This is a genomic window from Roseovarius sp. M141, assembly GCF_024355225.1.
Taxonomy (GTDB): domain Bacteria; phylum Pseudomonadota; class Alphaproteobacteria; order Rhodobacterales; family Rhodobacteraceae; genus Roseovarius.
Window position 1 is genome coordinate 115,344 of record NZ_VCNH01000002.1, and the last position, 54,310, is coordinate 169,653.

A 54,310-nucleotide genomic window follows, 5' to 3' on the forward strand; every position below is an offset into this window, starting at 1 on the left:
ACCCTACTCAGAGCGCTTTCGCGCGTCTTCACTCTCGAAACACACGAGACTCATTATTCAGTTTACATTTCGGCAGAAAGTTACGGCGTTGAAACAGTGCCTGTAACGTCTAACCCATTGTAACTAAATAAATGTTACGCTGTTACGCCAGTTACGCCGGATAAGTGTGTTGCACTGTGTGCGTGTGCGTGTATGCATGCGTACATGTATATATATTTATATATATCTGTAACTTGTAACATACATACATAAACACACTATATTTCAATGACTTAACGCGGTTACACCGGTGTTACGCTCCCGTTACAGGCGTTACAACCTTGTTTATCTCGGTACCAGCTATAACACGGCCAGGCCACACAGCGCTTTGGGTTACCGCCCACCGGCACCAAAAAGCATCGTGCCAATAGACCAGAGACCGATCATTCATTAGTCCAATCTGAACAACTTCCAGACATCTGATTTTGCTGGGAAACAGGTCGATTTTGTTGAGTCATAAGTGCAGGGTTTGGTATTGTGTGGGCAGAAACCCTGCAATTTTGAGCCGTGATATGAAGCCGCGAAAACCGCCCCCGGAACAAGACGATCTTCTGCGCGCCCGATTGGTCGAGATGATCGACATACGCCATGAGCTGGTGAAGCTGGCCGCCCTGATTGACTGGGACATCTTCGAACGGGAATGGGCCGGGTTCTTTCCGTCCCATACCGGCCGCCCGGCGACGCCGCCGCGGCTGGTTGCGGGGTTGTGCTACCTCCAGCATGCCTTCGCGCTCTCGGACGAGGCGGTCGTGGCCCGGTGGGCCGAAAACCCGTATTGGCAGCATTTCTGCGGCGAGACGTTCTTTCAGCACCGCCTGCCAATCGACCCGTCGTCGCTGACGCGTTGGCGCAAACGGATCGGCGAGGAAGGTGTCGAGTGGCTGCTGACCCAGACGATCGAGGCCGGGAAACGCGCCGGGGCGGTGAAGAGCGATGACCTCAAGAGGGTTACGGTGGATACCACGGTGATGGAAAAGAACATCGCACACCCGACGGATGCGCGGCTGTATGAAACCGCCCGGCGCAAGCTGGTCGGGCTGGCCCGTGAGGCCGGGATCGGCCTGCGCCAGAACTACAACCGCCTTGCACCCCGCCTGGCCGGTCAGGTCGGACGCTATGCCCATGCCCGCCAGTTCAAGCGGATGCGCAAGGCGCTGCGGCGGCTCAAGGGCTACACCGGCCGCGTGCTGCGGGACATCGGGCGGCAATTGGGCAAGGTCCCGGAGGGCGCGTTGAAGCTCCGCCTGGTGGAGATGATCGTGCTGGTGAGTAAGCTGCTGGCACAGAAACCGAAGGACAAGAAAAAGCTCTACAGCCTGCACGAACCTGAGGTGGACTGCATATCGAAGGGCAAGGCGCACAAACGCTACGAGTTCGGCACCAAAGTCAGCGTGGCCACGACCAACCGAGGTGGTTTCGTGGTCGGGATGCGGGCGCTGCCGGGGAATCCCTACGATGGCCAAACGCTGAGCGAGGCCTTGGAGCAGGTCGAAATCCTGACCGACCAGCGGCCCGAGATGGCCTTTGTCGATCGCGGATACCGTGGCCACGGCGTCGAGAATGTGAAGGTCTTCCTCAGCGGTGCCAAGCGTGGCGTAACCCGAACCATCGCCAGGCTCCTGCGACGGCGAAGCGCAATCGAACCGATGATCGGCCACATGAAGAACGACGGACGCCTGACGCGAAGCCCCTTGAAGGGAACCGCCGGAGATGCCCTCTTCGCCGTCCTTTGCGGCTGTGGTCACAACATTCGCATGATCCTCAGGCACCTTAGGGTCCTTTTGTCTCAACTGATTTGGCTGATCTGCCAAGCATGCATGATCGTTCACGCGGAAATGGCACGTGATCGAAGAGGTCAGGGCGGCAAACTGGCAACCTGATGGCGATGTTCAGGACGGACTCATTAACATTCAAACTGGACCACCCGATGGGGGCATTCCATCCCCACTTCGCAAGAGCGAGCCAGCAACGGCAAGACCACGGGTCATGATGAGGGCAAAGGTCTTTGTCTCCGATATCCGGAGGACAGGCGCTGGTCGGTCGCTCCCGAAACAGCGCTTCTTCCCGACGTGCTACGGCCATGAGTTCCAGGCGAAATTCCATTGGCACGTCGAGTATTTTGGCACCCGCCACGCCTACATCAAGCGCGGTGCGCCGCAGTTGAATGGCAAGGTGGAACGATCACACCAGTCGGATGGGCAGGAGTTCTACCAACTACTCAGTTACAAAGGCGACGTCGATCTCAAAGCCAAACTGGGCGAAGGGGAACGCTTCTACAACTTCCACAGACCGCACTGCGCGCACAACGGAAAGACGCCTTACGAAGCCCTCAGAGAAAAGCTATAATCAACAAGGAGAATGTCCCGCGAGCAACCGCACCTCACACATCCGAGTTGATCCTTTTATTTACATAATAAACCTTACACGTCATATCATTTGTAGCCGCAAAACGATAGTGTCACCCCTGTGCAATTCAGGAATGTCACTCTCCCCCAAAAGACTGAGGGAGATTGTGCGTGGGATGGGTGATGATGAGCGAGCGCGAGCTGAATCGTGTGGAAGTTCTGGCGCAGGTCGATGATGGTCTGCTGTCGACCGAACCGACGGCGCGCAACCGCCTGGGCTACCGAACGCCAGCCGAAGTCTTCCAAAGCCAAGTGATGGAAATTCAGAACCGACTGGAGTAAACGGGGAAAGCAGAAATTGCACTTCGGCGTGAGTTCACATCACAAAGCAGAAGCGTCGCACGCCCCTTAATCCAGCATATTTCAGCCTGCTGATGCCCCACATGGCAACAGCTTAATAATACAGGCGAAAATCCACTCAGGGCACGCAACATCCTGCTCAGGCACCCCAGACCGCCTCTGTTCCCGCCGGTTCGGGGGTTGCCGATTTCGGGCACTTCAAGCAAAAGCGGTCGTGAACTAACCGCAAACTTAGGGAATGCGCACATATTTCAGGCGGCTTTTGCATGAAGATGCAGGCTGGTGAACATCTTGTGCCGAAAATGTGCGGATGCTGCGGCGAAGCATCGTAAGACGATAAATAGTATCAGTGGTCCGATTTCTTGATAAATATGCTCAACTTTACGCTGAGCCGGTCTCTACGCAAGCGCCGCCCTGAGCCTCGCGTTTTGAGCGCCGCGACCCAAGGGCCGATTCTCTGGCCCGACAGACCTGATGGAAAGATGAAATTGTGAAAGCAGATACAATCGGCGCCGCAGCAGCACGTAATCCCCGCAACCCATGGACAAGGGCCCTTGACGCGTTAGAGCAGGCGCGGTCCGCGGACCTACATGCCGCAGAGCGCATATTGGACGGTATACGCTACGCGCCGGGGGTCTCCGCAGAGATTTTCGCGCTTTATGCCGATGAACTGGATGGCGCACGCACCCGGGCGCAATCGCTGCCGGTATTCAACATCCCGTCCGACTATACCAGCAACCCGGACAGCCGGTTGCGCCGCCCGTTCCGCCGGGTCCGGCCGGACCGCAAGGTGCCCTCGCCCTATCCCAAAAGCCTGGCGCTGCCCGGTCTGGTCGGCATGCGCAATGACTGGGCGTTCTTGCGGGACGTCGCGACGGCATATGCGGATCTGCCGCAGCCCGCGCCCAGCGTACACGTCATTGCAGCCGTCGGCGGCGACACCGATATCGCGGCATTGGGTGCGGCATTGGCCGGGCAGGATTTCGACGGCCCCGTTCGGCTGAGCGTCTTCGATCCGGCCCCAGATTCCACACTGTCGCTGCCCCCCGCGCTGTCGCCCGAAGTGATCGCGGGCGACATTCTGGGACCCGAAGCAAACGCATATCTGCGCCTGATGATTGACCGGGACACGGGCCCGGACGATCTTGTTCTGTTTCTGAGCGGTGAGGTGACGCTGGACCGATCGTTTCTGAAACGTGCGGCGTTTCTGGCGCGCACGTCGCGCAACGTGGTCCAGCCGCTTGTCCCTCTGGTTCCGGCCGGGGCGATGCAGACGCTTTACTCATGGAACGACCGGCACAAGCTGTCCGGTGCGCGCTATCCCTTCCGCGACGTCGAGGGGATGAACTTTGTCATGTCGATGGCCCTGCTGCGCCGGATAGGCCTGCCTGACATGCGGTTTTCCAATACCCATCTCGCGGCCCGCGAGATGGCGTGGCGCATGTTCAACCTGGGGGCATATTTTGCCCCCCTGTCGGTCCCTGCGCTGGTCGGGCGCAGCGACGCAGAACCAACCCACAGGGACAAATCGCTCTATGTGGCGCTGTGCCCCAATCATTGGGACCGCAAGAAGGATGCGCAATTCGAGCGCCCGCGCGCCAGCATCTACATCCCCGCCTACAATGCCGGCAAATATATCCGCCGCGCCGTCGACAGCGTGCTGGAGCAGGATGTCCGCGATCTGGAGGTCTGCATCGCCGACGATGGATCGACCGACGACACGCTTGCGCTTTTGCAGCGCCATTATGGCAGCAACCCACAGGTGCGGGTCCAGACCGCGCTTAACGGCGGGATCGGGCATGCGTCCAACCGTGCGATCCGCATGGCGCAGGCACCCTATATCGGGCAGCTCGATTCCGACGACTGCCTGAAACCCGGCGCCGTGCGGGCCTTGATGACCTATCTCGACGACCATCCCGAAGTCGCCTGCGCCTACGGATCGTGCGAACGGATCGACGCCGAGGGCAATTACGTCAAGAACGAATACAGCTGGCCGGTGTTCAGCCGCGAAAAGATGATGGTCACCTCGATCGCGCATCACTTTCGCATGTTCCGCCGGTCCTGCTGGGAACGCACGACCTACTTCCGCGAGGATATCGTGAACGCGGTGGATTACGACATCTTCCTCAAGCTGGCCGAAACCGGCCCGTTCCATCACATCGACCGGGTATTTTATCAGCGGCGCTGGCATGGCGAAAACACCTCCAGCGTCAACGAGGGGTTTCAGACCACCAACACCCATATCGTCCAGAACGAGACGCTGTCGCGCCTGGGGCTGGACCGGTTCTGGAAGGTGCATGTGCCCGACCCGAAGGAACCGCGCCGGGTGACCTATACACGCACCGATGATTGCAAGACGGTCCTGTTCTGGCCCGACTATTCGCGCGCAAACCCCTATCAGCACATGCTCTACAGCAAGGCCCGAAGCGCGATCGAATTCTGCGCCGGCAATATCGACGCGGCTCTGGAACAGATCGACACCTTCAAGACCCCGGGTGATCTGACCTTCCATCTGCATTGGATCAATTTCGTGCTGGTCGACGCCACCGGCCCCGAGGACGCCCGCGCGAAGGTCGAGGCGTTCCTGACCAAGATCGAAAAATTCGTCAGCAAAGGCGGGCGGCTGGTCTGGACCATCCACAACAGCCTGTCGCACGATACCAGCTTTGGCGATCTGGAGGTCGAAATGTCCACGCGCATCGCCGCCGCCGCGCATGTGCTGCATTTCCATTCCGAAGCGTCCGTGGACGAAGTCGCCAGAACCTTCGAGGTGCCGCGCGACAAGGTGCAGATTTCCCGCCACGGGCATTATCTGGGTGCCTACCCCGACTTCATCGACCGCGACTGCGCCCGTGCGCAGCTGGATCTGGACCCGCAGGACCACGTCATCGTGTTCTCCGGTCAGGTCAGGCGCTACAAGGGCGTGGCCCAGCTGATCACCGTTTTCCGCGAGATACTGAAGGATCGGCCGCAGGCGGTTCTGCTGATCGTGGGCGAAAGCAAGGTCGACATCTTCGAGGGCATGACACCGGCCCTGACCGAGTGGGAGCGCAGCCGCATCCGCATGACCAACCGCTTCGTCGACGATATGGAGATGCAGGTTTTCATGCGCGCGGCGGACATGGCCGTCTATCCCTACCGCAATATCCTGACCTCCGGGTCGATGCTGCTGGCGCTCAGCTTTGCGCTGCCGGTCGCGATCCCGGCGGTGGGCATGACACGCGACGTGCTCGAAGGGCAGAACGCGGGTGTCTGCTACGATGCCCAAGGCGGGCCCGCCGCCCTGAAACAGGCACTGGACGATCTACTGAGCGCCAAGGATTCAGGCACACTGCCCTCGATGGCCGCCAATGCACGCCGGGTCGCGCAGGAACAGGACTGGCCGGATTTCTCTGTTGTGTTCTCATGACGGGCCTGCCGTGTACTTTTATGTTTCGGGTTTGTGACATCGTTGGAGAAGTGGACAGCAAAATGGAGGACGAATGACCAAAATAGACGCAGTAATTATGTGGGTGGATGGCGAGGACGAGATATTCCGTCGCCAGTATGCCAACTACGCCGGCATGGTTCCGAAAGCCGCGCGCAGGCATGAGGTGGCAGGACGGCATCGCAACAGCGGCGAACTAGTCTATTGTCTGCGCGGCATCCACGCCCACATGCCTTGGATCGATCGAATCCACATTGTGACTTCCGGACAGATCCCCGACGGGCTGAACTTTAACGATCCCAAGCTTAATCTGGTCATCCACAGCGACATCTTTCCCGATCTGTCGGTGTTGCCCACCTTCAACTCCTTTGCCATCGACAGCTGCCTGCACCGTATCCCGGGCCTAAGCGAGAAGTTCGTCCGCTTCAGTGATGATTTTTTGGTGATTAATCCGGTAGTACCCGAGGTGCTTCTGGGGGCAGACGGGCAGGGACATTTCTATTTTGGACACATCCTTCCCAACGTCATTGATGCCGATGAAACGAAAACAAATCATATAAGGACTCTGGCCTTCAACCGCTATGTATTGGGCAGTACTGGCCGACTCGCCGTACATGCCACCCAGCACGCGCCGCAGTTGCGCGATGTGACAGTCTGCCATCAGATTGAGAAATCTTTCACAAATGATTTCGCACACACGCGGGCCTCACGCTTCCGCACCGACCGCGATATCAGCATGCTGTTTTTCTATCCGCATTACGTTTCGAACGAAAAGGCGCTTCCGCGCGACGGCGAGCAACGGTACAAGGATGCCAGCTGTACCTACTCCAGCTGGAAGGATGTACGTCAGGTACAGGTCGGATCGGACAAGCAGAACTGGCGCGAGCGTATCGCTAATGCCAAGTCAGACGGCGCCTATTTCCTCAACGTGAACGATGCTATGGGCAACGCCCCAAACCCAAAGGATATGGTTGATTTTCAATCTCTTATGAGAATTACTCTGCCCGACTGCGCCCCTTGGGAGACACCCGATGGGTTTAGCGTTCACTATCCCGCATTAGTGGAGGCCGAACGATGAAAACGATTGGATATACGACTGGCGTCTATGACTTGTTCCACATTGGGCATCTCAACCTGTTACAGCGCGCACGTTCGAGCTGCGATCATCTGATCGTGGGCGTGACCTCGGATGCCCTCTGCCTGTCGCGCAAGAACACTCTGCCGTTCATCCCTTTTGAGGAGCGTGCCGAAATAGTGGGCGCACTCAAGTGCGTCGATCAGGTCGAAATGCAGGATGACATGGACAAGATCGAGGCTTGGAAAAGGTATCAGTTCCACAAGATGTTTGTCGGTGATGATTGGAAGGGCCATCCGACATGGACTGCGCTTGAAGAAAGATTGGGACCTGAGGGGGTCAAGATTGTCTATTTTCCCTACTCGCGGCATACGTCGAGTTCGCAGTTGCGTGCAGCTCTGACCGCTGACACGCTGGCGCGATCCGAGAGGGTTTAGGAAAGGGCAGAACGATGACGGAAGACATGGAGCTTTTCGTGCAGAAATTCCGCACCCAAGAGTTGTCGTTTGCAGAGCCGCAAGGGTGGCAGCTGTCGCTGCGGCCTGCTCAAACAACTTTGGGTGCGATGATTTTGAGCGTACAGTCAGGTGCGCGTGATCTGACGGCGCTGGATGCGCAGGAAGCGCAGGGCATGTCCCAAGGATTTGCGCTCGCAGAACATCTAGCTCGTAGCCACTTCGGGGCGGTACGGATCAATATTCTGTGTCTAATGATGCAGGATCCCATTGTGCATTTTCACATCCTCCCTCGCTACGATCAGACAGTGGGACGCTATGACAAACAATGGACGGACGCTGACTGGCCTAGACCACCACACATTAGCACCGATGCCGCAGATGAAGTAATCCTCATGCGGATGCTGGAAGATGTACGCACATATATGAAACAGCGCTGATATGAGCCACTTGACGCACCAAACAGCTTCGAGTTCACAAGAAATGACATCCGGTGTACCATTGCGGAACGAAAGTCTGTATTTGATGTACCGCCGGTTTTTCCCGATCCACCGTCGCATGGTGAGTCTAGTAACGACACCCGAAGAGATGCAGGATCATTGTTCGGACAAGATTGCGAGCGTGGAAGGGCGGGTAGGCATCATGCTGTCCGGAGGCATGGATTCTGCCATGCTGGCCCATTTTCTGCCTAAAGGGTCAATTGCTTATACACTTGAGTATGGTGAGGATGAAACGGCTCTGTCCGAATTCGATCAGGCCGCTCGTTTCGTACCCCTAGGGGTAGAACACAAGAAAATTCGCATCACGCGCGCATCTTTTTTTGACATGGCGCGCGAGTTGACGCTGCTCAAGCGCGAACCCACAGTTCCGCACGATCCGGCCATTGGTCTGGCCGCGCGTCAAGCGCTTGCGGACGGGATCACCCACATGGTAACCGGCGTTGGTGCTGACGGTTCTTTTGGCGGCTTCGGGCATTTTTACAAGGATGTCAGCTATGCGGCATTTCGCAGTAATATCATAAAGCAATTCGTCGCGCCGTGGGACGTGCTCAAAAACCCTGTGCCGGTGGACTGGGTGATTGGCCATTACACAGTGAACGACAAGGTAGATGTGCAGACGTACTTGGGCGATGTGGGGACGGAAGGAACGGCTGTTTTCGACACGCTGCAAGCCTGTGGACTTGTGCCGGTCAACCCGTACTCGAGTATGCGCTTCGGGGCGGCGCTAGACATTGCGGGCCGTGGCGGAAAGTACCCGTTGAAAGACATGTTCGCACTGATTTATCCGGACCGAAAACCAAACAAGAAGATGGCGCTGCCGGTGCCTTACGGCCCTTGGATGCGTGATTACATTCCAACCCGGCCGGAATTTCGGACGGATCGGATGGACCGATTCGGCGGAAAGAACAGATACCAGATATATGCGCTAGAACTCTATATGGATATGCGCGCCCAATTCGGATGGTCGCAACCCACGGGAGACCGCCTTTTTATGCAATAAGCAAGCGGTCCCCCAAAAGTTGCAATCTATCTTGAAGATATCTATCCGCTAGTTGAGAATATGCGCCCTCGCCGCGAACCCACGGAACGAAAGCGTAATGTGTCACAATGTATACCTGACGCCGGCCCAGAGCTCACCTTCCCTTCGGAGGAATCCGAGCTTGTGTGCGAGGCTTACCGCGAGGCGCGCACCATACTGGAATACGGCTCGGGGGGGTCGACATGGCTGGCTGCCTCGCAACCCCGGAAATTCGTGCTCAGCGTCGAAAGCGACCGCGACTGGGCGATCGCGCTACAGGCCCGCATCGACGCGGCCAACCTGCCGTCTTCGACGGTGGTCTGGCATGTGGATATCGGCCCCACCGGGCGCTGGGGCAGGCCGAACACCTACGAGAACTGGCGCAATTATCACCGCTATCCGCAATCCATCTGGACGCAGCCGTTTTTCCGGCATCCCGATGTCGTGCTGATTGATGGCCGTCTGCGCCCGGCCTGTCTGGTATCGACCTGCCTGCGGATCACCAGACCGGTGCGGGTCCTGTTCGACGACTATGTCAACCGCCCCGTTTACCACGAGGTGGAACGCCTTGTGTCACCCACGAAAACCATCGGGCGGATGGCCGTGTTCGATCTGGAGCCTGTCCAGATCAGGCCGTGGATGATCGACCTTCTTTTTGAAGCCTGCACTCAAAGCAGTCTGGCGGCTGATGTCGTGGATTATTCCACCACGCTGGCCTGATATTCCATCATGTTGGGGCCCGGACGGCAGAATACGCTGTGTTCACCGGCCGGTCTGCCCTGTAAAGAAAGTGGCGCGACGCCTTGCAACTGGAGCATGTGATGACGGGAACGTTGGCAAGATCCTCGGATCAGAAATCTGACATTGTCATATCCGGCTCGGATGGAGTCGTGCCGCTGTCCAGCCGCGAACTTTTCTGGCGCGCGCGCTACCTGCGCGCGGGCCAGGCGGCGGGCCATCTGCCACTGTTGTTCTGGCTGGTCGCAGATCTGCGCCCCCGGCACGCGGTCACGCTTCAGATCGACTCCGGCGTGCTGCATTTCGGTCTGTGTCAGGCGATCGACAAGGTCGGCTATGATGCGCTGTGTCACGGGTTCGGCGCATGGCCGCCAAAGGACCCTTCGGGCAAGGTGCCCGAGGCCCTCGCCACCTACCATGCTTCGGAATACGAAGACATCTCCCGGCTGAGCGTGGGAACCCCGCTGGACGTGCAACACCTGTTCAACGCGCATAGCCTTGATCTGCTGATCGTCGAAAGCGGCATCACCGCCGAGCTTGTCAAAACGCTGGTCGGGCATTGGCTGCCGAAAATGTCGGACAGGGGCGTGGTGGTCCTGTGCGGCACGGCGGATATCGACACGGAAACATCCATTCAGCTTTCTGATCTGCGGCGCAATCACGCGCATGCCCATTTCGATCATAGCGGCGGGCTGGATATCATTGTGGCCGGCAGCAAGACGTCCGACCGTCTGGCCCGTCTGGTGGATCTGGACAGGGATGAATCCGCGCAGATGGCGGTTCAGCGCATCTTTGCCCGGTTGGGCGGGATGCATCTCAATGAATGGACGGCGCGCGACAAAACCAACTGGGCGCGCAGGCTCAATGCTACCGTCGATGAGGCCAAGGCCGAAGCCACCGCCCTGCAGGCAGAGCGCGACACGCTGGCAGAGCGTCTAGACAAGTTGGATCGTGCCTATGATCAGCGCCAGTTGCGCACGGCGTCCCTTGAACAGACGCTGGCCGACTGGGACGCGGTGCGCACCAAAGAACAAGAAACATTGGCGCAGGCACGCAAGGATCTGGGCGCGCAGAAAGCCGCGCTTGAGGTTGTGCAGGTCAACCTCAAAGCGGCAGAGGCCGCAAAGCAGACAGCCCTTGCGCAGGTAGAAGAGGAGCGCGCGGCGCTCAAATCCGCGCAGGCCGACAGGGATGCGGCGCTCGCACAGGCGCAGGAAAGCGTCGCCGCCAAGGCCGACAAGGACGCGGCGATGACGCAGGTGCAGCAGGATTTCGCCGCGCAAAAGACCACGCTCGAAGCCAAGCTGGCAGAGAGGGACGCAGCCGACGCCGAAAGGCAGGCGGCGATGGCCCAGATGCAGCAGGACTTTGCCGCGCAAGAGGCCGCGCTGGCGGACACCCGCCTGAAGTCGTCAGAGCTGGTTCTGACCATGACACAGGCGCTCGAAACCGCCAAGGACGATGCGCTGGTGGCGCGGGCCCAGATGCAGCAGGATTTTGATGCTCAAAAGGCCACGTTCGAAGCCAAGCTGGCAGACAGGGACGCAGTCGACGCCGAAAGGGACGCGGCGATGACGCAGATGCAGCAGGACTTCGCCGCGCAGAAGGCCACGCTTGAATCCAGACTGGCCGACAGGGATGCAGCCGTCGGCAAGAGTCAGGCGGTGATGGCGCAGATGCAGCGGGACCTGGCCGCAGAAAAGGCCGCGCTGGCACAGGCCCGCCAGAAGTCTTCAGAACTGGTTCTGACCATGACACAGGCGCTCGAAGCCACCGAGGGCGATGCGCTGGTGGCGCGCAAGGCGCTCAAGTCGACCGAAAAGGCATTGCAGCAAGGCACGGACGAGCGCACTTCGGCACTCATGACGCTGACCGCAGAACTGGAAGCGCTCCAGACGGCGCGAACCCAGCAGCACAAGGATCTGCGCGAACAGGCCGCCTATGCCGACAAGCTGCGCAAGATGATTCAAACGCACGAGAAAACGATTCAACGGCAGGACAAGCAGATTGCCGCTCTTGAAAAGGACCGGGAGGCGCATATCAACCTTCGCGAACAGATGAAGGACAGCACGTCGTGGCGGGTCACGGCCCCCCTGCGCCGTGTGCGCAACATTTTCGACAGGGACTGAGAGCGCAATCCCGGCGCCCTGCGCAAGGCCGAGCGTCGATACCTTCGGAAATAGCCGTCAGCCGGGCCTGCGGCGCATGTTGCGCTCGTGACGTTCGATGCCCTCGTCCAGATCGCGGTAATAGCGCATGCTGCCCTTCTCCAGAACCACGGCGGCGTTGCACACGCGCCGCACCCCGGCCATGGAGTGGCTGACAAAAAGAGAGCTGCACGACGCCATGCGATCCAGAAAGATCGCCTCGCTTTTTTCCTTGAAGGCCGCGTCGCCCACGGCGGTCACCTCGTCCACCAGATACCAGTCGAAATGGATACCCATGGAGCAGGCGAACCCCAGCCGCGAGCGCATGCCCGAAGAATAGGTATGCACAGGCTGGCGGAAATGCCCGCCCAATTCCGCGAAATCCTCGACGAAATCGATCAGCTCTTCGGTGTCCACACCGTAGACCCGCGCCAGAAAACGGATGTTCTGAGCTCCGGTCAGATCGCGGTGGAAACTGCCCATGAACCCCACCGGCCAGGACACGGTGCCGTCGATCTCTATGGTGCCCCGGTCGGGCTGGATGGTGCCTGCGATCATTTGCAGAAGGCTGGATTTTCCGGCCCCGTTGCGTCCCAGCAGGGCAATGGATTTTCCGGCGGGAAAATTCAGCGTGACGTTATCGGAAATCGTCGTGCGGCTCCCTTTCAGGTAGAATGTCTTGAGGACGTTTTTAAAGCGGATCATGCTCAGCGGCGGTCCTTGAGGCTGTAATAGATCAACACTGAAATGGTCCAGACGCCAAACAGGATGAGGCTGATCACCAGCAGCGTCAGTCCGCGATCGGGATAGCGCGGCGTCTCTGATACGGTCGGCCGCATATAGGCCGCCAGATAGCGGCTTTGGCGGCGGGCTTCGGCCAGGGCGGTATCATAGGCCGACTGGGCGGAGATATAGGCCTTTTCAGCGAATTCCAGATCGACCGACAGGCTTTCGAAGGTTCCGATCAGATCGGCATAGACCTCTTCGACAGGCTTTTCGCCAGGCGGCAAAACGTCACTGCCGTCCAGTGCGCGTGCGCCCATCTTTTGTCGCTCGCCGGCGATACGGTTCTGGATGACGTTGATGCGACGGTTGGCCAGTTCGACACGCGGGTCGCTGTCACGGGTCGTATTCGCCAGAAGATCGGCATCGATGAGGGCTTCGGCCAACTGCGCCTGAAGCGAGTTGAGCAGGCCCATCCGGCCCTGAATATCGGCAGAGGGATCCACGATCTGCGTCTCGTTGCGAAACAGTGTCAAAGCCTGACGCGCGGATTTCAGGCGCTGCACCGCCTGTTCCAGCTCTTCTCTGGCATAGCGCGCGGCATCGGCGCGCGCGACGTTGGACAAATCGTTGATCATCTGGCTGGACAGATCGAACAGCGCCGTGGCGATCCTGTGGGCGTCCTGCGGATCAAAGGCGCGGACCTCGACCTCGATCAGGCCGGTGCCGCCGGCATAGTATATGCGCACCATCCGCGCCCAGTAATCCATCTTGTCCTCGATGCTGGCATCCGGATCGAGGCGGTAGATGAAATCCTTTTCAGGCTTGCTGTAGATCGTTACCAGATCCAGCTGGCGGTCGATCTCGCGGACCAGTTCCTGGCTCTGGATGAACTCGTAAAGGATATCCGTGTCAGAGGAACTGGCCGCAGAAAGGCTGGTCATTCCGCCCAGAATCTCCATCGCGGATCCGACCTCTTCGCGGCGCACGGTAAAGCCCACCTTGGAGGCATATTGGTCAACCGCCCTTGCATAGAGATAGATGCCCGATACGGCGGCAGGTATCAGCACGCACAGCACGAAACTGGCCAGGATCAGCTTGTGGCGCAGCCGCAGATAGGCCGCCTGCGCCGGACGAAGCACCTCGATGACCTTTACCTTCATTTGCGAGGCGGTTTGCTGCTTGGTCTGTGCGGCCAACGTCGTTCCGATCTTTTCAATATGGATGCAAATCCCTATCACATGTACAGCCAGAGGCATCCCAGTTCCAGATGCCCCGAAAGCGAGCCCAGACCTCATGCCGTTTCCCGCCGCCCAGACACCCGGATCGCCCCGCTTCCGGTTTTTCCGTTCTGTGGCGGCTCTTGTCCTGCGGGAAATGACAACCACCTACGGGCGTTCTCCGGGGGGATACCTGTGGGTCATCCTGGAACCCGTCATCGGTGTGGCCCTGTTGACCGTGGTGTTCAGCCTGATTTCGCGCACCCCGCCGCTGGGGACGAATTTCCCGATCTTCTATGCGACGGGGATGCTGCCCTTTACCATGTATGTGGCCATCGGCAACCTGATCGCCGGCGCGATCAAATTCTCCAAACCCTTCCTGAACTATCCCGCCGTGAGTTTCATGGATGCGCTGCTGGCGCGGTTCCTGCTGACGGCGGTGACGCATATGATCGTGATGGTCATGGTGATCACGGGAATCATCGTGATGTATGATCTCAAGCTGATCATCAGCTGGCCGATGATCTTTTCCTCGATTGGCATGGTTCTTGCGCTGGGGTTTTCCATCGGGGTGGCGAATTGCTTCATGTTCACCAAGTTTCCGATCTGGCAAAGCTTCTGGAACATCCTGACCCGGCCGCTTTTCCTGCTGTCGGGGATTATCTTCATCCCGGAAAACGTGCCGGCCAATTTCCGGCCCTATCTGCTGTACAACCCCTTGGTCCATGTCACCTCCCAGATGCGCAAAGGGTTCTATCCCACTTATGACGCCCCCTACGTAGAGCCGCTTTATGTGTATACGATCGCCATCATAGTCGGCATTCTGGGGCTGCTGTTCTTGCTGCGCTATCACAAGGACCTGGCCCTGCTGTGAGCGGATGCAAAACCGGGTGCGGCCCGTGATCTTTCCCCCGATAGGCCGCAAGGTGCGGACCGTCTTGCGCTATCTTTTCCCCTCCGCGCGCGAGCGGGCATACCTGCGCGCCCTGCGCCGCTCCGGCGCGTTCGACCGTGCGTTCTATCTGAAGGCGCATCCGGGGTTGCATCCGCTGTTTCGCCTGATGCCCCAGCGCCATTACGTGCAATGGGGCGAGGCCAAGGGGCTGAGCCCCAACGCGCGGTTTGCGCCGCGCGCCTATCTGCACCACAATCCCGATCTGGACCCGGTTCTGACGCGCCCATTGCTGCACTACATCGAAACCGGGCGCTATCAGGCCCGCACGACGCTGCTGGATCACGGCGTGCAGGCACTGCCCGATCTGCCGGTCATCACGCCAGCGCCGCCCGCAGCGAAACCGGCACCGGTCGCGGTGGTCCTGCATCTTTATTATCTTGATATGTGGAATGAATTCGCCGCCCCCCTGCACGCGCAGGAGTTTGCGTTCGACCTCTTCGTCACCCTGACCCGCACGGAGGACAGCGCCCGCACCGCCGCAGTCCAGAGCAGGATTTCAGCCGCCTTTCCGCAGGCGCGCATATGGATCTTGCCCAATCACGGGCGGGATATCTTTCCCTTCATCCACCTGCTGAATGCGGGGCTGCTGGACCCCTACGCAGCCGTGTGCAAACTGCACAGCAAGAAGTCGCCACATCGCAGCGATGGCAATGACTGGCGGCGCGGACTGACCGCCGGTGTTCTGGGCGCGCCCCGGCTGACCCGCAGACGTCTGGACACCTTCCTGCGCGACCCGGGCGCGGGCTTCTGGGTCGCCGACGGGCATCGCTTTGCCGGGGACCGGCATTGGGGCGTGAACCGACCCCGCGCCGAAACGCTGCTGGCGCGCGCGGGCCATACCATTCCCCCCGGCCCGCTCTGCTTTCCCGCTGGCTCGATCTATTGGGTCAAGCAAGAGGTTCTGCAAGCGATCGCGGGCCTGCATCTATCGGCGGAAAATTTCGAACCCGAACAGGCGCTGGTCGACGGGACCACGGCGCATGCGCTGGAACGGCTGCTGGGCAGCCTTGCCACGCTGACCGGAAAATCCGTGCGCGAGGCGCAGGAGCTGGACGCGCAGGGCTGATCCCCGATGCACGGGGCGGGCGCTGGTATTCGCCCCTGCCCTCCTCCATATACGGCAGGCGTTTCCATCAATGCGGGGCACAGATGGCCAGAGTTTTCCTACATGTTGGCGGGCACAAGACCGGCACCAGCTATCTGCAGGCCATGTTTCACGCCAATGCGGCCCTGCTGGCCCGACATGGTATCCACTATCCCGATATCGGCCCCAACAATGCCCATCACGCGCTGGCCGCCCCATGGATCAGCACGCCTGACATCCCTGATGCGTTTTTCGGCCCGGCGGGGCGCAAAGGCCTGTGGGATCGGCTGATCGCGCAATATGCCGACATGCCCGGCACGGTATTCCTGTCAGCCGAAAACTTTACCCGCGTGCGGCCTCAACGTGTGGATATGGCCCAGCTTGCAGCGCGGCTGCGCGCCTTCGGCGAGGTGCGCGTGGTCTACACGATGCGCCAGCAGGTCGAACTGCTGCAATCGCTGTGGATGCAGGTGGCCAAGACCCGGCCGGCGCCGAATTTGCGCAAATACGTCAAGGCCGGCCTGTCGGACCGCCGCGGGGGCGGCGTGCCGATCGATCACTCGAACGTCTATACCGCGTTGCTGGAAGGGTTCCGCCCCGAAGAGATCCGGCTGGTCGATTACGCCAGCATGAAAAACAGCGAAGGTGGCATTGTCGGCACCTTCCTGCGGCTGATGGACAGCGATCTGAAGGCGGATGCGCTGGCGCCCTTGAAATCGCAGGAAAATGCCAATATTTCGCCCGATCCGATAGAATTCTTCGTCGCGACCGAGATCATGAACCGCGAGGCCCCTCCGCCCGGCGATCTGATCGAAACGATACGCTGCGCCATTCGTCCGGGCGATGCCCCTGCCGCCACGTTGCTCAGCCGCTCCGAGCACTCGAAACTGCGCCGTCGTTTCGTCAACTCGAACAATTCACTGGTCGAACGGGTCCAACCGGTTCAGCCCGGCTTTGTGTTCGATCCGGGCAGCGTGCCGCCCGATCTGTTTTTCCGGGATGATCTGACGACAGCCCACTGGACGCGCGTGGCGGCCGCTTTGTACAGCCGCAATGTTACCGCCACATCCGCGCCGCGCCCGCTGATACGGCGGATTCTGGACCGATATCAGGGCGTTTCAGGTTCCAGCTGACCCACAGGTTTCACCGAAACGGCATTCGTTTTCAACTTGTCTGAATTTGGCTTTAAAATAGAGAGATAAGCCAACTTTCTGACGCCTTTGCGACATGCCTCTGTCGGGCCGCCCCATCACCCATGAGATCGCGCACGGACGCTGTCTTGGGGGTAAGAAAGTGGGCATTCTATCGCTGATCCAGACCGTCTGGGGGGCCGAGTTGGACACCCTGGGCCAAGTCGGCCGGATCGACGTAACCGGGGGTTCCGGCGCTCACACGGTGATGATTCAGGATCTGGCGACAGGCCGCTTCAGCGCGGCTGATCTGACCGGCAGCATGCTGCGGGCCAGTGATTTCACGACCCAGAAACCCCAGACAGGCGATCAGCAGACCCTGCACTTCGACGGCGCGGCGCGCCCCATCGACCGCGCCACCGTGACCCGGCTGGCCGAAGACGGCGGCAGCGCCAAGGCCTATCTGGACGGGGTCGGCTTTTACGGCAATCAGGTCACGCTTCACGGGCTGCAAAGCGGCGGGCGGGAGTACATCTATGCCGCAAGGCCCGGCGGCGCGGGGCTGTCGGCCTATCAGCGCGACAGCTCCGGCAATCTGATCCTGCGCCAGACCATAGAGGACAGCGCCACAAAGTCCTATGCAGGCATCAGCGCCCTGGACAGCATCACCACCTCTGGCGGGCACACCTACCTGCTGACGGCCTCGATGCATGAGAACGCGCTCAGCGTCCTTTCAGTGGCCGCCGATGGCAAGCTCACCACAAAGGCCACGATTGGATTTGCCGACCAGCTTCCCGTGGACCAGCCATCCGTGCTGCGCACGGTGCAGGCGGGAAATGACAGTTTCGTGTTGCTGGGCAGTTACGGCACCGGATCGCTGACCGTCCTGCGCCTGGCCGACAACGGCGCGCTGAACTTTGTCGATCAGGTCAACGACACACGCGACACCCGTTTCGCCGGAATCGCCGCGCTCGACGTGATAGAGATCAACGGTCAGACGCTGGTGGCCGTGGGCGGATCGGACGGCGGGATCAGCCTGTTTCAGATGCTGCCAAGCGGGCGCCTGATCGAACGCGGCACCTTCGAGGACACGCTGCAGACCGCGCTGGACGGGGTCGCTCAACTTCGGTTCGTGGTCCATGGCAATGGCAGCGTCGAACTTCTGGTCCTGTCCACCCGTGACAGCGGCCTGACCCGCCTGGCGATCGATGTCGGCAGCAACGGTGTCACCGCGCAGGGCCGCAGTGGCGGATCGGGCAACGATGTCCTGACGGCTTCTGCCGCGGGCGGCACATTGCAGGGCGGCAATGGCAACGACATTCTCATTGATGGCGCCGGGCGCGATACGCTGCATGGCGGTTTTGGGGCGGATATCTTTATCTTTACCCCTGACGACGAAATCGACACGGTCAGCGATTTCGACATCACGATGGACCGGCTTGACCTGAGCGCCTACCACTCGGTCCGCGATATCAGCGGGCTGATTTTCCACTCCCGCGCCGACGGCGCCGAGATTACGATCGAGGGCGACCTGCTGCGCCTGAAAAGCAGCAATGGCAGCCCCCTGACCGCCGCCGAATTCAGCCGCACGGCGCTGTTCAACGCCGATCACATCCTGATGTCGACCAAGATTCCCCTGCGGGGCGGTGACGGGAACGATCTTCTCATGTGGGGCCCGCATGCCGATACGGTAATCGGGGCAAGGGCCACGACACGATATCCTTCGCCGAGGCGGATCAGGGTGTGATCGTCGATTTCAACAACGGCACTGCCAATGTCGGCGATGGGCAGGGCCATGCCCTGTCCGAAATCGAAAGCGTGATCGGCAGCAATTACGCGGATCTGATCATCGGGGATGCCAACGCGAACAATCTGGAAGGCGGCGCAGGCAATGACACGCTGATCGGGGGCGGCGGTGGGGACTGGATCACTCCGGGTGCAGGCAATGACGTGGTCGATGGCGGCAGCGGATCGGACATGGTCAGCCTCTTTGACCTCAGCCAAGGCGCCATCATCAATCTGGAAACCGGCATCGTCCGGTCGGGGCAGGACACAAAGCTGATCAGCAATGTCGAAAACATCACCGGAACGATCCATGGCGATTTCATTCAGGGTGACGAGTCAGACAACCGGCTCCGGGGTCTGGGCCACTACGACTGGTTTGTCGGCTCTGGCGGATCGGACAGCTATGACGGGGGCACCGGGCGCGACATGGTCAGCTATGTCTATTCTGATACGGGGGTCACCGCCGATCTGGGCACGGGGCGTGGCATGGCCGGTCAGGCGGCGGGCGATACCTATATCGGCATCGAACGCCTGACCGGATCGATCGGATCACGCTCAGCTGCACCAGGGCATCGAGCCGCCGTAATGTCTCGTTATGGGTCACATGCTTTTGGGCCTGTGCGGGCTGCAGATACGGCAACGCGAGCCGGGCGGATGTATCGGACATGAGGCGATCCTGTATTTGTAAGGGACTGGTGCAGGGTTTTCGCACCGACCCTTTCACAAATGCCTAATGCTCCGTGCGCTGCTATCGCCCCACGCGCAACAGATCGCGCGCACCCTGCACCTTGACGGCCAGGGCGGTTTCGGCGATTCCGGTCCACAGGTTCAGGTTTCAGACACGGAAGAACGCATTTTGTCAGACCCGATAGCGCGGCTTCAGCGTGACGTATCACCAGGCATCCGCTATCGACTGACGTTCTCGGCAGAGATCTCGAACCCCTCTGGCCTGCACCCCGCACTGGTGCGTTTCGTCTTTCTGGATGCGGCAGGAACGGCGCTGCCCGATCCCGATACCGGCGGGGAGGGCGCGGCAGCCTTCGCGCATTCCTCCATTTTTGGCGCCTATCGCTATATCGGCAAACCGGCAAAGGCGGGTCCGGTCGCCGTGGATATGGTCTTTGCCGTTCCGGAAAACTGCACCAGCGTCCAGCTTGAGCTGCATCTTTGGAGGGCCGGCCAGGTGCGGATGCACGACAAGATGATGCTGGCGCCCGCCTCGCCCGACGATGCCGATGCCGAACGCGACATACAACTCGCAGAGCAAACCATGGGGACCGAGCATTTTTCCGTACGCCCGGGCGAAAGCTACGATCTGGACCTTACCTTCAAGCGCGGTGCGCTGCTTCGGCCGCGTGATGCATTGGTGGCGTTTCGGTTCCTTGACGCCACCGGCGCGTGGGTCGATCCGCCGCCCAATCTGGCAACGTCCGATCAGGTCGGGGCCTTCCGCTATGTCGTGCCAGATGAACATGCTGGCGCAGGGATGGCCAGCATCACGGTGCCGGCGCGCTGCACCGCCATGCAGGTGCGTGTCCTGCGCTGGAACACCGGCGCGGACCTGCATCTGCGCGCCCTGCGGCTGATATGGCTTGGCGCGCCCGAAAATATCGGCGCACAGGGCACGGCCAGCATCGACCCCGCAGGCCACTATGCCCTGCGCGGCCGTATTCGGGCCTGCGGCGGCGAAGGAACCCTGCTCGGCGCTGTGCATCTGATGTTCAGCGACGATCAAGGCGCGCCCCTGCTGGCCCAGGCCGAGGGATTGTCCAGATCCGATCGTTTCGTGAATCACATTCGCCTTGCCAAACCGTCGCAGGATCTGATCGACGAGACCGGCAGTTTTTCCCTTGCTCACGCATTTGTCGCCCCGCCCGGGGCCACCCGGGTAGCATGGCGGGTGCTGTCGGGTACGGGCGGCTGGCAGCTTGATTGCGGGGCACCGCTGAGCCTGACGCCCTTTTGCGATGCGCCGCTGCCGCAGATCGATGCGCTGCCCGCCTCGGCCCGCGCAAGCGACCTTGCCGCAGAGCAGACGCAGGCCCTGCGCACGGTCCTGCCTGCCGCACCGATCTGGCAGACGGCGGCCCTGGGCAGGATGCACCTGCTGGGTCAGGCGCTCTGCGCGGTGCAGCCGGACACCTGGATCGCCGTGACCGGGCAAATCAGCGGCGCATCGCAAGCCCATATTTGCCCGCTCTATTTCGACAAGGCCCTGACGCCGCTTCCCGACGCCCCCTGCCTGGGATGCGCGTCCGAAGAAGGTCTGGGGCCCGCGCGGTCCGTTGCATTGCAGCCGCAAAAGGGGGGCGCCATGGGCTTTGACGAAAGCTTTCTCACCCCCCCGAATGCCGATTTTGCTGCCTTTCATCTGGTCGCACCCCCGCAAGGGGACACGCCGCCGGAGGGAACCCGGCTTGTGACATCCCCGCGCGCGCCGGATGCGGTCTGCGGTGATATGGATGTTGGCACGCTGACCCCGGCACAGCTGCGCAGCACGGTGCAACTGGCCGAAGCCGTCGGGCATCTGCGGCTACAGGCCGCAGCCTGTCACGCATTGGCCGTAGCCGAGCCGGGACAAGACGCTTTCGCACGCCGGGCGCAAGAGCTTGACGAGGTGCTGGAACCGCTTGACCCGGGCTGGTTGCCGACGGTGGCTGGGCCGGTCACCGATGTGCCCGATCCCGGCAGTGTATTCTATCTGATGACAGGTCTCGCCCCCGAGGATGGCGGCGCTGATGCCGTGCGAAATGCGGCTCTGTTACAGGCGCAAGTGGCCGGGGGGCTGCATCCGGTGGTCTGCCTGCCACTGGCGCAGCCCGAACCGGGCGTAACCGCTGCGCAGCCCGACGGGCAGCATGTCACGCAGCGCGACGGTCTGCGCATCATCCGTCCCGGATACCGCGCCCTGGACCCGGCGCGCATGCCGCCCGCCGCCCTGCTCGAGCTTGAAACAGACATTGCAGGGCAGGCTCTGCACGCCCATGCCTGCGGCCTGATCCATGCCTGCGGCGATTGGGATATCGCGCTCAAGGCGCTGGCATTGGCCACCCATCACGGGCTGCCGTTTGTCTATGAACCGCGCGCCGCTGATCTGTTGCCAGCCGCCCCGCGCACCAGACTGCATCGTGACCAGCAAAACCGCTGCATCGCTGCCGCCGATGCAATCATCATCGCCGCCCAGGACCGCTTTGACGCGCCAGAGATATGCAAGACGCTTCGGGGCAGAGTGTTCTGCCTGCCCGATCCCGCTGATCCGGCAGGCCATGCGGCGGCCTATGCCCATGCGCGCGCGCATCACGCCGCCACCCGTGGAGGACAGCGCTGATGGCCCTGCCGCTGCCCCTGATCGAGCCGGCCACAGCCAGCCGCACGCTGGTCTCGCTTTGGCGCGCCCTGCACCACACCAACCCCGGACCGGCGGGCCGGCCCCCGACCCTGTTGCTGACGCTGCCGACGGCCTGGGCCAACCGCTATCAGGTTCTGCTCTACGGTCAGGCGGCGCGCCACGGAGTTGCCGTGGCCGGCTTGCGCCTGCCCAAAGATCTGGCGCATGTGTCTTGGCCCGGCCCTGTCGTGCTGCATGCGCATTGGTTCGCCGCGATCTTCTACGGCGCCCTGTCAGAAGCCGACGCCATGGCGCGGCTGACCCGCACCATCGACATGATCGAGACCTTTCGCGCGCGCACCGGGGCCCGGCTTTTGTGGACGGCGCATAATGTCTTTCCCCACGGCAATGCCTACCCGCAGACCTATCTGGCCCTGCGGCGCTGGATATTCGACAGTTTCGATGCCGTGCATGTGATGGACGATGCGCATCTGCCCCTGCTCGAGCAGGCCTTTGACCGCGCCGCGCCTCCTGCCTTTACCGTGCCGCACATGACCTATGACGGCACTGTTCCCGACAGCGTCGATGCCATCGCCGCGCGGGCCCATTTCAGCATACCGCGCGATGCGTTCGTGTTCGGCTCTTTCGGGTCGTTGCAGGGCTACAAGAATATCGGCCCGTTTCTGCAACGGTTCACCGCGCTTGCCAATGCCCGGCCAGAGCGCACAATGGCCGCCCTTGTCGGCGGCCTGCCCAGCGACCGCGATATCGCCCGTGATCTGGTCCACAGGTTCGGCACCGATCCCCGCATCACCCTGCTGGCGCGCAAGGTCGAAGATACCGAGATCCAGTATTTGCACCGGGCGGCCGATGTCATGGTCCTGCCCTACCGAGAGACGCTCAATTCCGGGGCCGCGATGATGGCCGCCACCTTCGCGAAACCCTTCGTCATGCCAGCCACCCCGGGGGCCGAGGCGCTGATACCTATCGGGGCGCAGCTTTTTGACCGGAACGCCGCTGACGGGCTGGGCCAGGCGCTGGAAAACTGCCTGTCGCATCCGGCCACCCCACCTGATCCCGCCGCCCTTGCGGCCCTCGCGCCGCCGCGCATTTCGGCCATGTTCTTTCGCGCGCTTGATGAGGTGCTTGCCCGCCCCTATTCCCGCACCAGCATCACATCGTTGTAGAGCATCGTCTGCAAAGCCATGTAGCGGAATTTCCACGGGTTGCTCTGGCAGAATTCATGCACCGCCCGCGCGACGCCGCAATGGTACATGCTGCTTGCCGACCAGACGGTATAGTCGTTGAAGATCAGAACCCCCGCTGGTTTCAGCTTTGGCACTGCCGCCTTGATGTCCTTCATCACGCCTTCATAGGCGTGATCGCCATCAATGTAGATCATGTCGAAATGGGCGTCCGGCATCTGGCCCAGATGGGCCGAACTGTCGCCGACATGGGTCGTGATCCGCGCATCCGGACGGGCCAGTTCAGCCCGGATCTGAGGATTGACCAATCGCGAGATGTCGATGTCGAACAGGTGCAGATGGTCAGGCGCGCAGCGGTTGAAAATCTCCAGCGAGAAATCGCCGCGGTCCACCCCGACCTCGGCCATCACGCCGCCCTTGGCCACCTTGTCCAGCAGGGCATACCGGTTCGGCAGCAGCGCGCAATCTGCCAGTTTGGACGCGGCCAGTTCCGGTGCCGGATTGTGATAGCGGCCCTTCTGCTTGCGAAAGGCGGCGAGTGTTTTCGCGAAATTGCGCCGGGCGCGCTCGACATCATCGAAGGTGATTTTCTGTGGTGGTTCTTTGGTCATGGGGGCGCTCACAATTTCAGGAAATGCTGCGTGAATGACGCGACATCGTGGATTTTTACCCGCTCGGCCAGTTTGATCCGGGCCGCGGCGCGGGCGCTGCCTGGCTGATCGGCAAAGGCGCACAAGGCCGGTATGGCCCGGGTCATGTCCGCATGAACGTAAGGGGCAAATAGCGACCTCGCCCCGGGCCAGTCATGCACCACCGGATAGCAGCCCGATGCCATACCTTCCAGCACGGACGTATGACAGCCTTCCGTGTCCGAACTGGATATGATGGTGCCAATGCCGCGATACCATTCCTCCATATCGCTGCCCGGCAGATCGAACCGCACAGCCTGTGTCAGACCCGGGTCGGAAAAGATGCGGTTGAACACCCGCTCGAAATCGGCGCGGCTGTCCTCGCGGTTGTTCCAGACCCAGTCGATTTCCCACGGCATGACACTGCGCACGGCCAGCGTAAAGCGCGGATCCACCCGGCGCAGCGCGACCAGAAAATCGATCGCGCGGTCGAAACGCTTGTGCTCGAACGGGTTGATGCCCACCAGCCCGAGGGTGAATTGCGCCTGCGCCAGCTTGGGGCGGCCCAGCTGCGGCCAGTCGATATATTGCGCCATGACATGCACCCGGCCCGGGTCCACGCCGAAACGCTGCACCATCATGTCGCGGAAATGCTCGGACACCACAATCAGGGCGTCGACCTTGTCCCAGTCCACCCTTTCGGGAAAATCGCGGAACGCCTCGAAGCGGTGCAGCCGCACGATCAGCCGCGTGCCGGCGCGCTTGTTGCGGCTGTGCCAGACGGCGTTCTCGCAGCACCATTCGCAAAACACCGTATCGATGTGCTCAGGCACCACGGGGCTGCCGTCAGGCTTTGTCGTGGTGAGCCAGTTCTGCCACTCCAGCGTGATCGCCGCATCGCCGCGCAGCTGGTCAACGAACTGGAGCAGAAACTTGCGCTCGTGGGTGGCGATCAGAATGCGGCGCGGGCCATGATCGGGCGCGCCGGGGTGTTTCCTGCTGCCACGGATCGCCTCGGCCAGCCGCTCGGACAGGGCCTCGGCGGAAAAATCCGCCGCGATCCTTGCGATCCGGGTCAATGCCGCGTCATGCTCGGCGCTGCCCTTGCCCGCCATGATCTGCAGCACGCGGGCGCCGACATCCTCACAGGCGATATCGATATAATAGGGGTAATCATCCCCGAACAGCGCGCGGTTCAACGCATTGTCGTTCAGGATCGGCGCCACGCCCAGAGTGCAGAATTCGACAATCTTGGTCGAGATTTCAATCACATCGTCATAGCGGTCATGGCGCAGGCAATAGGCGAAATCCGCCCGCCCCATGCGGGCCTTGGCCTGCGCATGGGGGACGTTGGTGACCAGTTCGACACCCGCGATGCGCCCCTCCGCCAGATCCGCACGGAACCGATCCACCCGTTTGAAGAAGTCGCGGTATTTCGGGCGGTGGGTATCCTTGCCCGCGATCAGGCTAACCCCCAGGCCGGGGGTATCGCCGACCACCGCGCAGATATCCAGCAACCAGTCGAGCCCGTAATGCAGATCAACCTTGCCCGAATAGCACAGCACGGCGCGATCCGCGGCGCGCGGCGGCGGCGGATCGCCGCGAAACACGATGGGGGGCACCACATGCACCACATGCGCGGGATAATCGCTGAGCGATTCAAGCGCGTATTTGGCGGTATCGCTTTGCACCACCACGGGCACGCGGGCGGCGCGCCCCAGCCGGACCCAATCGGGTTCGGGCTGTGCCAGATCGGGAATGGCGCTGGGGGCATAACCGACGACGCGGGGGGCAAAACCCGGCGCGGCCAGAAGCTCTTCCAGATAGGCGGTGCCGCGCACAAAGATCCGCTCGAACGCGCCGTTCTGCGATTCCCAATCGCTCAGGGTGGCAATCAGCGCGTCCGCGTCCAGCCGGTCCTGCGGGGCTCCTGTCAAGGCGGCAATATCGTCCATATCCACGATCCGGATATTGGCGGGCACCTCATCGGCCAGAACCCGGTCGGTGAGGCGATGGGACAAAAGCAGCGTGGTGTCGAAATCCGGTTGCAGCGCCAACAGCTTGCACACGTTCAGCAACCAGATGGTCGACCCGTCGATCAGGTTGAAGTTCTGTTCGGCCAGCACCGCGATCTTCATGGCAGGACCTCCTCCAGCACGGCGGCGACCGTACGATAGAGCGGCGCCTGCGAGCGGTTGACAGGCCCCGTCACCTGGCAGCGCCAGCCGCGCTCGGTGGCGATGCGGCAGGCGGTCATCACCAGCCGGTTCAGACGCATGTCATGAATCGACCACAGGCCCGCCCAGTCGCCAGGCTGGGTCTGCAACCCGGCCCAGTCGATCACGAACACCCCGGGCGTCGCTGTCGCCAGATGCGCCAGAATATTGGTGCGCGTCAGCCGCGCGACCCCGTCGCCCTTCAGATGCCGCCCCGGCCCCAGACAGGCCAGCGTCTGCGCCCCCCGCTCAAAGACGACCTGCGGCAGGACCCCGATATCAAACGCGCCGCCCGGCCCGGCATGGCCCTGCCCCGGTCCAAACCCATCCGCAAAAACCTGCGCCATGCGCGTATGCTGCTTTGCGGCCTCAACCTGTAGCAGCCGCGACATCACACGCACCCGCTCGGGCCAGCGCACGCTGGCGCGGATATCGGGCGCAGCCGGGGCAGGCGTCGCCGCCAACTGATCGCGCACCATGCCCGCCAGCGCATCCAGATCGCCCTCGGCAAACAGTCTGGCGTCGATATCCGCAGCGATTTCGGCCAGCGACGGCATGTCCGTCATGAAGAACGGCACCCCATAGGCCGCCGCCGCATAAGGTTTCAGCGGCGCCACGATGTCGGTCATGTCCGAGCGCAGGCGCGGCATCACGATGGCATCCAGCAATGTGTAATAGGCGCCGATCCGGTCCCAGGACTGCTGCGCTGCGAAATGCACATGCGCCTGAACGCCCAGACTTTCGGCAAGCGCGCGCAGCCCGGATTCCTGCGACGGGGCGTGCTGCGATCCGATCAGACCCTTGGGCGCGCTGGACCCGACGATCAGCAGGCCCACATCGATATCTTCGCGGCGCAGGCGTGCCACCAGATGCACCAGCAATCCGGTGCCCTCGTATTCCGACAGCGATCCGACATATCCCAGCAGATGGCGCTCGGTGATGCCCAGACTCTTGCGGGTGATGCCCTTGGCGATGGGGCCGGGGGGCGACACGCCGTTGGGCGCCAGATGGATCTTGGCCTCAGGCACGCCGCGGCGGATCATCTCGGCGCGCATGGGCCCGTTCAGGGTGAACACCGCAGCGGCATCGCGGGCGATGCGCAGCTCGTAATCGCGGGTGCGTTGATATTCCTCTGACTGGGCGTATTCCGGCTCGACCGCCGCGCGCGACATTTCCCAGAACCCGCGCTGTTCGTAGAAGAACGCGCAGCCATGGCGCCGTGCGGCGTTCTGTGCAGGCTCTGCGTTTTCCCAGTTCGACACGCCGATAACGACACCGGGGCGAAAGATCCCGAACGCCTCAAGCAATGCGGCCTCGGCGCGGCGCAACCGTGTGCGCCTGCTGTCCTCGGGGTTCGCCGCCAGCGGCAGGAAGACATAGCGCACCCCGTCGACGATCTCTTCGGATCGCACCGGTCCGGCGGCGGTGAAACCTTCGATGCTCCAGGGTCTGCCGGGGCGATTGATGACAACCACGTCATGCCCCAGCCCCACCAGGGCGCGCGCGACCTCATGAGTGCGCACCGCATAGCCGTTGCTGGAATACGGGTAGCTGTGACTGACCACATACGCCACGCGATCCGGAAGGCACCAGTCTGCATCGGGGCTGCGCGGGCTCACACCGTGCCCTCGCCCGGCCCTGTGGCCATGCCGGGGCGGATCGCGCGGCCCTCGCGCCAGCCTGCGTGCAGATAGTGCAACAGCGGATTGATCCCGACCTGTGCAATATCGGGATACAGATGCAGATAATGGGCCGTGCTGAACCACGGGCCGGGGTCGCGCAACTCGGTGGCCCCAAAACGCAGGTAATGCCCCGCAGGATCCCCCCCCGCCTCGCGCACATCCGCGTATTGGGCCAGATACCACGCGCCGTCGAACAGCCCGCAATCCCGAATGGTCTGAACCTCGCGGCGTCGCCGCAGCGCGGGGATCACCCGCCACGCAAGACGTGACACAAGCCCCCCCGCAGCCGGACGCATGCAGATGACAGGATGGGTGGCCTCCAGATGGCGCACCTGCTGTTCCAGCGCCTTGCTGCGCAGATAAAGCGCCTCGGTGCGGCCCTGCATCTGCGCGACCAGCGGTGCAAGGGGGGACGATCCGGGCTTTTTGGTGGCATCATTCGACACAGAAAAGATATCCGTTCCGGTGCGTTTACTGAAATAAATACGCTGCAAGAGCAGTCCAGCCAGACGCTAAATGGCCTTGATCAGGCTTGATGTAAAGTGTCATTGTCCCGGCTTCAGGCCGCATGACCGCCCCTTGACGCGGGGCCCGACCAAGACGGAGCCCTCCCCCGCATGGCACGCTTTCGCGCCGATCATTTCGATCCCGATTGGTATCTGTCGGTCTACCCCGACGTTGGCCGCGCGGGCATCGATCCGCGCAAACACTATTTGCGCCACGGCCGGGTAGAGGGGCGCCTGCCCTGCCTGCTGACCGCGATGCTGCGGGAACGCGATCTGGCGATGGGAATGCTGGAGGGCGGCGTGGACGCGCTGCGCGACATCGCCCGCCAGGATGCCCATCCCGGCGAACGGGCCTGGGCCGCCATCGCCATCGCCCGGCAGGCCGCAGCGCGCGGCGACTGGCCACAGGCCGAGGATGCCCTGTCCGCGCTGGACCCGGCCCGTGACCTGATCCACGGCTTTGGCCTGCCCGATCCGGCACTGCTGGCGATCGAAAGCGCCGTGATGGCGGGTGACCCTTCGCGCGCGCGCGCGCTGCTGGGCAAGGCTGTGCGCGGTTTCGGGCGCACGCCCGATCTGATGCTGGCACAGTGCAACATCATTGCCGCCACCAACGGCCATACAGGTGCATGGCACCGCCACATGGCCCTGCTTTTTGGCGGTGCAGGCCTTGCCGGACCGCGTGTGGCTCGCGCGGCGGGCGATCTGCCCGCCTTTGACCGGCTGCAGACATCGCGCTGGCCCCTGCCCTTCGCCGCCATCCATCGCGGCCCGCTGGTCAGTGTCCTGATGCCCGCCCGCAATGCGGCAACGACCATCGAGACCGCCCTGCGCAGCCTGATGGCGCAAAGCTGGCACGCGCTGGAAATTCTGGTGATCGATAACGGTTCAACCGACGATACACGCGCCATGGTGGCACGGCTGGGCCAGACCGATCCGCGCATTCGCCTGCTGGACGGGGCGCAGGCGCCCGGCGCCTATGCTGCGCGCAATATCGGGCTTGCGGCGGCCGGGGGGGCGTTCATCACGGTGCAGGACGCCGATGACTGGTCGCACCCGGCCCGCATCGCGTTTCAGGTGCGCCGCCTGCTGCGCAAACCTGCCGCAGCGGCCAGCGTATCGCACTGGGTCCGCGCCACGCCGGATCTGCGGTTCACCCGCTGGTGGGGCGATGCGGGGCTGGTCCATCGCAACACCTCGTCCCTGATGATCCGCGCGGCGCTGCGCGATACGCTGGGCTTCTGGGACCGCACCCGCGCCGGCGCCGATACCGAATACTGGCAGCGTATCCGGCATGTCCATGGTGATACCGCCGTGTCCGAAGTGCGACCCGGCCTGCCGCTGGCCTTCGGGCGACAGACGGACAGTTCCCTGACCCGCCACGGTGATACCAATATCGCATCTCTGCGGATGGGCGCGCGGCGCAGCTATCATCTGGCCAGCCTGCGCTGGCATGCCCGCGCGGCAGATACCGGGGCGCTTCCCCTGCCCCAGCACCCTGCGCAGCGCCCCTTTGCCATCCCCGACAGCATCGGCGTGGGCGATCCTGCCGCCCAAATGCAGCCCGAAGACCTGATCCGCCAGTCCGGACTGTTCGACGAAGGCTGGTATCTGCAAACCTATGCCGATCTGCGCGCCGCCCCCGGCGGAACCGGCGTGGACGGCGCCGTCCATTATCTGGAAACCGGCGCATCCGAAGGACGTGACCCCGGCCCCGGTTTCAGCACCACGGGATATGCGCTGGCCCATGGCGTCACCGACCAGAATCCGCTGCTGCACTATCTGCACACAGGCCGCGCCAGGGGGCTTGATCCCCTGCCGGTGCTGGCCGGCGATCTGGCCGCCCGCGACCCTGCCCGCCCGGTGCTGTTCTTTGGCCATCAGGCGCGCCGGGAAATCTTCGGGGCAGAGCGCAGCCTGCTCGACATGCTCGACCGGGCACGGGGCGCAGGGCTGACGCCGTCGGTGGTGCTGCCGCATGTGATGAATGCGGATTACCTTGCCGCGCTGAAACTGCGCTGCCACCGCATCCATGTGCGCCCCTTCGGCTGGCTGTTCGGCGGGGTTGCGCCGCATCCGGCCACGCTTGCCGGTCTGTGCGCGCTGATCCGTGACAGCGGCGCACAGGACATTCACCAGAATACGCTGGTGATGGACGCCCCCCTGCGCGCGGCGCGCCAACTGGGGCTACGCACGACCGTGCATATACGCGAACTGCCGGGCAGTGACCCGCAGCTATGTCTGGATCTGGGCCTGACCGCCCCTGCCCTGCGCAGACAGATCCTGAGCAGCGCCGACCGGTTCGTGGTCAACTCGCGCGCTGTGCAAGACTGGCTGGGGGCGGACGCCTCCCGCGTCGGTCTGGTGCATAATACTGCTGATCCGGCTCTGTTCGATGTTGCTTTCGCACCTGCAACGCCGCCCCGCGTTGCATTGATCGGCAGCCTGTCCGCAAAAAAAGGCGTGGCGGACATGGTCAGGCTGGCGCATCTGGCAGACCGCGCCGGTGTGAAGGCACAGTTCAGGCTGATCGGCCCCTGCGCGCCGGACCCGGCACAGTTTGGAAAACTGCCGCCCAATCTGTGCTACGCGGGCTATGCCGACAGCCCTGTCGATGCCATGAAGGGCGCCGATATTGTGCTCAGCATCAGCCACTTTGCCGAAAGCTTCGGGCGCACCGTGCTGGAGGCGATGGCCGCCGGCCGGCCGGTGATCTGCTATGACCGTGGCACCCCGCCCGATCTGGTCGGGCGCGACGGCAGCGCCGGCCACGTGGTGGCGGCGGATGATCCGCAGGCGGTGCTGGATGCGCTGCGCCTGTTGCTGGGCGATGCAACCGCTCTGACAAAGGTATCGGATGCGGCCCGCCGCCGGGCATGGCAGCTTCAGCAGGGCGCGTTGGCCGCAGCGGCCGGGGTTTATGCCTCCGCGAACCAAGGCTGACCAGCGGCGCTGATATCCGCTGCTGGCAGGTGCGCGCAGGCTTTTCGCGTTGCAATCCGGTCCAGAACCTCTACCCAGAGCAGAAATATCCGGCCTGAAGACAGATGCGTGGAAAGAGGGCAGACTTGAAGATCATCGTTGTGTTCGGCACCCGCCCCGAAGCCATAAAAATGGCGCCCGTGGTACAGCGGCTCAAGCAGATGCCGGGTCTGATCACCCATGTTTGCGTGACCGCCCAGCACCGTGAAATGCTGGATCAGGTGCTCAGGCTTTTTGGGATCGTCCCCGATTTTGACCTCAACATCATGAAACCGGGGCAGGACCTGACCGACATCACCGCCAATATCCTGCTGGCGATGCGGGGCATTCTGGCGGACGGCAGTTATGACCGGTTGCTGGTGCATGGCGACACGACAACCACCATGGCCGCCTCGCTTGCCGCCTTTTACGCGCAGGTACCTGTCGGCCATGTCGAAGCGGGACTGCGCACCGGGAATATCCATGCGCCCTGGCCCGAAGAAATGAACCGCCGCGTTGTGGGCCGCATTGCCGATCTGCATTTTGCACCGACAGAAACCGCACGCACCGCCCTGCGCGCCGAAAATGTGGATGATGCCAGCATCTTTGTCACCGGCAACACGGTGATAGACGCGCTGCACCAGATCGTCGCGCGTTTCGACGCCGACGCGACGCTGGACGCCAGGATGCGCGCGCAGTTCCCGATGATCAACCCCGATCGGCGGATGATTCTGGTCACCGGCCACCGGCGCGAGAATTTCGGCCAGGGGTTCGAAAACATCTGCACCGCCCTGCGCGACATCGCCGCCGACCGTGACGTGCAGATCGTCTATCCCGTCCACCTCAACCCCCGTGTTCAGGCACCGGTCCACCGCATTCTGGGCACCAGCACGGATGTGCATCTGATCGCGCCGCAGGATTACCTGCCTTTCGTGTGGTTGATGCGCCAGGCCCATATCATCGTCACCGATTCAGGCGGCGTGCAGGAAGAGGCCCCTGCCCTCGGCAAACCGGTGCTGGTGATGCGCGACACCACCGAACGCCCCGAAGCCGTCAGCGCGGGCACGGTCCGGCTGGTGGGCACCGACCCGGCCAGCATTCGCCGTGAAACGATCCGCCTGCTGGACGATCCCGCCGCGCACAGCCAGATGGCCCGCGCGCTCAACCCTTATGGCGACGGCGATGCCGCAACCCGCATCGCGCGGGTGCTCGCCGCGGACCCAACCAAGGACGTTATCCATGTTTGAGACTATTTCGCTGATCGGCCTTGGCTATATCGGCTTGCCGACGGCGGCTCTTTTTGCGGCGCGCGGCACGCAGGTGGTCGGTGTCGATATCTCGCAAAAAGTGGTGGATACGATCAACGCCGGCAAGATCCACATCGTCGAACCGGAACTGGACGGGATCGTCCACAAGGCCGTCACCGGCGGCAAGCTGCGCGCAACACGCACGCCCGAACCTGCGGACGCCTTCATCATCGCGGTGCCGACGCCGTTCAAGGACAATCACGAACCGGACCTGAGCTATATCCAATCCGCCGCCTTGATGATCGCGCCGGTGCTGAAGCCCGGCGATCTGGTCATACTGGAGAGCACCTCGCCGGTGGGCGCCACCGAACAGATGGCCGGCTGGCTGGCCGAGGCGCGCGCCGATCTCAGCTTTCCGCAGACCGCCGGAGAAGACGCCGACATACAGATTGCGCATTGCCCCGAACGGATTCTGCCCGGTCAGGTCGTGCGTGAACTGGTTGAAAACGACCGCATCATCGGCGGCATGACGGCGCGGGCCAGCGAAATGGCCGTCGCCATGTACAAGCTGGTGGTCAAGGGCAACTGCGCGATCACGAACGCGCGCACCGCCGAGATGTGCAAGCTGACGGAAAACTCCTGCCGGGATGTTTCCATTGCCTTTGCCAATGAGCTGTCGATGATCTGCGACGCGCTCGACATCGACGTGTGGGAACTGATCGCGCTGGCAAACCGCCACCCGCGCATCAACATCCTGCAACCGGGGGCGGGCGTGGGGGGCCATTGCATCGCCGTGGATCCGTGGTTCATCGTATCCTCGGCCCCCGAAACGGCCAGGCTGATCCGCACAGCGCGGATGCGCAACGATGAAAAGCCCGACTGGGTCCTGCAAAAAGGCAAGGACGCCATCATGCAGGTGCTGGCCGATAATCCCGACCGCGCGATGAAGGATGTCAAGGTGGCCTGCCTGGGGCTTGCCTTCAAACCCGACATCGACGACCTGCGCGAAAGCCCCGCCATGCAGATCGCACATGGTTTTGCCGATCTCGGGTGCCGGGTGCTGGCGGTCGAGCCGCATATCGACACCCTGCCCGGCAGCTTCGCCGCCAAGCCCGTCACCCTGACCCCGCTGGCTGACGCGCTGGCGCAGGCCGATGTGGTCTGTGTGCTGGTCCGCCACAGCGCTTTTGCCGACCTCAGGCCCCGGGTGCCCGCAACCACGAGGGTCCTTGATGTGGTCGGCATCTAGAGCGCTGCGAATCCTCGGCCTCGGGTTTGGCGCTACACTCTGTTTGTCCGGCTTGCATCTGTGGCAACACCAGTCGATATCAGACCCCCAGAATTGATTTGCAGCTGAACACCGTAGCTGACGGCCACCCTATTGAAAGACCCCTCCATGACCAAACCCGACATTGGCTTTTTCGTTATTGGTGCCGCACGCAGTGGCACGACCAGCCTCTACCGGGCGTTGGAACAGCACCCCGATATCTTTACCCCCGAGGTCAAGGAGCCCCGCTTCTTTGCCGGAAACTGGAAACTGGGCTGGGACTGGTACAGCGACATCTACGCCAACGCCCCCGAGACCGCCGTTCTGGGAGATTTCTCACCCAACTATACCAATACCGCAGAAGACACCTCCAACCCTGTCGTGCGCCGCATGGCGGAATTCTATCCGCAGGCGCGTCTGATCTACATGGTGCGCAACCCGATTGCCTGCGCCATTTCCAACTGGCGCATGGCAGCGGAGCTGCGCGGCGAAACCATCCCCTTTGGTCAGGCGCTGGAAGGGGATTGGGCCATGGGCGTCTATCACCGGGCCTGCTTCTTCCGCCAGATTTCTGCCTATCGCCAGGTGTTCTCGGATGACCAGATCCTCGCCATTCCGCTGGAGGCCATGAGAGCCGATCCCGATACCTGGATGGCAAAGGCCCATGCCCATATCGGCGTGCGCCCGCATCAGACAACCTTTCCAAGGGCCAATGCCAGCAGCCGCAAACCCAACCGCCCCGGCGCCCCTGACGTATCGCGCGCCGAGCGTCAGAAATTTCTGTCGATGATCCGCCAAGACGCTCTGTCCATGCTGGACTACATGGACATGCCCGCCAGCCTGTGGTCGCTCAGCCCGAATGCAAGAGACTGGACGCCGGCTTAAGGGCACCGGCCGAAACAGTGTCTAATCCCCTTATTAGGGACTGATATGCCTATATCCAGCCCGTAACGAGGGCACGGGCCTGCCGCTCAAAGACGTGACCACTCCACTGCGCCTGCCAGAGCGCCCTGATGCGGGTGACATAAGCCTCGCGGTCCGCGCAGAAGGTGGCAAGAAGACGATCAATCTCGCCTGCATCCTGCTTCAGGCTTGACCGAGTCAAGGCCAGACGCAGCGCCAGCGGATGGCTTTGCAGAAAATCACCGGATGTTTCAAACTGGCTCAGGATCAATGGCAGCCCCACCTCGAAGGCCTCCAGCGCGCCAATCGGCAACCCTTCATAGCGCGAGGTCAGCATATAGGCATCGGCCCCCATCAGCAGCGGGCGCACGTCGCGAACAGGCCCCTTGAACTGAATGCGCGCGGCGGCGGGCCCGGCTAGGCGGCGCAGACGCTTTTGCACGTCCGCCCGTTCGGTGCCCGATCCGCACAACGTCAGATGGCAGTCATCCGGCAGATGCGCGAACACCCGCACCGCCAGCGGATAGTTCTTCTGATAGCCGCTGCGCCCGGTCATGATCAGGTGACGGCCGGGTTTGTGCGGCGGGGTTTTCGGCAATCGACCCAGATTAGAGCCGTTTCCAAGAATATGGACCCGGTGGCGCGCCATCCGCCGCGCGCCCATCGCGTCGCGCATCCGGTCGGCCTGCGGCGGCGTGAGAAAGATCAGATCAAGCGGCGGGCAGGCCGACAGCAGCATCTTTTCTATCGCGCGCGACAGTTTGGAAAACCCTGCCCTGTGCCCCTTGCCGAACGGCAGACCGTGATAGGTCTGCACCACATGGGTTCCCGGCACGGGCCGCCAGATCCGCAGCGCCAGCGCCAGACGGCCGATCAGCCCCGGCAGCCGGGCATGCAGCCAGACAACGCGCCAACCGCGGCTTTTGACGCAGCGCATCAGCCCGCGCGAACCGATCCACAGCCGATGCGGCCAAAGACCGCTTTTCAACCCCGGCACCACATGATGGGTCGCCCCCGCCGCGGCCAGCGTGGAATAGCCGCCCTTGTCCGCTTCGCTGGCGACAGACACCTGGCCAATATCGGACAGGGCCGCAGCCAACTGGCAAATATGGCTCGGCACGCCCGACGGGTGCCCCTCGCCGCCCACCAGCAGGATTTTTCCACGGGGGTCATCCATCGGTTCAGACACGGCCAAGCGCCACCCCACCCCAAAACCCCAGACCTGACAGCCGCGACTGCCGGTAAAGCCCGATCCGGGCGATCCCGCGCAACCGTCGCAGCAGCTTCTGCTGACGTGCCTGCGCAAAGTCCTGAAGGATGGTGCGCGCCTCGGCGGTCAGCAGATCCTCGACCGCCTGCATGGCGGCAATATTGCCGCCCACCCGCGCCCGGAACGCCCCGCGCAGCACCTGACGCTTGCGCCTGATCTGCGCGCGCAGGCCCGCGCCGCTGCCCAGAATATTGCCGCCATGCTGCCTGTAGAGCAGGCCGGGACGCGCATCATGGATCACCTCTCCGCCCGCGCCACTGATCAGAAGATACAGCCACCAGTCATGCGCGAACATCGCGCCGGTGCGCCTTGCCGCATCCCGCGCCAGCCGCGCGGCGGCTGCGTTCAGCACGATGGTATTGCCCTGCGCCACGTTCTCGATCAGGGCATTGCGGAAACTGGGCGGGCGGTGCAGCGCGCGGCTGATCCGGCGCCGGTCGGCGGCGGGGTCCCAGTTCAGCACCCGACTGCAATACAGCGCGGGCCGGGCGACCGGCACGTCATTCAGCAGGGCCACGGCGCGCGCCAGCTTTTCGGGCAGCCACAGATCGTCCTGATCGGCAAAGGCAACCAGCCCCGCAGCGTCCCCAAGGCTGCGGATCAACCCCATGAAATTTTCGGAAAACCCCGCCCGCGGCCCGTCCTGCAAGCATACACGCTGCGGGTTATTGGAGACGAAGGCCCGTACCAGATCCTGCGTGCCGTCCGTCGATCCGTCATCGCTGCACGTCAGCACCCAGTTGCCGTGGCTCTGCCCGGACAGGCTCTGCAACTGGGCGGGCAAATAGGCTGCCCCGTTAAACACGCCCATCAGGATATGAACCTCTTGCACCGCCTCTGCCGCTGTCTTGTCTGGTGATATGTCCGCCCGGAGACGGCTCATCGCACGGTCTCCGCGCCGCGCAACCTGTAGCAGAGCCGGGATGTAGCACCAGACACCAAAGCAGACATTCACGCGTCCCTGTCAGTCATTTCAGAGTTTGCCCCTGATAGAGCCTTTGCCGGGCACCATCAATCAATTGATACGCCCCATCCGGGACGCGAAAATCAGTCGGCGCCCGACAGGTCGCGGGTGAAAACCTTGGCCTCGCAGTCATGGATATCGTCCGTCACGCGGTTTGCCACGATGATGTCCGACTGCGCCTTGAACGCCTCCAGATCGCGCACCACGCGCGAGCCGAAGAATGTGTCCTCAAGCAGGGCCGGTTCGAAAACGATGACCTCGACCCCCTTGGCCTTGATCCGCTTCATGATGCCCTGAATCGATGACTGGCGGAAATTGTCGCTGCCCGCCTTCATGACCAGACGGTAGATGCCCACCACATTAGGCTGGCGCGCGATGATCTGGTCGGACAGGAAATCCTTGCGCGTGCGGTTCGCATCCACGATGGCACGGATCAGGTTTTGCGGCACTTCGGAATAGTTGGCCAGCAGCTGTTTGGTATCCTTGGGCAGGCAATAGCCGCCATAGCCAAAGGACGGGTTGTTGTAGTGGTCCCCGATCCGCGGATCCAGACCGATGCCGTCAATGATCTGGCGCGTGTCCATGCTGCCGGCCATCGCGTAGCTGTCCAGTTCGTTGAAGAAGGCGACGCGCATGGCAAGGTAGGTATTCGCGAAAAGCTTGATCGCCTCGGCCTCATCGGGGTCGGTGAACAGCACCGGCACGTCCTTGCTGATCGCGCCCTCCAGCAGAAGGTCGGCAAAGACGCGGGCACGGTCGCTACGTTCCCCGACGATGATCCGGCTGGGGTGCAGGTTGTCATGCAGCGCCCGCCCCTCGCGCAGGAATTCCGGCGAAAAGATCACCTGATCGGTGCCCAGCTGCGCGCGGATCTCCTGTACGAACCCCACCGGCACGGTCGATTTGATGACGATGGTGGCGGCGCGGTTCACTGCCATGACATCGCGGATCACCGCCTCGACCGAGGACGTGTCGAAATAATTGGACTGCGGGTCATAGTTCGTGGGCGTCGCGACGATGACAAAATCCGCCCCGGCATAGGCCGCCGCCGCATCCGTGGTGGCTGTCAGGCGCAGGGGTTTCGTCGCCAGATAGGTTTGGATGTCCGGGTCCACGATGGGGCTGCGCCCGGCATTCACCATCTGCGCCCGCTCGGGCGAGATATCGATTGCTGTCACATCATGCGCCGCCGCCAGAAGCACCGCGTTCGACAAGCCGACATACCCGATCCCGGCAACCGCTATTTTCATGGTATCACTCGCCCCGGCAAATCAGCATCTGGTCCTTGCCCCCGCTTTAGAACACGGGGCCGGAAAGTACCACGCAAATGAAAGGCATGGCATGACCCATCCGCGCCTTTCGGCCGGTATTGTCAGTGCTTGAGCAGGCCCAGCAGGTAATCCCCATAGTCGTTCTTGGCGAATTTCCCGGCTATCTCGCGCAGATGATCGGCGCTGATCCACCCCTTGTCAAAGGCAATCTCGTCAGGGCTGCCGGTTTGCAGCCCCTGGCGCTGTTCCAGCGTGCGCACGAAATTGCCCGCATCCAGCAGGCTCGTATGCGTGCCGGTATCCAGCCACGCATAACCCCGCCCCATCTGTTTGACGCTCAGTTGCCCGTCGGCCAGATACATCTCCAGCAGGGTGGTAATCTCCAGCTCGCCCCGGTCTGACGGCTTCACCTGCCGGGCGCGGGCCGGCGCAGTACCGTCCAGGAAATACAGCCCCGTCACCGCATAGGAGGACGGCGGCACCTGCGGTTTTTCGACGATGGAGCGCACCTTGCCCTCGGCGTCGAAATCCACCACGCCGTAGCGTTCCGGGTCCGCCACGCGGTAGCCAAAGACCGTGCCGCCGACCTCCTGAGCGCCCGCATCCGCCAGCAGATCGGACAGGCGGTGACCGAAAAAGATATTGTCGCCCAGCACCATTGCACTGGGGGCACCGGCCAGAAAATCTTCGGCCAGGATATAGGCCTGCGCCAGCCCGTCGGGGCTGGGCTGGGTGATATATGTCAGCTCCAGACCCCACTGGGCGCCATCGCCAAGCGTGCGCTGGAACTGCTCCTGATCATGGGGCGTGGTGATGATCGCGATCTCGCGAATGCCGGCCAGCATCAGTGCGCTGAGCGGGTAGTAGATCATCGGCTTGTCATAGATCGGCAGCAGTTGCTTGGACACGCCCAAGGTCACGGGATAGAGCCGCGTTCCCGATCCGCCTGCCAGAATGATGCCCTTGCGCTGTGTCATGATTGCTGTGTCTCCAATTCGGACAGAATATCGTCCAGCCCTGCCCGCCAGTCGGGGCGCAAGATGCCAAAGTTGGCCATCGTCGCGCCATTGTCCAGCCGTGAATTCATCGGACGCCGGGCGGGGGTGGGATAATCCGTGCTGGGTATGTCCTGCACCGCGCAGGATATCTGCGCGCGTGCAAAGATTTCGCGCGCGAAATCGGCCCAGCTGACATCGGGCGCGCCCGAAAAATGGTAGGTGCCGGATTTGGACGGGGCCCCGATCAGCTGTCCCGCGATGGCGATGCAGGCCTCCGCGATATCGGCGGCGCAGGTCGGTCCGCCGATCTGGTCCGCGACGATGGTCAGCATGTCCCGCTCGGCCCCAAGGCGCAGCATGGTCTTGACAAAATTGCCGCCATGCGCCGACACCACCCAGGACGTGCGCAAAATGGCATGCGGCCCGCCCGCCGCGCGCACCGCCGCCTCTCCGGCCAGCTTGCTGCGCCCGTAGGCACCCAGCGGCGCCACAGGATCACCGGGCGCAAAGGGCGCCTGCCCGGCCCCGTCAAACACGTAATCGGTCGAGATATGCACCAGCGGCAGCCCCCGCGCCGCCGCCGCGCGCGCAATGGCCCCGGGCGCAGTGGCATTCACCAGCGTCGCGGTTTCTTCGTCCTCCTCGGCGCGGTCGACGGCGGTATAGGCCACCGCGTTGATGATCGCATCCGCATCGGTGGCGGCAACGCAGGCGGCACAGGCGGCGGGATCGGTGAAATCGGCCACGTCCCGGCCCAGAACCTCCAGCGTGGTGGCCCCTGCCCCGCGCTGCACCTCCTGCGCGACCTGCCCGGTTTTCCCAAACAGCAGAATTTTCATCACGCGGCCCCCAGCCGCCGGCCCACACCCTCGCGGTCCTGCAGGGCGCGCCACCAATCCTCGTTGTCCAGATACCAGCGCACGGTTTTCTCCAGCCCTTCCTCGACGCTGACACTGGGCCGCCAGCCCAGTTCCTCGCGGATGCGGGTGGGATTGATCGCATAGCGCGCATCATGGCCCGGTCGATCCGCGACAAAGCTGATCTGATCGCTATAAGAGCCCCCGTCATTGCGCGGGCTGAGCCGGTCCAAAATGGCGCAAAGCGTCTGCACCAGTTCCAGATTGCTGCGCTCGTTCTCGCCGCCGATATTGTAGGACCGCCCCACCGCCCCCGTTTGCAGCACGGTCAGCAGCGCGTCGGCGTGATCCTCGACATACAGCCAGTCCCGCACGTTGGAGCCGTTTCCATAGATCGGCAGCGCCTTGCCAGCCAGAGCATTCAGGATGATGACCGGCACCAATTTTTCCGGAAAATGATAGGGGCCGTAATTGTTCGAGCAGTTGGTCAGGACCACCGGCAGGCCGAACGTCTCGTGCCAGGCGCGCACCAGATGGTCCGAGCTGGCCTTGGACGCCGAATAGGGGCTGCGCGGATCATAGGGGGTATCTTCGGTGAACTGCGCCGTCGGATCGCTGGGCAAGGAGCCGAACACCTCGTCCGTGCTGATATGGTGAAACCGGAATGCCTCGGGGCGGCCTTCGCGTTCCCACAGGGCGCGGGCCGATTGCAGCAGGTTATAGGTGCCCATCACGTTCGTTTCGACAAAGACGCCGGGCCCGTCGATGGACCGGTCTACATGGCTCTCGGCGGCCAGATGCATGATGGCATCGGGGGCGTGGCGGGCGATGCAGGCTTCGGTTGCAGCCGCATCGCGGATATCCACCTGCTCGAAACTGTAGCGCGGGCTATCGGCCACGCTGGCCACGTTTTCCAGGCACGCAGCATAGGTCAGCGCGTCCAGATTGACCACCTCATGCCCCTGCCCCATGGCAAGCCGCACCACAGCGGACCCGATGAACCCGGCCCCGCCCGTAACCAAAAGCTTCATGATGTTGTTCCAACAAAGGTAAAGGGGCTCTTGAACGCGTCAAACGGCATCGCCGTCGCGTCTTTTTCGGACAGCAGCGGGGCCGTGCCGTTCAGCGGCCAGTCAATGCCGCAACTGTCCCAGCGCACCGCGCCATCGCATTCGGGCGCGTAGTGATCGGTGCATTTGTAAATGATTTCGGTATCGGGTTCCTGCGTCATGAACCCGTGCAGGAATCCCGCCGGCAACCACAGCTGACGCCCGTTCTCAAAGCTCAGCTCGGTTCCGGTCCACTCGCCATAGGTCGGGCTGCCGCAGCGGATATCGACGGCCACATCAAAAAGCCGCCCGCGCCCGCAGCGCACCAGCTTGCCTTGGGCATGGGGCGGCGCCTGAAAATGCAGGCCGCGTACGGTGCCGACCTGTCCGGACAGGGAATGGTTGTCCTGCACGAATTCGGGCAGGGTCAGACCCGCCTCGATCAGCCGGGTCTTGTTCCAGCTTTCCGAGAAAAAGCCGCGCGCATCCCCGTGACGCTCTGGCGTCAGGATCAGCACACCGTCCAGTCGGGTTTTTTCGATCTGCATCGTCGTCTCACATTCGTATTTTGTCTTGCGCTTGATCTAAAGCGTTTCAAGTCCACATTAAACCAGCCCTCCCCAAAAGTCAGCCTCCCCCGGAAAATTGCCTTCAGCCTATGGGGTGATCGCAGTCTGCGCAGGTCAAGCCTGCGGGGTGGCTGGACTGCAAACCTTTCGCATGCGAAAGGTTTGGCCTTTCGCGGGGCACTACTGCTGTCGGGATTTGAGCCAGGCTGTCAGATCGTCATTCAGGTCCGAATTGACGCCCTTGCCCTCAAGAACGATACGGCCACGGGCAAAACTGATTGAGAGACCTTGGGCTGCCAAGGCGGTATCGACTTGGCGGCCCGTTGCGGCCGCGTCCGACGATCGGGGCTTTCCGGCCTTGGGCTTTGACGCATCCGGGCGGGATTGGCTACGCTCGAGGATCATGCGCTCGTCCTCTGCGCTGGCCACATCTGCGCGGCTTAGTACCTGCTTGAGAGCCTGCGCAACGCCCGGATCGTCACTGATCGTACGCGACAGGGTCAATCCCAGACGCTCGGGGATCTGCGCCGGATAGCGCAAGGCGCCGTCCAGCGCGCGCACCAAAGGCATGAAGGATTTCACCTTGGACCTTTTCGAGAAGGAGGCCGTCGAAAACAGGCTCTGCAATGCCTTTTTGTCGCTTTCAAAAACATCGGCCTGCACAGCCTGCACAACGATGCGGGCGCGCTCGTAAAAGGACAGGTTTGCGCGAACCTCGTTCTCTTCCAGCATGGCGATATAGGCGGCGGGGCGATCCTCGGGCAGGCGGAGCAGGGCTTGAATCACGCCGAAACGCTCCAGCCCGCCGCTTTCCTCGTGCAGCTCGCTGAGGGCCTGCAAACGGCGCCAGCCTGAAATCAGGCCATAGTCCCCCTGACCCAGATCTGTAACTTCGATCGGCGTCTGCTGGCCGCGTTGACGGATGCTTTGCTTGAGCGCCTCCATCTCGTCCGCGTCACAGACCAGACGGTCGCGGATCAGGTAATCCGCCCGCACGGATTTCAGCGGCAGCGCCAGCACCATCCGGCCTTCGCGCCGGGCCGATTGCAATTCGTCCCGGACCATTTCGAACGCCGCCGTGATCGAAGCGTCGCCAGCCACCTGCGCGATCGGCGCGCGGCCAAGGGGCGCAAGCGGCGCTGCGGATGCGCTGCGTTCGGTCGGGACCGGGGTGCCGGGCTGGGCCGGAGTCAGGCGTTTGCGTTTGGCCATTCAAATCGTCCTTTGTTCAAAAGCGGAGCGCGGCAGGGCAGGGGGGTCAGGTCCCGACCGTCTCTGACTCGGTCTCCGACTCGGGCGTGCGCGCCAGATCTTCGCGCCTCCAGATGCCGATAAGCAGCCGTTTGAAGGCGGCATAGGTCTGATCGAAGGTTGCCCGGCCCCGCACATAGGTCTCGCGGTTGAAATCGCGGTAATCGGCCTCGTAGATACCGGCGGCCTGCTCGCCCGCCTGACCGATCAGCGCGGTGAAATCCTGCCGGTGCGGGGACAGGGTATCGCCGAGATAGGCCTGCATCAAGGCGGCCAGTTCGGCCTGCTGCGAGCTGTCATAGCGGGTGATGACGGCCCGCACCGCATCCCATTCGAAACTCAGCTCGGGCTGGCCGAGGGCGCGGGCGGCCATGTTCTCGCCCTCCTCGATGCTGGCAAAGGTGGAGTGCAGCATGTCAAAGAAACGCCCGGTGGAATCAAATTCGAGGAAGGACGCGCCGACCGGCACCAGCACGATGTCGGCCGCGGCCAGCCCGTTGATGGTGAGGTACCCCAGCGCCGGGGGGGTATCGATGAAGATCACGTCATACTGGTTCAGGATGCCGTCCGCCTCCAGCATCTCGGCCAGCGCATCCCACAGCCGCCAGCCACGGCTTTGCATGCGCCAGACGGGGATCTGGAATTCGGACCAGTACAGATTCAGCTGCGCGCCGATCAGGTCGATATTGGGCCAGTGGGTCTTCTGGACCAGATCCTGCGCGGTGATCTTGAGCGCCTCGGCCAGCGTGTCATCCAGCGGCTTGGGGTCGTCGCCGCGGTCGATCCGCGAGCGGTTCTCGGACTGAAGCGCCAGCGCGTAGTGTCGCGCCAGAAGCGGAAAGACGGTCTGCCATTCATCCTCGACGCGCCCGCCAAGGATCGAAGTCATCGAGCCCTGACTGTCCAGATCCAGCACTAGCACCCTGTAGCCATCCAGCGCCGCAGACATCGCCAGATGGGCCGCTGTCGAGGTCTTGCCGACGCCGCCCTTGAAATTGGCCACGGCCACCATCTTGGCGGGCAGGCCCTCGGGGCGATAGGGGCGGTACTCCTTGGACTTTGACCCTTCGGCGGCGAAATGCACGCGCAGGCGCAACACATCCTCGAGGGTGAACCACTTGGCGCCGGCATCGGTTTCGGACACGCCCTGGGGCAGGTGCGGGTTCAGCCGCAGCACCCGCCGGAAATGGGCCTGCGCAACCGGGATCAGATAGCGGGTGATTTCCCAGGTCGAGAATTTGCGCAGGGTTTTGCGACCCTCTTCGCCAAGCCCGCGCGAGGCCAGATCCTCGCGCCCCTGCTGGCACCGCGCGGCGATGGTCGCGAAGGTTTCGGCGGTGATCGCATCGCCAAGGTCGGACATGGCCGCGTCGGGGCTGATCCTGAAATAGGGGGGAAGGTCTGCTGGGTCGCTCATGAAAACTGCCACTCATGTCATGCTTTTACGGGATCATACCTGAAAACACAGGACATGGAACAATTATGAGCACATCGCGAAATTTTTTGCATTTCCTAAGCTTTATCAAGAGCTTGAAATATGTTCGGATCCTGATGCCTTGTGCGGGCCAAATGCACAAATACCCCAGATGGTAGTTATTTTATAGTTATCTTAGTGTTACAGGAGTCACCGCCTTCTGCTAAGCCTTTTATTCCGTTGGTAATTCGGCTCCTTTTTCCAGTACGTCCGACTCTGAAACCACGTTGATGCGATTCTGAAACCACGTTCATCTGACTCTGATACCACGTTGCGGCGGGGCGTTTGAGTGGACGTGGCCTGTGGATAACTTTAAGCTGGGTGTCATTGAAACCACGAAACAGATTCGCGTCTGTAGATCCGGGCACACCCGGGCGCGGCGCGGGGGCAGGACAGGCATGACGACAGCAACGCCCCCGGCGCGGGGTTCCGGCGGGCTTTTGCCCGATCATCACCCTACGGCCGATTTTTTTGTCTGCGACATCTTTGATGCCGCGCCCAAGGGCGATCTGGGCACGATGGAACACCCGATGTTTTCGCTGTCCACCCGGCCGGACCGACGCATCCTGTCCTATGATCACAACGGCGTACATATCGAGATCGCCCCATCGGTGCGCGGGCTGGCGACGATCCATGACAAGGACGTGCTGATCTACTGCATCAGCCAGTTGATGGCCGGGGTGAATGCGGGCCGCGCGATTGGCCGCACCCTGCATCTGAAGGCGCATGATCTGCTGGTAGCCACCAACCGCGAGACCAGCGGCGACGGGTACAAGCGCCTGCAAAGCGCGCTGGAGCGGCTGGTCGGCACCCGCATCACCACGAATTACGAGACCGGCGGCCACGAGGTGACATCGGGCTTTGGCCTGATCGAGAGCTGGCAGATCGTGCGCAAGACGCGCGGCGGGCGCATGATCTCGGTCGTGGTCACGCTGTCGGAATGGCTGTTTCGCGCGGTCCTGTCGAAGACGGTCCTGACGCTGAGCCGTGATTATTTCCGACTGCGCAAACCGCTGGAGCGGCGGGTCTATGAACTGGCGCGCAAACATTGCGGGCGGCAGGCGGAATGGACGGTGTCGGTCGACACGCTGCTGAAGAAGTCCGGCAGCGCCAGCCCCCGGCGCGTGTTTCGCAAGATGCTGCGCGACATGATCGCCGCCGATATCCTGCCCGATTACGAGATGAGCGAACAGCCCGGCGATCTGATCCGGTTTTCCCGCCGCGATGTCGTGGTACTGCCGGGGCAGTCCCCGACCCTGAGCGAGGCGGCCCTGGACGAGGCGCGCCGCCTGCATCCGGGCGTGGATGTCTATGCGCTGCAATCGGACTGGCTGTCTGTCTGGCGCGCGCGCGGGGCGGTCCGGCTGACATCCCCTGACAAGGCATTTCTGGGCTGGCTGGCCAAGAGGTAGGCCGCGCGAGACCAGCCGCCGGACTGGCAAAGGAAGCTTCGTTCACGCGATCCGCCACCTCGCCAAATGTCGGCAAGGCAGGTATGTAACCCCATCAAATTCTGGTGCCCCATCCGGGCACGCATCGGCGAAAGGCACCCTGTATGACGCGCAAGATCTTTGGCACTGACGGTATTCGCGGCACGGCCAACACCTATCCGATGACCGCCGACATGGCGCTGCGCGTCGGCGCCGCCGCGGGCCGCCATTTCCGGAAGGACGGGCTGAATGGCCACAGGGTGGTGATCGGCAAGGATACGCGCCGCTCGGGGTATATGCTGGAAAATGCGCTGACGGCGGGGCTGACCTCGACCGGGATGAACGTGCTGCTGCTGGGGCCGGTGCCGACGCCGGCGGTGGCGTTCCTGACGCGCTCCATGCGGGCCGATCTGGGCATCATGATCTCGGCCAGCCACAACCCGCATCACGATAACGGAATCAAGTTTTTCGGCCCCGACGGGTTCAAGCTGGACGATGCGTCAGAGGCGGAAATCGAACGCATCCTGTCGGGCGACATCCCGCCAGCCAAGCCGATCAATATCGGCCGCGCTAAGCGGATCGAGGAAGGGCAGGGCCGCTATGTCGAATATGCCAAGACGACGATCCCGCGCGCCACGCGCCTGACAGGGCTGAAGATCGTGGTCGATTGCGCCAATGGCGCCGCTTACAAGGCCGCGCCCGAAGTCCTGTGGGAACTGGGCGCGGATGTCATACCGGTTGGCACGTCGCCGGATGGCTACAACATCAACCTTGGCTGTGGATCGACATCGCCGCAGGCGGCGGCGGATGCGGTGCGCCGCCAGGGCGCCGATCTGGGGATCTGTCTGGACGGTGACGCCGACCGCATCGTGCTGATCGACGAGATGGGGCGCATCGTGGATGGCGATCAGATCATGGCGCTGTTTGCGCGGCTCTGGACCGAGGCCGGCACGCTGGCCGGCGGCACGCTGGTATCCACGGTGATGTCCAATCTGGGGCTGGAGCGCTATATCGAGGGGCTGGGCCTGACGCTGGAGCGCACCAAGGTGGGGGATCGCCATGTGGTCGCGCGGATGCGCGAGGGCGGCTTCAATCTGGGCGGCGAACAATCGGGTCATATCGTGATGAGCGATTACGCCACCACCGGCGACGGGCTGATCGCGGGTCTGCAATTTCTGGCCGCGATGGTGCATAGCGGACAGCCTGCCAGCACGCTGCTGAACAGCTTTGATGCGGTACCGCAGCTTCTGGAGAATGTCGCCCTGCGCGCCGGGGCGGCGCCGCTGGCCGACGCGGGCGTGCAATCCGTCATCACCGCGCAGGAAAAGCGGTTGACCGGCAAGGGCCGTCTGCTGATCCGCCCGTCAGGGACCGAGCCGCTGATCCGCGTCATGGCCGAATGCGAGGATGAGGCTTTGCTGCACGATGTCGTCGCCACGATCGTGGCCGCAGTGCGCGCCGCCGGATAAGCCCGTCCGGGGGCGCATCCCCGGCAAGGTTCACGGGGCGATCTGTCGATTGAGGTCTGGCAACAGCCGCGCATGTCGGCGCATTGCCGTGGTCGCATCGCCAAAGGTGTGGATGTCGTGGGCCTCCAGCATCGGCAACAGCCGCACCAGAACCTGCGCGGTGGCAATCGCATCCCCGATCGCCGTATGGCGCGCCGATCCGTCGATGTGAATATCAAGCCGGTCCGCGATGGCGTCCAGCGTGTGGGGCTCCCCCTCGCCAAAGATGACCGCTGACAGCAGCACCGTGTCCAGAACCGGATGATCGAAGGCAAGCCCAAGCCCGGCCTCGTGCCGTTTCAGAAACGCCAGATCAAAGGGCGCATTATGCGCGACCAGCACCGCATCGCGCGCAAAGCCGTGAAACTGGCGCAGGGCGGTGATGGGGTCTGGCGCCTGGCTGACCATGTCATTGGTGATGCCGTGGATGCGCGACGACTCTCCGGGGATGGGGCGGCCGGGATTGACAAGGGTTTCGCAGGTTTCGCCCCGCACAATGCGGTTGCTCAGCACCCGGACCGCGCCGACCTGAACGATTTCATCGCGCGTGATGTCAAGCCCGGTGGTTTCGGTATCAAACACCACATAGGACAGCGCCGACAGCGGCGTCTGGGCAATGTGCTGGTCCATCGCCCGGTCGGTCAGGCCAAAGTCAAAGACCAGCGGGCGTTCGGCCATGATGTCATCTTCGATCTCCATCGAGAGCATGAACCCACCGCCCTGCAAGGCGCGCCGGACCCGTGTGCTGACGGTGCCTTGCCCGTCCGCCGTGGCAAGATCCACATCGAGGAAGTGACGCCCGGAATCCGCCGCAAGATCGGCCACCGCGCGTTCCAGCGCGCCGCGATCAAGGTAGTCGAACACCGACCTGCCAAGCCCGAGCGAGGCAACCTGACCCAAGGCGTGGACGCATTGACGGTCATAGAGGATGATCCGGAACGCCTCGTCCAGCAGCATGACGGCGACGGGGATTTCAGACAGGAGCGCGGCAAGATGTGCGTTCTCCTCCTCCATCTTGCTGGTCGCGCTGTCGAGCCGCGATTCAAAGCTTGCGTGCATCTCGGCCAGTTCCCGGCAGAGCGCCCCCGAGGCAGGTCCGAGATCGCCAAGATGACGCACGCAGCTGACGTCAAGATCGGTGGTCACGCCGCCATGGGCCCGCGTGCGCAGCGCGGCGGTGAAACGGGTGATGGCGCGGGCGACATGTTCATCAAACAGCAGCCAGACCAGCACGGTGACCAGCACTGCGCCAAAGGTCGCGACCAGCCCGGCAACCGTCAGGGCCGGCAGCGCATCGGGCGCGCGGCGCCAGGCAAGCAAAACCCCCGCAGCGATGGCCGCGATATTGCCCGAGCCGATCAGCGCAAAGAGCAGCAGGATGCGAAGGCGAAGATTGCTGCGCACGTGCTATGCCTCCGCGCAGGCGGTGCGGGTGACAGGATCGTCGCGCCCGGTGTCGATCCAGGCGGAGTCGGGGACTGATCCATCCTCGCCCAGAACAAGGCCGGGCAGCAGATCGGCCCTGCGCCCTGACTCGCAATCGAAAACGGCCCTGATGCGCCGCGTCGGGGTCCAGCGGCCAAAGATATAGAGGCTGGTCATTTTCTGACCTTCGGCGGCCTCGTTCTCTAACGCACCGGTCTGGGAAACGGCGATGAAGCGGTCAACATACGGGAAAGCATAGGTCCAGGGCCGCCAGAACGCCTTGTTTTCATGGACGGTCGCCACTTTGACGCCCTCGGGCAGCGCGGCGGAATTGCGCGCGAACCACGAATATTCCAGCGATATGGACACTGCCAGCATCGCCGCACCGGCAACCACCGGAACCAGCCAGCGGGGCAGGGCAGGGATGATGCGCCGCACGATCATCACCACGCCCCCTGCGGCGACACCGGCCACGATTACGGCAATGAGTTCGAATAGCATGGCTTCTCCTTGGCGCGACCGGCGCGCCGCTATGGCAAGGCGCGGCCCTGTGCCAGTGCCGATTGCATTGTGCGCACAACCACGAAGGCGTTGCGCAGATGGCTGCGCTCGAAATCGCTGAGCGTCGCGGGTGCCATGAAATTATCGGGGGCCTCGCCGCGGCGCACCTGAAGTGCCTGATGGTCCAGTCTGGTCTGCGCGATGAGGTCGTAGGCATCCAGAAGATCGCGCGCGCCGCTGGCCGAGATGACCCCAGCCGTCTGCGCGCTTTCGATCCGCGTTCTTGTGTTGACCGCCGTCAACTGCCCGCGCAGGGCGTAAATGCGCCCCAGATCGACGATCGGCACGACGCCGTTCAGCTTCAGGTCGATCCGGTCGCGGTGTTCGCCCGACCGCACGGTGGCCAGCCCCCGCCAAAGCCCGAGAGGGGGCGCATGGCCAAGGGAGTTGGACACCATATGCGCCACGAAGATCGAATTTCGCGCGGATTCTGCAAGTGTTTCAGTTTGCAATCCCGCATAGAGGCTGTGATCGCCGCCGATCGGGCGCAGGTCGAACATGACCGACGCCAGCATCTGCGCCTCTTTGTCTGGGCGTGCGATCCAGCCCTGGAAATACTTTCGCCAGATGCGGACCGGCTGACGCCAGCGCGGGTTGGTGGCCATCATGTCGCCGGGACAGAAAACATAGCCGCAATGGTTCAGGCCGTCCGAAACAAAGCGGGCGAGGTCCGAGAAATAGGCGTCGTGGTCTTCGGTCGCGTCATCCGATAGCATCAGCACATTGTCCTGATCCGACACGCCGGTCTGTTCACGCCGGCCCTGACTGCCACAGGCAAGCCAGAGATAAGGGACCGGCGCCGGCCCCAGATGCGACTCGCCAAGCGCCAGCAGGCGGCGGGTGACGGCATCGGCGATGTCGGTCACAAGGCGCGTGGTCACGTCGTGCCGGTGCCCCGCGCCGACCAGTTGCGCCAGCAGTTGCGGGATCCGCCGGGTGATATCGGCCAGCGCATCCGCATCCGGCGCGTGGGCGGCGTCCCTGATGATCTCGGACGAGCTTTCGGCCTGAAACCGTGTCAGATCGGTCTGGGTGACGACCCCGGCCAGCCCGGCTTCGCTGACGATGGGAACATGGCCGATGCCCCGTTCCATCATCAGATGCAGCACGTCCGAGCCGATGGCGTCGGGGGGCAGGGTGACGGGATCGGCGGTCATGACGCGGCTGACCGGCGTGTCGGGGTCAAGCCGTTCGGCCACCACGCGGGCGGAAATATCGCGGGTCGTCAGAATGCCGCAGAGCGCGCCATCCTTGACCACCATCAGCGAAGATATCCTGTCATCGCGCATGATCACTGCCGCTTCGGCCAATGTCGTGTCCGGGCTGACCGCCTTCGGGGCCTTGGACATCAAGGCGGCGACCGGCGTCTGGGTCAGACTGCGCTGAAGCGCGCGCGGCGGGCGCGATCTGGCGAAAAAGTCATGCATCGCCGCATCGCGGTCGATCATGGCGCGGAAATGTTGTGTCGGCAGCAGCAGGATTTCGGTGGCAGCGACAGCGCGGGCATTGGTCAGGGCGGCGCCATCGCGCATCAGCCCACGTTCACCAAAGACGTTGCGCGGTCCCAGCGAGGACAGCGGGGCACCATCCGGATCGGTCACCTCAACCTCGCCCGAGCGAATGATATAAAGGCCCTTGAGGGGGTCGCCTGCGCGATAGATCGCTTCGCCCGCAGCAAAGCTGTGCGGTTGGGTCACCGCAGCCACTGCGCCCAGATCCGCCACCGGGAGCCGGTCCCAGGGGTGAACGCCGGCAAGGAAATCAGCGATGCTCATGAATGGCTGCCTTTGTAAGATCAACTGCCCGCCAGGGGGCGGGCAGGGAGGTGGTGTGGTTGCGCCGGGCACCACAAGGGATGCCCGGCGGCAGGATCAATGGTCGCTGGCAGCCCCGGCGCCGCGCGGAACGCGAACGCTTTCGACCAGATCCCGGATATGCTGGGGTGTCGGTTCGGTGCTGCGCGACACCAGCCAGGCCACGAGGAAGTTCAGCGCCGCACCCACAGAACCGATCGCGGTGGATTGAATTCCGAACAGCGATCCGGAGATCGTATCCGGAAACTGGTTGGTGTCCGGGATGAAGAACCAGCCCTTGTGCATGAAGATGTAGACCAGGGTAAAGATCAGACCGGTCAGCATGCCGGCGACCGCACCCTTGTTGTTGATGGATTTCGAGAAGATCCCCATCATCAGCGCAGGAAAGATCGACGCGGCCGCAATACCAAAGGCCAAGGCCACCGTTTGCGCCGCAAAGCCCGGAGGATTGAGGCCAAGATAGGTGGCCACCGCAATCGCGACAGCCATGGATATCCGGGCCGACAGCAATTCACCCTTTTCCGAGATATTCGGATTGATCGTCGCCTTGATCAGGTCGTGACTGATCGCCGACGAGATCGCCAGCAGCAGACCCGCCGCCGTTGACAGCGCCGCCGCCAGACCGCCCGCCGCGATCAGCGCGATCACCCAGCTGGGCAGTTGCGCAATTTCGGGGTTGGCCAGCACCAGAATGTCGCGGTTGACGTCCAGTTCGTTACCTTCCCAGCCACGATCAGCGATCTGGGCTGCAAACTCCGCATTGGTGTCATCATAGTATTGAATGCGACCGTCGTGGTTCTTGTCGTCGAAGGTGATAAGCCCGGTAACTTCCCAGTTGCGAATCCAGTCGGGCCGCGCCTCGTATTCAATAGGCTGTTCCGCTGTGCCATTGGGGTACAGCGTATCGATGATGTTGAGGCGCGCCATGGCACCCACAGCAGGGCAGGTCAGATAGAGCAGCGCGATGAAGACCAGCGCCCAACCCGCCGACCAACGTGCATCAGCGACCCGCGGAACGGTGAAGAAGCGGATGATGACGTGCGGCAGACCGGCAGTACCGATCATCAGCGATATGGTGAACAGCAACATGTTGATGACCGCCGATGGTGTGCCATCCTGCGCGGTATATGCGCCAAAGCCAAGCTCCTGCACCACCTCGTTCAGACGTCCCAGCAGCGGTTCGCCGGTTGTCACACTGTCGCCGAACAGACCCAGCGGCGGGATCGGATTGCCGGTAAGCTGCAGCGAGATGAAGATGGCCGGAATGGTATAGGCCAGGATCAGCACGCAATATTGCGCGACCTGCGTGTAGGTGATGCCCTTCATGCCGCCCAGAACGGCATACATGAAGACGATCGCCGCGCCGATATAAAGGCCGGTTTCGTTGGATACTTCCAGAAACCGCGAGAACGCAACGCCGGCACCGGTCATCTGACCGATGACATAGGTTGTCGACGCGATGATCAGGCAGACCACGGCAACCAGACGCGCGCTTGGGCTGTAGAACCGGTCGCCGATGAATTCGGGTACGGTAAATTTGCCGAACTTGCGCAGATACGGCGCCAGCAGCAGCGCCAGCAGCACGTAACCGCCGGTCCAGCCCATCAGATAGGCACTGGCCGGATAGCCCGCAAAGGCAACGATGCCCGCCAGCGAGATGAAGGAGGCCGCAGACATCCAGTCGGCTGCGGTGGCCATGCCGTTCATGACCGGATGCACGCCGCGCCCGGCGGCGTAGAATTCAGCCGTCGATCCGGCACGGGCCCAGATTGCGATACCGATGTAGAGCGCGAAACTCGCGCCGACAACGATCAGGTTAAGGGTATATTGGTCCATGTCTGTTTACTCCTCGTCGACGCCGTATTCGTGGTCGAGCTTGTTCATGCGCCAGGCGTAGAAGAAAATCAGCGCCAGAAAGACAAGGATCGATCCCTGTTGGGCAAACCAGAACCCCAGGTCGGTCCCGCCGATCTTGATGCCGGACAGAAGCGGGCGCAGCAGGATGCCGAAACCAAAACTCACCAGTGCCCAGATGGCCAGGGATATGTAGATGAGACGTAAATTGGCAGTCCAGTAGCCGCTCCCGTCGCTATCGGCGCGGCGTGCCGTTTTCTTGGTTGGGTCGGCCATTGGCCATTCTCCTCTTCGTTGCGCCAGTTATCTGGCCTGGTTTTTTATCTGTCCCACGATGCCCTGCATGGATTGGGCAACGTCATCGATCGGTCCCATGGCGTCGATGGATTGCAGCACGCCGCGCTGCTCGAAATAGTCAATGAGCGGCGCGGTTTGCGCGTGATACGCTTGCAGCCTTGCGGTGACGGTTTCGGCGTTGTCGTCCGCCCGCCGCACAAGGGTGCCGTCCTCGCATATGTCGCAGGTGTCCGGGGTGGCGGGTGGTTTGAAACGGTCATGATACCCCTCGCCGCGGGTGGCGCAGGTGGCGCGGCCTGACACCCGTTCGACCATCGCGTCGTCGTCAACGGTCAATGCAATGGCTGCGCCGACGCTCATGCCGTGACGCGCCAGAAGCGCATCCAGCGCCTCGGCCTGTGCCGTGGTCCGGGGAAAACCATCCAGAATCACGCCACTGGCGATGTCGGGCTGTTGCAACCGCTCTTCGAGGATGTCCAGAACGATGGCATCCGGGACAAGCCCGCCCGCCTTCATCACAGCATCCGCCGCCACGCCGGCGTCGGTCCCGCCTTGCACTGCGGCGCGCAGCAGGTCGCCGGTCGACAGTTGGACCAGGCCAAACTGCTCTTGCAGCAGTCGCGCCTGAGTTCCCTTGCCAGCGCCGGGTGGTCCCAAAAGCACAAGGACGGTCGCAGTCGTATCGGGGGTGCTTGCGCCCATATGCTTACTGCCTGTTCATGCGGTTTTCGATCAGCTCGTCCACGACCTCGGGTTCGGACAGTGTCGAAGTA

Annotated in this window: 42 protein-coding genes and 3 pseudogenes; 23 read left to right on the forward strand and 22 right to left on the reverse strand. The window is 62.6% G+C overall.

Translation table 11 applies throughout. The annotated features are described in order from the left end of the window. Positions 1–551: 551 nt before the first annotated feature. From FGD77_RS01900 to FGD77_RS01945, 10 genes and pseudogenes are all read left to right on the forward strand, one after another. Positions 552–1,919 (forward strand): IS5 family transposase, encoded by a 1,368-nt coding sequence (locus tag FGD77_RS01900; protein WP_255005831.1) that lies wholly within the window; start codon positions 552–554, stop codon positions 1,917–1,919. A gap of 196 nt (positions 1,920–2,115) precedes the next feature. Further along, positions 2,116–2,385: pseudogene (locus FGD77_RS01905) on the forward strand (integrase core domain-containing protein); the annotation flags it as partial. Positions 2,386–2,555: 170 nt separating this feature from the next. Continuing rightward, positions 2,556–2,726, forward strand: coding sequence for a hypothetical protein (locus FGD77_RS01910; protein ID WP_255005832.1), 171 nt, complete (start codon positions 2,556–2,558; stop codon positions 2,724–2,726). 625 nt (positions 2,727–3,351) lie between these two features. Next, positions 3,352–6,153, forward strand: a complete 2,802-nt coding sequence (locus FGD77_RS01915; RefSeq protein WP_255005833.1) for a glycosyltransferase — start codon at positions 3,352–3,354, stop codon at positions 6,151–6,153. A 73-nt stretch (positions 6,154–6,226) separates the two neighbouring features. Continuing rightward, positions 6,227–7,249, forward strand: coding sequence for a stealth conserved region 3 domain-containing protein (locus FGD77_RS01920; protein WP_255005834.1), 1,023 nt, complete (start codon positions 6,227–6,229; stop codon positions 7,247–7,249). Next, positions 7,246–7,683: an adenylyltransferase/cytidyltransferase family protein gene (locus FGD77_RS01925; RefSeq protein ID WP_255005835.1), complete on the forward strand. Its 438-nt coding sequence runs from the start codon at positions 7,246–7,248 to the stop codon at positions 7,681–7,683. The genes FGD77_RS01920 and FGD77_RS01925 overlap by 4 nt, the downstream gene beginning before the upstream one ends. Before the next feature lie 14 nt (positions 7,684–7,697). After that, on the forward strand, positions 7,698–8,141 hold the full coding sequence (locus tag FGD77_RS01930) for a hypothetical protein (RefSeq protein WP_255005836.1): 444 nt from the start codon (positions 7,698–7,700) through the stop codon (positions 8,139–8,141). A 1-nt stretch (position 8,142) separates the two neighbouring features. Next, positions 8,143–9,201: an asparagine synthase C-terminal domain-containing protein gene (locus tag FGD77_RS01935; protein WP_255005837.1), complete on the forward strand. Its 1,059-nt coding sequence runs from the start codon at positions 8,143–8,145 to the stop codon at positions 9,199–9,201. A gap of 162 nt (positions 9,202–9,363) precedes the next feature. Continuing rightward, positions 9,364–9,939 carry a hypothetical protein gene (locus tag FGD77_RS01940; protein ID WP_255005839.1) on the forward strand — a complete coding sequence of 192 codons (576 nt, stop codon included), beginning with the start codon at positions 9,364–9,366 and terminating at the stop codon, positions 9,937–9,939. A 101-nt stretch (positions 9,940–10,040) separates the two neighbouring features. Further along, positions 10,041–12,086 (forward strand): hypothetical protein, encoded by a 2,046-nt coding sequence (locus tag FGD77_RS01945; RefSeq protein WP_255005842.1) that lies wholly within the window; start codon positions 10,041–10,043, stop codon positions 12,084–12,086. Positions 12,087–12,143: 57 nt separating this feature from the next. Here FGD77_RS01945 and FGD77_RS01950 read toward each other — a convergent pair whose 3' ends face one another. Further along, positions 12,144–12,809, reverse strand: coding sequence for an ABC transporter ATP-binding protein (locus tag FGD77_RS01950; protein ID WP_255005845.1), 666 nt, complete (start codon positions 12,807–12,809; stop codon positions 12,144–12,146). A 2-nt stretch (positions 12,810–12,811) separates the two neighbouring features. After that, positions 12,812–14,086: a hypothetical protein gene (locus FGD77_RS01955; RefSeq protein WP_255005847.1), complete on the reverse strand. Its 1,275-nt coding sequence runs from the start codon at positions 14,084–14,086 to the stop codon at positions 12,812–12,814. Positions 14,087–14,123: 37 nt separating this feature from the next. On the opposite strand from FGD77_RS01955, the gene FGD77_RS01960 reads away from it, so the two are divergent. The 5 genes and pseudogenes from FGD77_RS01960 to FGD77_RS01980 form a co-directional block, all read left to right on the forward strand. Continuing rightward, positions 14,124–14,921 (forward strand): ABC transporter permease, encoded by a 798-nt coding sequence (locus FGD77_RS01960; protein ID WP_255005848.1) that lies wholly within the window; start codon positions 14,124–14,126, stop codon positions 14,919–14,921. A gap of 64 nt (positions 14,922–14,985) precedes the next feature. Continuing rightward, on the forward strand, positions 14,986–16,068 hold the full coding sequence (locus tag FGD77_RS01965; protein WP_255005849.1) for a rhamnan synthesis F family protein: 1,083 nt from the start codon (positions 14,986–14,988) through the stop codon (positions 16,066–16,068). An 83-nt stretch (positions 16,069–16,151) separates the two neighbouring features. Continuing rightward, entirely contained in the window at positions 16,152–17,219 is a 1,068-nt protein-coding gene (locus FGD77_RS01970; RefSeq protein WP_255005850.1) for a hypothetical protein, read from the forward strand. A 160-nt stretch (positions 17,220–17,379) separates the two neighbouring features. Then, positions 17,380–18,963, forward strand: a complete 1,584-nt coding sequence (locus tag FGD77_RS22240; protein ID WP_255005851.1) for a hypothetical protein — start codon at positions 17,380–17,382, stop codon at positions 18,961–18,963. Positions 18,964–19,034: 71 nt separating this feature from the next. Next, a pseudogene (locus FGD77_RS01980) lies at positions 19,035–19,418 on the forward strand (calcium-binding protein); the annotation flags it as partial. Positions 19,419–19,548: 130 nt separating this feature from the next. Here FGD77_RS01980 and FGD77_RS01985 read toward each other — a convergent pair. After that, a pseudogene (locus FGD77_RS01985) lies at positions 19,549–19,668 on the reverse strand (DUF2793 domain-containing protein); the annotation flags it as partial. A 189-nt stretch (positions 19,669–19,857) separates the two neighbouring features. Here FGD77_RS01985 and FGD77_RS01990 point away from each other — a divergent pair. Beyond that, on the forward strand, positions 19,858–22,329 hold the full coding sequence (locus FGD77_RS01990; protein WP_255005852.1) for a hypothetical protein: 2,472 nt from the start codon (positions 19,858–19,860) through the stop codon (positions 22,327–22,329). Further along, a complete protein-coding gene (locus FGD77_RS01995; protein WP_255005853.1) occupies positions 22,329–23,516 on the forward strand; it encodes a glycosyltransferase in 1,188 nt (395 codons plus the stop codon). Before FGD77_RS01990 ends, FGD77_RS01995 begins: the two co-directional genes overlap by 1 nt. Here FGD77_RS01995 and FGD77_RS02000 read toward each other — a convergent pair. From FGD77_RS02000 to FGD77_RS22245, 4 genes are read right to left on the reverse strand one after another with little or no spacing between them, the layout of a single operon-like run. Then, entirely contained in the window at positions 23,486–24,145 is a 660-nt protein-coding gene (locus tag FGD77_RS02000; protein ID WP_255005854.1) for a class I SAM-dependent methyltransferase, read from the reverse strand. The genes FGD77_RS01995 and FGD77_RS02000 overlap by 31 nt on opposite strands. Before the next feature lie 8 nt (positions 24,146–24,153). Beyond that, the gene (locus tag FGD77_RS02005; protein WP_255005855.1) at positions 24,154–26,301 is read right to left on the reverse strand and encodes a hypothetical protein; all 2,148 of its coding nucleotides are present in this window, start codon (positions 26,299–26,301) and stop codon (positions 24,154–24,156) included. Beyond that, complete coding sequence (locus tag FGD77_RS02010; protein WP_255005857.1) at positions 26,298–27,998, reverse strand: glycosyltransferase; 1,701 nt, start codon at positions 27,996–27,998, stop codon at positions 26,298–26,300. Before FGD77_RS02010 ends, FGD77_RS02005 begins: the two co-directional genes overlap by 4 nt. Next, on the reverse strand, positions 27,995–28,507 hold the full coding sequence (locus FGD77_RS22245) for a hypothetical protein (RefSeq protein WP_255005859.1): 513 nt from the start codon (positions 28,505–28,507) through the stop codon (positions 27,995–27,997). The genes FGD77_RS02010 and FGD77_RS22245 overlap by 4 nt, the downstream gene beginning before the upstream one ends. 171 nt (positions 28,508–28,678) lie before the next feature. Between FGD77_RS22245 and FGD77_RS02020 the strand changes: the two genes are divergently transcribed. The 4 genes from FGD77_RS02020 (at position 28,679) to FGD77_RS02035 (ending at position 34,927) form a co-directional block, all read left to right on the forward strand. Then, positions 28,679–31,510 (forward strand): glycosyltransferase, encoded by a 2,832-nt coding sequence (locus FGD77_RS02020; RefSeq protein ID WP_255005861.1) that lies wholly within the window; start codon positions 28,679–28,681, stop codon positions 31,508–31,510. Positions 31,511–31,635: 125 nt separating this feature from the next. Continuing rightward, positions 31,636–32,775, forward strand: a complete 1,140-nt coding sequence (wecB, locus tag FGD77_RS02025) for a non-hydrolyzing UDP-N-acetylglucosamine 2-epimerase (RefSeq protein WP_255005863.1) — start codon at positions 31,636–31,638, stop codon at positions 32,773–32,775. Then, positions 32,768–34,024, forward strand: a complete 1,257-nt coding sequence (gene wecC / locus FGD77_RS02030) for a UDP-N-acetyl-D-mannosamine dehydrogenase (protein WP_369682672.1) — start codon at positions 32,768–32,770, stop codon at positions 34,022–34,024. The genes wecB and wecC overlap by 8 nt, the downstream gene beginning before the upstream one ends. Before the next feature lie 147 nt (positions 34,025–34,171). Continuing rightward, complete coding sequence (locus FGD77_RS02035) at positions 34,172–34,927, forward strand: sulfotransferase (protein ID WP_255005864.1); 756 nt, start codon at positions 34,172–34,174, stop codon at positions 34,925–34,927. 49 nt (positions 34,928–34,976) lie between these two features. Here the strand turns inward: FGD77_RS02035 and FGD77_RS02040 are convergent, their stop codons facing one another. The 9 genes from FGD77_RS02040 to FGD77_RS02080 form a co-directional block, all read right to left on the reverse strand. Then, positions 34,977–36,134: a glycosyltransferase family 4 protein gene (locus FGD77_RS02040; RefSeq protein WP_255005865.1), complete on the reverse strand. Its 1,158-nt coding sequence runs from the start codon at positions 36,132–36,134 to the stop codon at positions 34,977–34,979. Continuing rightward, entirely contained in the window at positions 36,127–37,098 is a 972-nt protein-coding gene (locus FGD77_RS02045; RefSeq protein ID WP_255005866.1) for a glycosyltransferase, read from the reverse strand. The genes FGD77_RS02040 and FGD77_RS02045 overlap by 8 nt, the downstream gene beginning before the upstream one ends. Before the next feature lie 164 nt (positions 37,099–37,262). Then, a complete protein-coding gene (locus tag FGD77_RS02050; RefSeq protein WP_255005868.1) occupies positions 37,263–38,429 on the reverse strand; it encodes a nucleotide sugar dehydrogenase in 1,167 nt (388 codons plus the stop codon). A 122-nt stretch (positions 38,430–38,551) separates the two neighbouring features. Further along, positions 38,552–39,427 (reverse strand): glucose-1-phosphate thymidylyltransferase RfbA, encoded by an 876-nt coding sequence (gene rfbA, locus FGD77_RS02055; protein ID WP_255005869.1) that lies wholly within the window; start codon positions 39,425–39,427, stop codon positions 38,552–38,554. Beyond that, positions 39,424–40,287 (reverse strand): dTDP-4-dehydrorhamnose reductase, encoded by an 864-nt coding sequence (gene rfbD / locus FGD77_RS02060; RefSeq protein WP_255005870.1) that lies wholly within the window; start codon positions 40,285–40,287, stop codon positions 39,424–39,426. The genes rfbA and rfbD overlap by 4 nt, the downstream gene beginning before the upstream one ends. Beyond that, positions 40,287–41,336: a dTDP-glucose 4,6-dehydratase gene (rfbB, locus tag FGD77_RS02065; RefSeq protein WP_255005871.1), complete on the reverse strand. Its 1,050-nt coding sequence runs from the start codon at positions 41,334–41,336 to the stop codon at positions 40,287–40,289. The genes rfbD and rfbB overlap by 1 nt, the downstream gene beginning before the upstream one ends. Then, positions 41,333–41,902 (reverse strand): dTDP-4-dehydrorhamnose 3,5-epimerase, encoded by a 570-nt coding sequence (gene rfbC, locus FGD77_RS02070; RefSeq protein WP_255005872.1) that lies wholly within the window; start codon positions 41,900–41,902, stop codon positions 41,333–41,335. Before rfbC ends, rfbB begins: the two co-directional genes overlap by 4 nt. Before the next feature lie 201 nt (positions 41,903–42,103). Next, positions 42,104–43,135 carry a ParB N-terminal domain-containing protein gene (locus FGD77_RS02075; protein ID WP_255005873.1) on the reverse strand — a complete coding sequence of 344 codons (1,032 nt, stop codon included), beginning with the start codon at positions 43,133–43,135 and terminating at the stop codon, positions 42,104–42,106. A 46-nt stretch (positions 43,136–43,181) separates the two neighbouring features. After that, on the reverse strand, positions 43,182–44,591 hold the full coding sequence (locus FGD77_RS02080) for an AAA family ATPase (RefSeq protein WP_255005875.1): 1,410 nt from the start codon (positions 44,589–44,591) through the stop codon (positions 43,182–43,184). Between the two features lie 455 nt (positions 44,592–45,046). On the opposite strand from FGD77_RS02080, the gene FGD77_RS02085 reads away from it, so the two are divergent. Beyond that, entirely contained in the window at positions 45,047–46,060 is a 1,014-nt protein-coding gene (locus tag FGD77_RS02085; RefSeq protein ID WP_255005876.1) for a replication initiator protein A, read from the forward strand. A gap of 143 nt (positions 46,061–46,203) precedes the next feature. Further along, positions 46,204–47,547 carry a phosphoglucosamine mutase gene (gene glmM, locus FGD77_RS02090; protein ID WP_255005877.1) on the forward strand — a complete coding sequence of 448 codons (1,344 nt, stop codon included), beginning with the start codon at positions 46,204–46,206 and terminating at the stop codon, positions 47,545–47,547. 30 nt (positions 47,548–47,577) lie between these two features. Here glmM and FGD77_RS02095 read toward each other — a convergent pair whose 3' ends face one another. From FGD77_RS02095 to FGD77_RS02120, 6 genes are all read right to left on the reverse strand, one after another. After that, positions 47,578–48,990 (reverse strand): exonuclease domain-containing protein, encoded by a 1,413-nt coding sequence (locus FGD77_RS02095; RefSeq protein WP_255005878.1) that lies wholly within the window; start codon positions 48,988–48,990, stop codon positions 47,578–47,580. Positions 48,991–48,993: 3 nt separating this feature from the next. Then, positions 48,994–49,512 carry a hypothetical protein gene (locus FGD77_RS02100; protein WP_255005879.1) on the reverse strand — a complete coding sequence of 173 codons (519 nt, stop codon included), beginning with the start codon at positions 49,510–49,512 and terminating at the stop codon, positions 48,994–48,996. A gap of 29 nt (positions 49,513–49,541) precedes the next feature. Beyond that, entirely contained in the window at positions 49,542–51,347 is a 1,806-nt protein-coding gene (locus tag FGD77_RS02105; RefSeq protein WP_255005882.1) for a DUF294 nucleotidyltransferase-like domain-containing protein, read from the reverse strand. A gap of 96 nt (positions 51,348–51,443) precedes the next feature. Beyond that, entirely contained in the window at positions 51,444–53,222 is a 1,779-nt protein-coding gene (locus FGD77_RS02110; RefSeq protein ID WP_255005884.1) for a sodium:solute symporter family protein, read from the reverse strand. 6 nt (positions 53,223–53,228) lie between these two features. Further along, positions 53,229–53,516 carry a DUF4212 domain-containing protein gene (locus FGD77_RS02115; protein ID WP_255005886.1) on the reverse strand — a complete coding sequence of 96 codons (288 nt, stop codon included), beginning with the start codon at positions 53,514–53,516 and terminating at the stop codon, positions 53,229–53,231. Positions 53,517–53,543: 27 nt separating this feature from the next. Continuing rightward, on the reverse strand, positions 53,544–54,239 hold the full coding sequence (locus FGD77_RS02120) for an adenylate kinase (protein WP_255005888.1): 696 nt from the start codon (positions 54,237–54,239) through the stop codon (positions 53,544–53,546). Between the last annotated feature and the right edge of the window lie 71 nt (positions 54,240–54,310).

What these genes read in the sequence shown, in the direction of transcription:
- FGD77_RS02020 (WP_255005861.1), top strand. Translation starts at nt 28,679, where the DNA reads ATGGCACGCTTTCGCGCCGATCATTTCGATCCCGATTGGTATCTGTCG.
- FGD77_RS01935 (WP_255005837.1), top strand. Translation starts at nt 8,143, where the DNA reads ATGAGCCACTTGACGCACCAAACAGCTTCGAGTTCACAAGAAATGACA.
- rfbB (WP_255005871.1), bottom strand. Translation starts at nt 41,336, where the DNA reads ATGAAGCTTTTGGTTACGGGCGGGGCCGGGTTCATCGGGTCCGCTGTG.
- FGD77_RS01930 (WP_255005836.1), top strand. Translation starts at nt 7,698, where the DNA reads ATGACGGAAGACATGGAGCTTTTCGTGCAGAAATTCCGCACCCAAGAG.
- rfbC (WP_255005872.1), bottom strand. Translation starts at nt 41,902, where the DNA reads ATGCAGATCGAAAAAACCCGACTGGACGGTGTGCTGATCCTGACGCCA.
- FGD77_RS02080 (WP_255005875.1), bottom strand. Translation starts at nt 44,591, where the DNA reads ATGAGCGACCCAGCAGACCTTCCCCCCTATTTCAGGATCAGCCCCGAC.
- FGD77_RS02045 (WP_255005866.1), bottom strand. Translation starts at nt 37,098, where the DNA reads ATGAGCCGTCTCCGGGCGGACATATCACCAGACAAGACAGCGGCAGAG.
- FGD77_RS02075 (WP_255005873.1), bottom strand. Translation starts at nt 43,135, where the DNA reads ATGGCCAAACGCAAACGCCTGACTCCGGCCCAGCCCGGCACCCCGGTC.
- FGD77_RS01920 (WP_255005834.1), top strand. Translation starts at nt 6,227, where the DNA reads ATGACCAAAATAGACGCAGTAATTATGTGGGTGGATGGCGAGGACGAG.
- FGD77_RS01995 (WP_255005853.1), top strand. Translation starts at nt 22,329, where the DNA reads ATGGCCCTGCCGCTGCCCCTGATCGAGCCGGCCACAGCCAGCCGCACG.
- glmM (WP_255005877.1), top strand. Translation starts at nt 46,204, where the DNA reads ATGACGCGCAAGATCTTTGGCACTGACGGTATTCGCGGCACGGCCAAC.
- FGD77_RS01925 (WP_255005835.1), top strand. Translation starts at nt 7,246, where the DNA reads ATGAAAACGATTGGATATACGACTGGCGTCTATGACTTGTTCCACATT.
- rfbD (WP_255005870.1), bottom strand. Translation starts at nt 40,287, where the DNA reads ATGAAAATTCTGCTGTTTGGGAAAACCGGGCAGGTCGCGCAGGAGGTG.
- FGD77_RS01960 (WP_255005848.1), top strand. Translation starts at nt 14,124, where the DNA reads ATGCCGTTTCCCGCCGCCCAGACACCCGGATCGCCCCGCTTCCGGTTT.
- FGD77_RS01955 (WP_255005847.1), bottom strand. Translation starts at nt 14,086, where the DNA reads ATGCCTCTGGCTGTACATGTGATAGGGATTTGCATCCATATTGAAAAG.
- FGD77_RS01900 (WP_255005831.1), top strand. Translation starts at nt 552, where the DNA reads ATGAAGCCGCGAAAACCGCCCCCGGAACAAGACGATCTTCTGCGCGCC.
- FGD77_RS02000 (WP_255005854.1), bottom strand. Translation starts at nt 24,145, where the DNA reads ATGACCAAAGAACCACCACAGAAAATCACCTTCGATGATGTCGAGCGC.
- FGD77_RS01970 (WP_255005850.1), top strand. Translation starts at nt 16,152, where the DNA reads ATGGCCAGAGTTTTCCTACATGTTGGCGGGCACAAGACCGGCACCAGC.
- FGD77_RS01950 (WP_255005845.1), bottom strand. Translation starts at nt 12,809, where the DNA reads ATGATCCGCTTTAAAAACGTCCTCAAGACATTCTACCTGAAAGGGAGC.
- FGD77_RS02005 (WP_255005855.1), bottom strand. Translation starts at nt 26,301, where the DNA reads ATGAAGATCGCGGTGCTGGCCGAACAGAACTTCAACCTGATCGACGGG.
- FGD77_RS02085 (WP_255005876.1), top strand. Translation starts at nt 45,047, where the DNA reads ATGACGACAGCAACGCCCCCGGCGCGGGGTTCCGGCGGGCTTTTGCCC.
- FGD77_RS01945 (WP_255005842.1), top strand. Translation starts at nt 10,041, where the DNA reads ATGACGGGAACGTTGGCAAGATCCTCGGATCAGAAATCTGACATTGTC.
- FGD77_RS02035 (WP_255005864.1), top strand. Translation starts at nt 34,172, where the DNA reads ATGACCAAACCCGACATTGGCTTTTTCGTTATTGGTGCCGCACGCAGT.
- rfbA (WP_255005869.1), bottom strand. Translation starts at nt 39,427, where the DNA reads ATGACACAGCGCAAGGGCATCATTCTGGCAGGCGGATCGGGAACGCGG.
- FGD77_RS02050 (WP_255005868.1), bottom strand. Translation starts at nt 38,429, where the DNA reads ATGAAAATAGCGGTTGCCGGGATCGGGTATGTCGGCTTGTCGAACGCG.
- FGD77_RS02110 (WP_255005884.1), bottom strand. Translation starts at nt 53,222, where the DNA reads ATGGACCAATATACCCTTAACCTGATCGTTGTCGGCGCGAGTTTCGCG.
- FGD77_RS02105 (WP_255005882.1), bottom strand. Translation starts at nt 51,347, where the DNA reads ATGAGCATCGCTGATTTCCTTGCCGGCGTTCACCCCTGGGACCGGCTC.
- wecC (WP_369682672.1), top strand. Translation starts at nt 32,768, where the DNA reads ATGTTTGAGACTATTTCGCTGATCGGCCTTGGCTATATCGGCTTGCCG.
- FGD77_RS02120 (WP_255005888.1), bottom strand. Translation starts at nt 54,239, where the DNA reads ATGGGCGCAAGCACCCCCGATACGACTGCGACCGTCCTTGTGCTTTTG.
- FGD77_RS02115 (WP_255005886.1), bottom strand. Translation starts at nt 53,516, where the DNA reads ATGGCCGACCCAACCAAGAAAACGGCACGCCGCGCCGATAGCGACGGG.
- FGD77_RS02100 (WP_255005879.1), bottom strand. Translation starts at nt 49,512, where the DNA reads ATGCTATTCGAACTCATTGCCGTAATCGTGGCCGGTGTCGCCGCAGGG.